This window comes from Sphingomonas guangdongensis, assembly GCF_900199185.1.
GTDB classification, from domain to species: Bacteria; Pseudomonadota; Alphaproteobacteria; order Sphingomonadales; family Sphingomonadaceae; genus Sphingomonas; species Sphingomonas guangdongensis.
On the sequence record NZ_OBMI01000002.1, the window covers coordinates 168,868 to 226,538 of the forward strand.

The 57,671-nt window shown below is 69.0% G+C and carries 48 protein-coding genes and 1 riboswitch (2 of these 49 only partly in view); of the genes, 30 read left to right on the forward strand and 18 right to left on the reverse strand.

Annotated features, from left to right (window positions below; translation table 11 throughout):
- From ligA to CRO12_RS07955, 8 genes are all read left to right on the forward strand, one after another.
- Positions 1-1,261, forward strand: partial view of an NAD-dependent DNA ligase LigA gene (gene ligA, locus CRO12_RS07920; protein WP_097063536.1) — the 3' portion only. Its footprint begins 836 nt before the window's first position; the window shows 1,261 of its 2,097 coding nt (coding positions 837-2,097); its start codon lies beyond the left edge, outside the window; its stop codon occupies positions 1,259-1,261.
- A 156-nt stretch (positions 1,262-1,417) separates the two neighbouring features.
- Complete coding sequence (locus tag CRO12_RS07925; protein ID WP_097063537.1) at positions 1,418-4,687, forward strand: TonB-dependent receptor; 3,270 nt, start codon at positions 1,418-1,420, stop codon at positions 4,685-4,687.
- 97 nt (positions 4,688-4,784) lie between these two features.
- On the forward strand, positions 4,785-5,879 hold the full coding sequence (locus tag CRO12_RS07930; protein ID WP_425443003.1) for a sensor histidine kinase: 1,095 nt from the start codon (positions 4,785-4,787) through the stop codon (positions 5,877-5,879).
- A gap of 115 nt (positions 5,880-5,994) precedes the next feature.
- The gene (locus CRO12_RS07935) at positions 5,995-6,798 is read left to right on the forward strand and encodes a LytR/AlgR family response regulator transcription factor (RefSeq protein ID WP_097063538.1); all 804 of its coding nucleotides are present in this window, start codon (positions 5,995-5,997) and stop codon (positions 6,796-6,798) included.
- Positions 6,799-6,944: 146 nt separating this feature from the next.
- A complete protein-coding gene (locus CRO12_RS07940; protein WP_097063539.1) occupies positions 6,945-7,379 on the forward strand; it encodes a bactofilin family protein in 435 nt (144 codons plus the stop codon).
- Between the two features lie 23 nt (positions 7,380-7,402).
- Positions 7,403-7,786, forward strand: a complete 384-nt coding sequence (locus CRO12_RS07945; protein ID WP_097063540.1) for a hypothetical protein — start codon at positions 7,403-7,405, stop codon at positions 7,784-7,786.
- Positions 7,774-8,160 (forward strand): hypothetical protein, encoded by a 387-nt coding sequence (locus CRO12_RS07950; protein ID WP_097063541.1) that lies wholly within the window; start codon positions 7,774-7,776, stop codon positions 8,158-8,160. The genes CRO12_RS07945 and CRO12_RS07950 overlap by 13 nt, the downstream gene beginning before the upstream one ends.
- Positions 8,161-8,214: 54 nt before the next feature.
- Entirely contained in the window at positions 8,215-10,077 is a 1,863-nt protein-coding gene (locus tag CRO12_RS07955; RefSeq protein WP_097063542.1) for an ABC-F family ATP-binding cassette domain-containing protein, read from the forward strand.
- 280 nt (positions 10,078-10,357) lie between these two features.
- Here CRO12_RS07955 and CRO12_RS07960 read toward each other — a convergent pair whose 3' ends face one another.
- The gene (locus tag CRO12_RS07960) at positions 10,358-10,630 is read right to left on the reverse strand and encodes a DUF3297 family protein (protein ID WP_097063543.1); all 273 of its coding nucleotides are present in this window, start codon (positions 10,628-10,630) and stop codon (positions 10,358-10,360) included.
- 69 nt (positions 10,631-10,699) lie between these two features.
- Positions 10,700-11,101, reverse strand: coding sequence for a hypothetical protein (locus CRO12_RS07965; RefSeq protein WP_097064232.1), 402 nt, complete (start codon positions 11,099-11,101; stop codon positions 10,700-10,702).
- Positions 11,102-11,237: 136 nt separating this feature from the next.
- Here CRO12_RS07965 and CRO12_RS07970 point away from each other — a divergent pair, with 136 nt between their 5' ends.
- From CRO12_RS07970 to CRO12_RS08005, 8 genes are all read left to right on the forward strand, one after another.
- Positions 11,238-11,639, forward strand: a complete 402-nt coding sequence (locus CRO12_RS07970; RefSeq protein ID WP_097063544.1) for an EVE domain-containing protein — start codon at positions 11,238-11,240, stop codon at positions 11,637-11,639.
- Positions 11,636-13,822, forward strand: a complete 2,187-nt coding sequence (locus tag CRO12_RS07975; RefSeq protein ID WP_245858327.1) for a thiamine pyrophosphate-dependent enzyme — start codon at positions 11,636-11,638, stop codon at positions 13,820-13,822. The genes CRO12_RS07970 and CRO12_RS07975 overlap by 4 nt, the downstream gene beginning before the upstream one ends.
- On the forward strand, positions 13,815-14,816 hold the full coding sequence (locus CRO12_RS07980; protein ID WP_097063546.1) for an acyl carrier protein: 1,002 nt from the start codon (positions 13,815-13,817) through the stop codon (positions 14,814-14,816). Before CRO12_RS07975 ends, CRO12_RS07980 begins: the two co-directional genes overlap by 8 nt.
- Before the next feature lie 143 nt (positions 14,817-14,959).
- Positions 14,960-15,721: a Coq4 family protein gene (locus tag CRO12_RS07985; protein ID WP_097063547.1), complete on the forward strand. Its 762-nt coding sequence runs from the start codon at positions 14,960-14,962 to the stop codon at positions 15,719-15,721.
- Positions 15,722-15,767: 46 nt separating this feature from the next.
- Positions 15,768-16,823: a DNA replication/repair protein RecF gene (recF, locus tag CRO12_RS07990; RefSeq protein ID WP_097063548.1), complete on the forward strand. Its 1,056-nt coding sequence runs from the start codon at positions 15,768-15,770 to the stop codon at positions 16,821-16,823.
- Positions 16,824-16,896: 73 nt separating this feature from the next.
- Positions 16,897-18,252, forward strand: a complete 1,356-nt coding sequence (locus tag CRO12_RS07995; RefSeq protein WP_245858328.1) for a methyl-accepting chemotaxis protein — start codon at positions 16,897-16,899, stop codon at positions 18,250-18,252.
- 23 nt (positions 18,253-18,275) lie between these two features.
- Entirely contained in the window at positions 18,276-19,517 is a 1,242-nt protein-coding gene (locus CRO12_RS08000; protein WP_097063549.1) for a TIGR04063 family PEP-CTERM/XrtA system glycosyltransferase, read from the forward strand.
- Positions 19,487-20,293: a hypothetical protein gene (locus CRO12_RS08005; RefSeq protein ID WP_097063550.1), complete on the forward strand. Its 807-nt coding sequence runs from the start codon at positions 19,487-19,489 to the stop codon at positions 20,291-20,293. Before CRO12_RS08000 ends, CRO12_RS08005 begins: the two co-directional genes overlap by 31 nt.
- A 9-nt stretch (positions 20,294-20,302) precedes the next feature.
- Here CRO12_RS08005 and CRO12_RS08010 read toward each other — a convergent pair whose 3' ends face one another.
- Together CRO12_RS08010 and CRO12_RS08015 are read right to left on the reverse strand one after the other, a co-directional pair.
- Positions 20,303-20,617 carry a hypothetical protein gene (locus tag CRO12_RS08010; protein WP_097063551.1) on the reverse strand — a complete coding sequence of 105 codons (315 nt, stop codon included), beginning with the start codon at positions 20,615-20,617 and terminating at the stop codon, positions 20,303-20,305.
- Positions 20,614-20,796 carry a hypothetical protein gene (locus CRO12_RS08015; RefSeq protein ID WP_179641000.1) on the reverse strand — a complete coding sequence of 61 codons (183 nt, stop codon included), beginning with the start codon at positions 20,794-20,796 and terminating at the stop codon, positions 20,614-20,616. The genes CRO12_RS08010 and CRO12_RS08015 overlap by 4 nt, the downstream gene beginning before the upstream one ends.
- 89 nt (positions 20,797-20,885) lie before the next feature.
- On the opposite strand from CRO12_RS08015, the gene CRO12_RS08020 reads away from it, so the two are divergent.
- From CRO12_RS08020 to CRO12_RS08035, 4 genes are all read left to right on the forward strand, one after another.
- A complete protein-coding gene (locus tag CRO12_RS08020) occupies positions 20,886-21,497 on the forward strand; it encodes a S24 family peptidase (RefSeq protein WP_097063552.1) in 612 nt (203 codons plus the stop codon).
- Positions 21,498-21,571: 74 nt separating this feature from the next.
- Positions 21,572-22,681, forward strand: coding sequence for a Gfo/Idh/MocA family protein (locus tag CRO12_RS08025; protein WP_097063553.1), 1,110 nt, complete (start codon positions 21,572-21,574; stop codon positions 22,679-22,681).
- Between the two features lie 58 nt (positions 22,682-22,739).
- On the forward strand, positions 22,740-23,756 hold the full coding sequence (locus CRO12_RS08030) for an SMP-30/gluconolactonase/LRE family protein (RefSeq protein WP_097063554.1): 1,017 nt from the start codon (positions 22,740-22,742) through the stop codon (positions 23,754-23,756).
- Positions 23,757-23,846: 90 nt separating this feature from the next.
- A complete protein-coding gene (locus tag CRO12_RS08035) occupies positions 23,847-26,363 on the forward strand; it encodes a glycoside hydrolase family 9 protein (protein ID WP_179640927.1) in 2,517 nt (838 codons plus the stop codon).
- A gap of 36 nt (positions 26,364-26,399) precedes the next feature.
- Here CRO12_RS08035 and CRO12_RS08040 read toward each other — a convergent pair whose 3' ends face one another.
- From CRO12_RS08040 to CRO12_RS08055, 4 genes are all read right to left on the reverse strand, one after another.
- The gene (locus CRO12_RS08040) at positions 26,400-27,881 is read right to left on the reverse strand and encodes a tryptophan halogenase family protein (RefSeq protein WP_097064236.1); all 1,482 of its coding nucleotides are present in this window, start codon (positions 27,879-27,881) and stop codon (positions 26,400-26,402) included.
- An 8-nt stretch (positions 27,882-27,889) separates the two neighbouring features.
- On the reverse strand, positions 27,890-28,921 hold the full coding sequence (locus CRO12_RS08045; protein WP_097063555.1) for a cupin-like domain-containing protein: 1,032 nt from the start codon (positions 28,919-28,921) through the stop codon (positions 27,890-27,892).
- Positions 28,921-29,628 (reverse strand): SapC family protein, encoded by a 708-nt coding sequence (locus CRO12_RS08050; protein WP_097063556.1) that lies wholly within the window; start codon positions 29,626-29,628, stop codon positions 28,921-28,923. The genes CRO12_RS08045 and CRO12_RS08050 overlap by 1 nt, the downstream gene beginning before the upstream one ends.
- A 130-nt stretch (positions 29,629-29,758) precedes the next feature.
- Positions 29,759-32,944 (reverse strand): TonB-dependent receptor, encoded by a 3,186-nt coding sequence (locus CRO12_RS08055; protein WP_245858330.1) that lies wholly within the window; start codon positions 32,942-32,944, stop codon positions 29,759-29,761.
- A gap of 395 nt (positions 32,945-33,339) precedes the next feature.
- On the opposite strand from CRO12_RS08055, the gene cobO reads away from it, so the two are divergent.
- The 7 genes from cobO to metH all read left to right on the forward strand — a co-directional run bounded on the left by cobO (position 33,340) and on the right by metH (position 42,558).
- The gene (gene cobO, locus CRO12_RS08060) at positions 33,340-33,972 is read left to right on the forward strand and encodes a cob(I)yrinic acid a,c-diamide adenosyltransferase (RefSeq protein WP_097063557.1); all 633 of its coding nucleotides are present in this window, start codon (positions 33,340-33,342) and stop codon (positions 33,970-33,972) included.
- A 21-nt stretch (positions 33,973-33,993) separates the two neighbouring features.
- A riboswitch (cobalamin riboswitch) is annotated at positions 33,994-34,196 on the forward strand.
- A gap of 121 nt (positions 34,197-34,317) precedes the next feature.
- Positions 34,318-36,156 carry a TonB-dependent receptor plug domain-containing protein gene (locus CRO12_RS08065; RefSeq protein WP_097063558.1) on the forward strand — a complete coding sequence of 613 codons (1,839 nt, stop codon included), beginning with the start codon at positions 34,318-34,320 and terminating at the stop codon, positions 36,154-36,156.
- 19 nt (positions 36,157-36,175) lie between these two features.
- Positions 36,176-36,985 (forward strand): ABC transporter substrate-binding protein, encoded by an 810-nt coding sequence (locus CRO12_RS08070; RefSeq protein WP_097063559.1) that lies wholly within the window; start codon positions 36,176-36,178, stop codon positions 36,983-36,985.
- A 29-nt stretch (positions 36,986-37,014) separates the two neighbouring features.
- Entirely contained in the window at positions 37,015-37,950 is a 936-nt protein-coding gene (locus tag CRO12_RS08075) for a FecCD family ABC transporter permease (RefSeq protein ID WP_097064238.1), read from the forward strand.
- Positions 37,941-38,684 (forward strand): ABC transporter ATP-binding protein, encoded by a 744-nt coding sequence (locus tag CRO12_RS08080; protein ID WP_097063560.1) that lies wholly within the window; start codon positions 37,941-37,943, stop codon positions 38,682-38,684. The genes CRO12_RS08075 and CRO12_RS08080 overlap by 10 nt, the downstream gene beginning before the upstream one ends.
- A gap of 23 nt (positions 38,685-38,707) precedes the next feature.
- Positions 38,708-39,775 carry a homocysteine S-methyltransferase family protein gene (locus tag CRO12_RS08085; RefSeq protein ID WP_097063561.1) on the forward strand — a complete coding sequence of 356 codons (1,068 nt, stop codon included), beginning with the start codon at positions 38,708-38,710 and terminating at the stop codon, positions 39,773-39,775.
- 92 nt (positions 39,776-39,867) lie between these two features.
- Positions 39,868-42,558 carry a methionine synthase gene (gene metH, locus CRO12_RS08090; protein WP_097063562.1) on the forward strand — a complete coding sequence of 897 codons (2,691 nt, stop codon included), beginning with the start codon at positions 39,868-39,870 and terminating at the stop codon, positions 42,556-42,558.
- An 18-nt stretch (positions 42,559-42,576) separates the two neighbouring features.
- Here the strand turns inward: metH and CRO12_RS17705 are convergent, their stop codons facing one another.
- Positions 42,577-42,825: a hypothetical protein gene (locus CRO12_RS17705; protein WP_179640928.1), complete on the reverse strand. Its 249-nt coding sequence runs from the start codon at positions 42,823-42,825 to the stop codon at positions 42,577-42,579.
- A 324-nt stretch (positions 42,826-43,149) separates the two neighbouring features.
- Here CRO12_RS17705 and CRO12_RS08095 point away from each other — a divergent pair, with 324 nt between their 5' ends.
- On the forward strand, positions 43,150-45,243 hold the full coding sequence (locus CRO12_RS08095; RefSeq protein WP_097063563.1) for a M10 family metallopeptidase C-terminal domain-containing protein: 2,094 nt from the start codon (positions 43,150-43,152) through the stop codon (positions 45,241-45,243).
- Between the two features lie 55 nt (positions 45,244-45,298).
- Here CRO12_RS08095 and yghU read toward each other — a convergent pair whose 3' ends face one another.
- Positions 45,299-46,141 (reverse strand): glutathione-dependent disulfide-bond oxidoreductase, encoded by an 843-nt coding sequence (yghU, locus tag CRO12_RS08100; RefSeq protein WP_097064239.1) that lies wholly within the window; start codon positions 46,139-46,141, stop codon positions 45,299-45,301.
- A gap of 119 nt (positions 46,142-46,260) precedes the next feature.
- Here yghU and CRO12_RS08105 point away from each other — a divergent pair, with 119 nt between their 5' ends.
- On the forward strand, positions 46,261-47,889 hold the full coding sequence (locus CRO12_RS08105; RefSeq protein WP_097063564.1) for an FAD-dependent oxidoreductase: 1,629 nt from the start codon (positions 46,261-46,263) through the stop codon (positions 47,887-47,889).
- A gap of 580 nt (positions 47,890-48,469) precedes the next feature.
- Here the strand turns inward: CRO12_RS08105 and CRO12_RS08110 are convergent.
- From CRO12_RS08110 to crcB, 7 genes are all read right to left on the reverse strand, one after another.
- Positions 48,470-52,054, reverse strand: a complete 3,585-nt coding sequence (locus CRO12_RS08110) for an ABC transporter permease/M1 family aminopeptidase (protein ID WP_097063565.1) — start codon at positions 52,052-52,054, stop codon at positions 48,470-48,472.
- An 11-nt stretch (positions 52,055-52,065) separates the two neighbouring features.
- Positions 52,066-52,959, reverse strand: coding sequence for an ABC transporter ATP-binding protein (locus CRO12_RS08115; RefSeq protein ID WP_097063566.1), 894 nt, complete (start codon positions 52,957-52,959; stop codon positions 52,066-52,068).
- 274 nt (positions 52,960-53,233) lie between these two features.
- Positions 53,234-53,524 carry a hypothetical protein gene (locus CRO12_RS17710; RefSeq protein ID WP_144033568.1) on the reverse strand — a complete coding sequence of 97 codons (291 nt, stop codon included), beginning with the start codon at positions 53,522-53,524 and terminating at the stop codon, positions 53,234-53,236.
- Between the two features lie 198 nt (positions 53,525-53,722).
- Complete coding sequence (locus CRO12_RS08120) at positions 53,723-54,187, reverse strand: hypothetical protein (RefSeq protein WP_097063567.1); 465 nt, start codon at positions 54,185-54,187, stop codon at positions 53,723-53,725.
- Positions 54,178-54,777, reverse strand: a complete 600-nt coding sequence (locus tag CRO12_RS08125; protein ID WP_097063568.1) for an FMN-binding negative transcriptional regulator — start codon at positions 54,775-54,777, stop codon at positions 54,178-54,180. Before CRO12_RS08125 ends, CRO12_RS08120 begins: the two co-directional genes overlap by 10 nt.
- A 6-nt stretch (positions 54,778-54,783) precedes the next feature.
- Positions 54,784-56,013 carry an RluA family pseudouridine synthase gene (locus tag CRO12_RS08130; RefSeq protein ID WP_097063569.1) on the reverse strand — a complete coding sequence of 410 codons (1,230 nt, stop codon included), beginning with the start codon at positions 56,011-56,013 and terminating at the stop codon, positions 54,784-54,786.
- Entirely contained in the window at positions 56,010-56,384 is a 375-nt protein-coding gene (gene crcB / locus CRO12_RS08135; RefSeq protein WP_097063570.1) for a fluoride efflux transporter CrcB, read from the reverse strand. Before crcB ends, CRO12_RS08130 begins: the two co-directional genes overlap by 4 nt.
- Before the next feature lie 235 nt (positions 56,385-56,619).
- Between crcB and CRO12_RS08140 the strand changes: the two genes are divergently transcribed.
- The gene (locus tag CRO12_RS08140; RefSeq protein ID WP_097063571.1) at positions 56,620-56,910 is read left to right on the forward strand and encodes a hypothetical protein; all 291 of its coding nucleotides are present in this window, start codon (positions 56,620-56,622) and stop codon (positions 56,908-56,910) included.
- Between the two features lie 39 nt (positions 56,911-56,949).
- Here the strand turns inward: CRO12_RS08140 and CRO12_RS08145 are convergent, their stop codons facing one another.
- Positions 56,950-57,671, reverse strand: the 3' portion of a protein-coding gene (locus CRO12_RS08145) for a glycosyltransferase family 2 protein (RefSeq protein ID WP_097063572.1). The gene runs 304 nt beyond the window's last position; only the last 722 of its 1,026 coding nucleotides appear in the window; its start codon lies beyond the right edge, outside the window; its stop codon occupies positions 56,950-56,952.

Consider the following 57,671-nt stretch of genomic DNA (forward strand, 5'->3'; position numbering starts at 1 on the left):
GGGGATTGAGGATGCACTGGCCGTCTATCGCCGGATTGAGGCCGGCCGCGCCGACCTGCCGTTCGACATCGACGGTGTCGTCTACAAGGTGGACCGGCTCGACTGGCAGGCGCGGCTCGGCACGGTCGGACGGGCGCCGCGCTGGGCGATGGCGCACAAGTTCCCGGCCGAGCGCGCACAGACCACGCTGGAGCGGATCGACATCCAGGTCGGGCGGACCGGCAAGCTGACCCCGGTCGCGCGGCTCCACCCGGTCACCGTCGGCGGCGTGGTCGTGACCAACGCGACCCTCCACAACGCCGACGAGATCGCCCGGCTGGGCGTGCGGGCCGGTGACCGCGTGGTGCTCCAGCGCGCCGGCGACGTGATCCCGCAGATCGTCGAGAATCTGTCGGCCGGCGACGATCGTCCGCCCTTCGCCTTCCCGACCCACTGCCCGGTCTGCGGCAGCGAGGCGGTGGCGGAGGCGGGCGAGGTCGACGTGCGCTGCACCGGCGGGCTGATCTGCCCGGCCCAGCGGCTCGAACGATTGAAGCATTTCGTCAGCCGCAGTGCGCTCGACATCGACGGGCTGGGCGAGAAGACGCTGGTGGAGCTTATCGAGCTCGGCTGGCTCCGCGAGCCGGCCGACCTCTTCCGCATCCGCGCGCACCGCGAGGCGCTGCTGGCGCGGGAGGGCTGGCAGGCCAAGTCGGTCGACGCGCTGCTCGCCGCGATCGAGGCACGGCGCGCGCCGGACGCCGCGCGGCTGCTGTTCGGGCTCGGCATCCGCCATGTCGGTCAGGTCACCGCGCGCGACCTGCTGAAGCTCTTCGTCGACCTGCCCGGCCTGCGCGCGGCGGCCGAGGGCGCAGCGGCCGGTGACCCCGATGCGCTCGCCCGGTTCGAGCTGGTGGAGGGGGTCGGGCCCGCCGTGGTCGGCGCGCTCGGCCACTTCTTTCACGAGCCGCACAACGTCGCGGTATGGGACGACCTGCTGACGGAAGTGTCGCCGCCGCCGTTCGTGGTCGAGACACGGGTGTCGCGCGTGAACGGCAAGACCGTGGTGTTTACCGGCACGCTAGAGACGATGAGCCGCGACGAGGCCAAGGCGCAGGCGGAGGCGCTCGGCGCGCGGGTATCCGGTTCCGTGTCGGCGAAGACCGACCTCGTCGTCTACGGCCCGGGCGCTGGATCCAAACTGAAGAAAGCTGCCGAGCTAGCTATCGAGACGATCGACGAGGCTGGCTGGGCCAAGATCGTTGCCGAGGCGAATAGTTAACGAGTGATGCGTTTTTGCAACGCAGCAGAACTGATTTCGCGCGCGTCTCCACGAATCGAAAACCGTCATCTATCGGTCATAAATCGGGCGCAGGGGCCCGGTCGAGCGGCGGGGTAAGCCGCCTGTCGAGCGTAGCGCTCCAAGGGGAAACAACTAATGCGTACGGCCTTTTTCGGCGGGGTGGCCCTCGTCGCACTCATCGCTCCGATCCATGCGATGGCGCAGGAGACCACCTCCACGATCCGTGGCAACGTCACCAGCGGCGGCGCGCCGGTGGCCGGGGCCGAAGTGGTCGTGACCCACGTCCCCTCGGGCACCCGCTCGACCACCACGACGACAGCGGACGGCAGCTTCAGCGCGAGCGGCCTGCGCGTCGGCGGTCCCTTCAGCGTCGAGGTGACGAGCGCGAGCGGCAACGCGACGGTCAGCGACATCCTGACCACCGTCGGCAACGACTATGTCCTGCCGGTCGAGTTGGCGGACGCGGGCAGCACCGACATCGTCGTGACGGCTTCGTCGATCTCGGGTGCGGGCGTCACCTCCGACGGTCCGCAGACGGTGCTGACCGCGCGCGACATCTCGCTGGTGGCCTCCGTCAACCGCGACGTCCGTGACCTCGCCCGGCGCGATCCGTTCGCGACGCTCGATCTGTCGAACAGCCGTGCGGTGTCGTTCGCGGGCGTGAACCCGCGCTTCAACCGCTTCACGATCAACGGCGTGCAGGTCGGCGACAACTTCGGTCTGAACTCGGACGCCAACCCCACCGGTCGCGGCCCGATCCCCTATGATGCGATCGGCCAGTTCTCCGTCTCGATCGCGCCCTACGACATCCGCGAGGGCAATTTCGCGGGCGGCTCGCTCAACACGGTCATGAAGTCGGGCACCAATGACTTCACCGGCACCGGCTTCTACTCGCTGTCGACCTCCGACACGCAGGGCAAGGAGATCGGTTCCACTCGCATCACCCTGCCGGAGTATCGGTCGGAGACCTATGGCGCGACGCTGTCGGGCCCGATCATCCGCGACAAGCTGTTCTTCATGGTCTCGGCCGAGCGCAACACCGATCCGCGCCCGCTCTCGGTCGCCGATCCCGCACTGATCCCGGGCTTCTCGCCCACCACGCTCAGCACGATCCAGGGCATCGCGAACTCGGCGCGCTACGGCAACTACGCGACCGGCGACTTCGTCTCGATCAACGATCAGAAGGACGAGAAGATCGTCGGCAAGATCGACTGGAACATCATGGACGGGCAGCGCCTGTCGGTTTCGTACATCAACGCGTTCGAGACGAGCACGGTCGCCAACGGCACCAGCACGTCGGCCACTACGCCAATCGCATCGCTGGCGTCGAACTACTACACCCGCTCCAACCTGCTGCGCGCGGGTATCGTCCAGCTCAACTCGGACTGGACCGACCGCCTGTCGACCGAGGCACGCGTGCTGTACCGCTGGACCCGCGTCGGCCAGGATTCGCTGCTCGGCACCGGCTACCCGCAGATCCGCGTTTGCGGCGATGCGACCAGCGCCGGATCGACGTCGCAGTGCTCGACCGGCGTCACCAACTACCAGTTCGGCCCGGACAACAGCCGCCAGACCAACCAGCTCTTCTATGACCAGTGGGGTGGTTCGTTCCTTGCGCGCTACGAGGCGGGCAGCCACGAGCTGCGCATGTTCGTCGAGTACAACGAGAACCGGACCTACAACCTGTTCCTGCAGAACACGGCCGGCTTCCTTTACTTCGACTCAGTCGCCGACTTCCAGTCAGGCACCGCGGGGGCGTACAACCTGCAGGTGCCGGTCAACGGCGACATCAACAGCGTCGCGGCGGACTTCAAGTACGGCCAGTACACCTTCGGTTTCTCCGACGACTGGCGGGTCACCGATCGCCTCACGATCACCACGGGCTTCCGCTACGACCTGTTCGGTCAGCGCGACGCGCCGGTGTTCAATCAGTTCTTCCTGCAGCGTTTCAACTTCCCGAACACGCAGACCTACAAGGGCCTCGACAACTTCCAGCCGCGCGTCAGCTTCAACTGGGAGGCGACCGACTGGGCCCGTCTGCGCGGCGGCGTTGGCATCTTCGGCGGCGGCTCGCCCGACATCTACCTGTCGAACGCCTTCTCCAACACCGGCGTGCTGGCGAACGCCTTCACCGCGTCGACCACCAACTTCGGCGTGATCCGCTCGGCGAACGGGGCCAACACCTGCTCGACCGGCCCGGCGGCAGTCTGCACCGCGGTGCTGAACAATGTTACAACGCCGGCGCTTCCGCAGGCGGCGGTCAACTTCCTCCAGACCAACACGGCCAGCCTGGCGCTGTCGCCGACGGTCGCGGTGGCGCCCGACATTCACCTTCCGTCGGTGCTGAAGGCGACCTTCTCGGCCGACGTGAACCTGTTCGGCTTCAACGTCGGTGGTGACTTCTACTACAGTGACACGCTCCACTCGCCGGCGTTCACCGATCTTCGCGGTGTTCCGGTCGGGCGCCTGCCCGATGGTCGCCCGCGCTACACCTCGGTGGGCGGGATCGGCGACGCGAACAGCGACTTCGTGTTCTACGACGAGACCCGCGGCCGCAGCTTTCTCGCGACCGCGCGCTTCGACAAGCAGTTCGACTGGGGCCTGTCGTTCGGCGGCAGCTACACCTGGGCGGACGTGAAAGACGTCAGCCCGGCGACGGCGTCGACCGCGGGGTCGCTCTACGGCCAGCAGCCGGCCGTCGATCCGAACTTCCCGGTGTACGGAACGTCGAACGACGAGATCAAGTGGGCGTTCAAGTACAACATCGGCTTCGATCACGCCTTCTTCGGCGACTATCGCACCGCCATTCAGCTGTTCGGTGAAACCCGCGCGGGCCGTCGCTACAGCTTCACCATGCAGGACCCGAACGGCGGTCGCTCGCCAATCTTCGGTACTGTCGGCAACAACGACCGCTACCTGCTCTACGTGCCGACCAGCACCACCGACGCGCTGGTCAGCTACGACAGCACCACGACTCGTGATCAGCTGGAGGGACTGATCAACAGCACCGAGCTGCGCAACTTCCGTGGCCAGGTCGCGCCCAAGAACATCGCCCGGTCGCGTGCCTTCACCCGCATCGACCTCCACGCGGAGCAGGAGATCCCGACCTTCATCGGCAAGTCGCGGATCACGCTGTGGGCGGACATCGAGAACCTGCCCAACCTCCTCAACTCCGATTGGGGTGGGCTGCGCCAGCTCGGCTTCCCGTACACCTCGGCGGCGGTGCAGGTCGCCTGCCTGAACGCCGCGGGCGCGCCCGTGTCGGGCGTGATCGGCAGCCCGACCAACCCGGTCAACGGCTGCGCCAGCTACCGCTACTCGTCGTACCGCGCGCCGACCGAGGCGGTGGTGAACACCAACAACTCGCTCTACCTGATCCGCGTCGGCGCGCGCTTCACCTTCTAAGCGCCCTCGCCGCACCAGGCACCAGGACGGCCGTCGCTCCACCCGGGGCGGCGGCCGTTCCCTTTGCGCGGGGCCGCGCGCGCGCTAAGGAGCAGGCGTGCCGCTCGCGATCCTCTCCCGCCCGTTCTTCGAGCAGAAGAGCCGCGCCTTCTGGATGCTCCAGGCGGCGGGCTGGTCGGGCTATCTGCTGCTGCGCACGGTGGCGGGCATCTCCAACAGCTTCAGCGTGGAGGCGGTACTCACCTACATCATCGAGGCGATTGTCGGGTACTGTCTGACGCTGCTGCTCTCGACGCTCTACGGCTACTACCGCCGCCTGCCGCGGATCAGCGCGGTCGCGCTCACCGTACTGACGCTGTTCGCCGCGACGCTCATCTACGCGGTCATCCAGGCGTTCAACTTCTCCTTCATCCGCAACGCCGACCCGACCGTCAGCTGGAGCCTGGTGATCGGCTCCTCCTTTCTCAGTTTTACGATGCTGGCGGGGTGGACCGCGCTCTACTTCGGGATCAACTGGTACCTGATCGTCGAGGAGCAGGTCGATCGGATGCGCCTGCTGGAGAGTGAGGCATCCTCGGCGCAGCTCGCTATGCTGCGCTACCAGCTCAACCCGCACTTCCTCTTTAACACGCTGAACTCGATCTCCACGCTGGTGCTGCTGAAGCAGACCGAGCGGGCGAACGCGATGCTCAGCCGCCTGTCCGCCTTTCTGCGCTACACGCTCGCCAATGAGCCGACCGCGCATGTGACGCTGGTCCAGGAAGTCGAGACGCTGAAGCTCTATCTCGAGATTGAGAAGATGCGCTTCGAGGCGCGGCTGCGGACCAGTTTCGAGATCGATCCGCGGGTCGAGAAGGCTCTGCTGCCCTCGCTCCTGCTTCAGCCGCTGGTCGAGAACGCGATCAAGTACGCGGTCACCCCGCAGGAGGATGGCGCCGACATCGCGGTCACCGCTCGGCTCAGCGGGGAGCGGGTGCAGATCGCCGTATCCGACACGGGCCCCGGCTTGATCGGAACCAAAGGTCGGCCGACCCTTTCAACCGGGGTGGGTCTCGCCAATATCAGGGAGCGGCTGGCGCAGGCCTACGGGCCCGATCACCGCATCGACACGCGGTCGCGCCCCGGTGAGGGGTTCAGCGTGGAGATCGAGATACCGCTCCAGATCGAGGACCGGCTGCGCGAGGCTGCATGAACTATCCGGTCGCCACCATCGCTCACCACTCCGCCGGAAGGGAAACCGGCGCTGGCGGGGATGAGGCGATCATTCGGGGGCGCCCAGTGATCAGACAAGAAGGCGCGAACACACGATGACGATCCGAACCATCCTGGTCGATGACGAACCATTGGCGATCCAGGGGCTCGAGCTGCGGCTCCAGGGCTATGACGATGTCGAGATCATCGACAAGTGCCAGAACGGGCGGGAGGCGATCAGCGCGATCAAGACCCACAAGCCCGACCTCGTCTTTCTCGACATCCAGATGCCCGGCTTCGACGGTTTTTCGGTGATCCAGGGGCTGATGGAGGTGGAGCCGCCCTTGTTCGTCTTCGTCACCGCCTACGGCGACCATGCGGTGAAGGCGTTCGAGGCGCAGGCGGTCGACTATCTGATGAAGCCGGTCGACGAGGCGCGGCTCGCCGACACGCTCGACCGCGTCCGCCAGCGCTTGTCCGAGAAGCGCGGTGCGGGCGAGATCGAGAAGCTGAAGGAAGTGCTGGCGGAGGTCGCCCCCGACGCCGCCGGGGTAATCGCCGATGGCGGCGCGGACGCACCCTCCGCCAACCGCTTCGAGAAGCTGATCAACATCAAGGATCGCGGCAAGATCTTCCGCGTGGACGTCGATTCGATCGAGGTGGTCGAGGCGGCGGGCGACTACATGTGCATCAAGACCGGCGACAACACGCTGATCCTGCGCCAAACCATGAAGGATCTGGAGAAGCGGCTCGACCCGCGTCGGTTCCAGCGGGTCCACCGCTCGACGATCGTCAACCTCGACCTCGTCCGCCAGGTCAAGCCGCACACCAATGGTGAGTGCTTCCTGGTGCTCGAATCGGGCGGCCAGGTGAAGGTCAGCCGCTCGTACCGCGACGTCGTTGCACGCTTCGTTCACTAGGCGGCCTCCCAGGCCAGTCCCGTTATTGTACAGCAACAGTCCTCCCCCGGCATGGTGGATGGACGCCGCACCGCGCGCCCGTTAGCCTGCAACTCATTGAAACGTCGCGGCTTGAGTCGCAGGCGAACGGGTGGAGGGGGCGGCGAATGGCGGATCGGGCGGCGGATGCGGCGGCGAGCGAAGGCATCGCGACGATCAGCGCCGGGGTGGTGGTGACCGGAGAGGTCACGAGCGCGGTCGATCTCCAGATCGACGGCCAGGTCACCGGCGACGTGCACTGCGACACGCTCTACCTGGGCGAAAGCGGGGTGGTGAAGGGCAACATCCGCGCCGAGCGGATCCGCGTCTCCGGCACCGTGGACGGCAACATCACGGCCGGCGATCTCGCGGTCGAGGCCGCGGGTCGGGTGCGCGGCGACATCGGCTATGTCCGCCTGAAGGTCACGGCGGGCGCGGTGGTCGAGGGGACGCTGAAGCATCGCGGCAGCGATGCCGGCAGCGCCGTGACGGAGACCGCGCCGCTCAAGCTGGTCGAGAAGCCGGAGGCGGCCCCGCAGCCCCGCCGCGTCTTCGTCGACTGAGCGGCCGGCAGCGATAGCCGGCGATGATCGATCCGCCGCGGGACGCAGCGGAAGCGTTCGACCAGTTCGAGCGCCTGGCCCGTAGCATCGCGGACGGAGCGGCGCTGGTGCGATCGGACGGCGTGACCTGGTCGCAGGCACGCGATGCGCTGCTCGCCTCCGCCTTCCGCCCGGCGCTGCCAGGTTTCGTCTTCCAGTGCCTGTCGGTCTTCAAGTACCGCGAGTTCATCCTCCTCTACCATCCGGACCCGGGCGCGCGTCGCGCCTTCGTCGACCAGCTGCTCGATCCCGCGCGGCGGGTCCGTGCCGGGCTTGGGTCAGGAGCGGACGATCGCGGCTCTGCTCCTGCGGCCCCGCCGACCGAGCGGGATCCTCCACCCCGCGGCTCGCGCGAATGGATGCTCTAGGCGACGCATCGCCGGCGGTCGCCCGGCCGGGCAGGGTCCCCGCGCTGCTGTGCGCGGCCCTCGGCCACCGTCCGGACGGGCCGGCGATCTGGAACTCGGGCCACGGCTTTGCGCGCTGTAACCGGTGCGGCCGCGCGATCGTCCGCACCATCGTCCATGGCTGGCGGCTGCCGCCCCCGGGCTACCGCATTCGCTGGCCCGATGACCTGCTACCCGCCTCCACTGCCGAGCCGCCCACCCCCGCCGACCAGACGGCCGCGCGCGACTTCATGGCCGACCGGTCGATCGCGCCTGGCGCGCGGGCGTTCGACTTCGATACGGACTTCGGCCCGGCCGGCCGCCAGCAATCGCCGAGGCGCCGCTCGACCCCTTGAGGCCTCCCCACGGAGGCTTGGGAACGGACGCGCGAAGTGCTAGGGCCCGCGCCCATGCTCAACTTGAACGGCATCACCGTGCGCCTGGGCGGGCGTACGATCCTCGACGGCGCGACCGCGGCGCTGCCGCCGGGCAGCCGCGTCGGGCTGATCGGGCGCAACGGCGCGGGCAAGTCGACGCTGGTGCGGGTGATCGCCGGGCAACTGGAGGCGGACGGCGGCTCCGCCGACATGCCGCGCGGCGCGCGCATCGGCTACATCGCGCAGGAGGCGCCCTCGGGTACCAAGACGCCGTTCGACACGGTGCTTGAGGCGGACATCGAACGCGCCAAGCTGATGGCGCTGGTCGAGACCGACGTTGACCCCGACACGCTCGGCGACACCTACGAGCGGCTGATTGCGATCGACGCCTATACCGCCCCGGCGCGCGCCGCACGCATTCTGCTCGGGCTCGGTTTCACCGAGGAGATGCAGGCGCAGCCGCTCGACAGCTTCTCGGGTGGATGGAAGATGCGGGTCGCGCTCGCCGCGCTCCTGTTCTCGCAGCCCGACCTGCTGCTGCTCGACGAGCCCTCCAACCACCTCGACCTTGAAGCGGTGATGTGGCTGGAGGATTTCCTCCGCGACTACCGCGCGACCATCGTCGTCGTCAGCCACGAGCGCGACTTCCTCAACAACGTCGTCGACCACATCCTTCACCTGCAGGGCGGCAAGGTGACGCTCTACGCCGGCGGCTATGATGCCTTCGAGAAGCAGCGTGCCGAGCGGATGGCGCAGCTCGCGGCCGCCAAGGCCAACCAAGACGCGCAGCGCGCCAAGCTGCAGGACTATGTCGCGCGCAACTCCGCCCGCGCCTCGACCGCAAAGCAGGCGCAGAGCCGGATCAAGCTGCTCGCCAAGATGCAGCCGATCGCCGAACTCGCCAACGATCCGACGCTGTCGTTCGGCTTCCCGAACCCGAGCGAGCTCAGGCCCCCACTGATCACGCTGGACCAGGCGGAAGTCGGCTATGCCGCGACCCCGATCCTCAAGCGGCTGAACCTGCGCATCGATCCGGACGACCGCATCGCCCTTCTGGGCCGGAACGGCAACGGCAAGACCACGCTCGCGCGCCTGCTCGCCGCCCAGCTCGCGCCGATGGCGGGCGGGATGAGTGCGACCGGCAAGATGAGCGTCGGCTACTTCACCCAGTATCAGGTCGAGGAGCTCGACACCGACGACTCCCCGATCGAGCACATGACACGGACGATGAAGGGCGCGACACCTGCCGCCGTGCGCGCGCAGCTCGGGCGGTTCGGCTTCTCCGGTGACAAGGCGACGACCAAGGTCGGCAAGCTCTCGGGCGGGGAGCGCGCGCGGCTCGCGCTCGCGATCATCACCCGCGACGCGCCGCACCTGCTGATCCTCGACGAGCCGACCAACCACCTGGACGTCGACGCGCGCGAGGCGCTGGTCCAGGCGCTGAACGACTATACCGGCGCCGTCATCCTGGTCAGCCACGACCGGCACATGGTGGAGCTCACCGCCGACCGGCTGGTGCTGGTCGGCGACGGCACCGCGCGCGAGTTCGACGGAAGCCTGGACGACTATATCGCCATGATCCTGTCGGGTGCCGACACCGCGGCGGACGCGCCCAAGCCGAAGAAGAAGGACAAGGCCGCGGCAGCGGCCGCGCGCGAGGCGGAGAAGGCGCTCAAGCAGCGCGCGCGGGAGGCGGAGGCGGAACTCGCGCGGCTGACCGAGCAGCGGACGAAGGTCGAGCGGGCGATGTTCGATCCGGGGACCGCCGACGCGAACCTCGCCAAGCTCACCATGACCGACCTGATGAAGCGCCGCGCCGACCTGTCCGACCGCATCGACGCGGCAGAGGCTGCTTGGATGGAGGCGAGCGAGGCGCTGGAGCGCGAGGCGGCGTAAGCAGAGGATCGGTTCAGAGAAGGCGCAAAGGCGTAAGTGAGTTGGTCCGCGTAGAGGCGCAGAGACGCGAAGCGGGTTCGAAGCACGCAGGTGCCAGCCCACCCACACCGTCACCCCGGACTTGATCCGGGGTCCATGGCTCCGCGGGCGCTGACTAGTGGCCCGAGCGGCAGCGCCAGCCAAAGGTCTCATTCCGGCTCAAGCCCGGATTGACGTGATTTGCTGAAGCGAACGACTGGACAAAGGGAACAACTCTGCGCCTCCGCGGCTCTGCGCGAGCTTACTCTTCGTCCGCCCCGCCGCCGTCACCCTCGGCCGGCTGCTCGAACCAGGCCTCCACCGGCCCCGTCAGCTTGATGGTCAGCGGCTGGCCGAAACGGTCGACCTTCTTCTGCAACTGGACGCGGATCCAGCTCTCCGAGATCGAATATTCCTCGACGTCGCGGCGCTCAACGCCCTTGAAGCGGATGCCAATGCCGCGGCGGAGCGCGTCCTCGTTGAAGTGTGGACTGCGCGGATTGTTCGACAGATGGTCGGGAGGCGTGTCGCTCATGGCCGCGCCCTTGCCCGATGCAGGTTCAAAAGAAAAGCGGCGCGGGGATCACCCGCGCCGCCCTTGTCGTCAGCAGTAGCGGACGCGCACGCGGCGCCCGATATACGGGTCATAGACCCGCCGAACGACACAGCGGTTGTACCCGCCGTAGTAGCCACCGCGGTTGTAGTAACCGTCATTGTAATAGCCGTCGTTGTAGTAGCGACGCGCGTAATAGCCGTCGTTCGGAAAGTATCCGCGGCGATCGTAGAAGCGATAGTCATAGTCGTAGCGCGGATCGTAGCGATCCCGCGACGTGAGCGCCGCGCCGATCGCGAGCCCTGCGATGCCGGCGACGATCGCGGTCCCGGTGTTGTCGCCGCGGTGGTGCCGGTACCGGCCCCAGCGCTGCGCCTCCGCCGGCGCCGCCACGGTCAGCGCCGATGCACCCAGAGCGACGCCGAGCGTCGCCTTCTTAAGCAAGTCACGCATTCCAACCTCCTCCATACGCGCAAGGTCGAACTGGATGTACAACGCCGATTCGGCCGTGCTTGTTGCATCCGGTAGCGGTAAGCGGCTGAACTTGGCCGGAACCGGCCGTTTAGCGGACGTTCAGGCGAGGAGTGGGATGGCGTACTGGTTGCTGCGGTCGGAGCCCGACGTGTACGGGTGGGACGACCTGGTCCGCGACGGCGGGACGGAGTGGGACGGGGTGCGCAACGCGACCGCCCGCATCCATCTGAAGGCCATGCAGCCCGGCGACCAGGCAATCTTCTATCACAGCAACAAGGAGAAGGCGGCCGTCGGCGTGATGGAGATCACGCGCGCGTGGCGTCCCGACGGGCCGGACGACGCCTGGGCCTCCGTCGCGGTGAAGCCGGTCGCGAAGCTGCCGAAACCCGTGCCGCTCGCCACGATCAAGGCAGAGCCGCGTCTGTCCGACCTGATGATGATCCGGCAGTCGCGGCTGTCGTGCAGCGCCGTGACGCCGGAGGAATGGGCGGTGCTGATGGAGCTGGCGGGCGCGTGATCGACGCGGCGGAAGCGGTTCACCAGAAGCTCGTCCGGCGGCTGCGCGAGCGCGACCTGCCGGCGATCGGCGTGGAGCGGGGCGGCCTGACGCTCACCGACCTGGCCGAGCTGTTCCATTCGCAGGTGGCGAGCCGCCAGCTCGACCGGCTGTCGCGCCGGCTGCAGGCGCGCGGCGAGGGCTTCTACACGATCGGCAGCTCGGGCCATGAGGGCAATGCCGCGGTCGCCCGGGCGGCGCGGGTCACCGACATGGCGTTCCTGCACTACCGCTCCGCCGCGTTCCAGATCGAGCGGTCAAAGCAGCTTCCCGGCGAGACGCCGACCTGGGACATGCTGCTGAGCTTCGCCGCCTCGTCGGAGGACCCTATCGCGGGCGGGCGGCACAAGGTGATCGGGTCGAAGCGGCTGGCGATCCCGCCGCAGACCAGCACCATCGCCTCGCACCTGCCCAAGGCGGTCGGCGCGGCGTTCGCGCTCGGGCTCGCGCGGCGGATGGGGGTGGCGCCGAGCGTGCCCGCCGATTCGGTGATCATCGCGAGCTTCGGCGATGCGTCGGCGAACCATTCGACGGCACAGGGCGCGTTCAACACCGCCGGCTGGGCGGCGCACCAGGGCACGCCGCTGCCGATCGTGTTCCTCTGCGAGGACAACGGCATCGGCATCTCGACGGCGACCCCGCACGGCTGGATCGAGGCGCAATTCCGCGCCCGGGCAGGGCTGCACTACGTCGCCTGCGACGGAACGGACGTGGTCGACGCGTACCGCGGCGCGCGCGCGGCAATCGATCATGCGCGCCGGACCAAGCGCCCGGTGTTCCTCCACATGAGCACCGTCCGCTTGTACGGCCACGCCGGCAGCGACGTGCAGGCGACCTACCGCCAGCGCGCCGCGATCGAGGCGGAGGAGGAGCGTGACCCGCTGCTCCGCACCGCCGCCTATCTGCTCGCCGACGGCGTGCCGGCCGATGAGCTGCTGGCGATCTACGATCGGGCGGAGGCGACGCTCGCGCGCGCGGCCGAGCTGGCGATCGCGCGGCCCAAGCTCGACAGCGCGGCGGCGGTGATGGCGAGCATCGTGCCGCCGCCCGCATCGCCGCCCCCTGCCCGTGCCCCGTCGACTGAGGAGCGCACCGCGCTGTTCGCGCGCGACGCCGGCCAGATTGACAAGCCGCAGCACATGGCGCGGCTGCTCAGTTGGGCGCTTGCCGACCTGATGCTCCAGCACCCGGAGATCGTGGTGGCGGGGGAGGACGTCGGGCCGAAGGGCGGCGTCTACAACGTCACCGCGCGGCTGCACGAGCGGTTCGGGTCGGCGCGCGTCGTCAACACGCTGCTGGACGAGCAGTCGATCCTGGGACTCGCGATTGGATGCGGCCACGTCGGGCTGTTGCCGATACCGGAAATCCAGTTCCTGGCCTATGTCCACAATGCGGAGGACCAGATCCGGGGCGAGGCGGCGACGCTGCCGTTCTTCTCGCAAGGGCAGTTCACCAACCCCATGGTCGTCCGCATCGCCGGGCTGCCGTACCAGAAGGGATTCGGCGGGCACTTCCACAACGACAACTCGCTCGCCGTCTTCCGCGACGTGCCGGGGGTGGTGCTGGCGGTGCCGTCGAGCGGGGCGGACGCGGTCGCGATGCTGCGCGAGTGCGTGCGCCTGGCGCAAGAGGAGGGTCGGGTGGTCATCTTCATCGAGCCGATCGCGCTCTACATGACCCGCGACCTCCATGCGGAAGGCGACGGGCTGATGACCGCCATCTACGCATCCGACAGCACGCCGGTGCGGCTCGGCGAGGTTGGCGTTCACGATGACGGCGAGGCCCTCGCGATCGTCACCTACGGCAATGGCGCCTTCTTGTCGCGACAGGCGCAGCCGCTGCTCGCCGCGGCGGGGATCGATGCGCGCGTGATCGACCTGCGCTGGCTGGCGCCGCTGCCGGCCGAGGCGCTGCTGGCGGCGGTGGGCACGCGTCCCCGCGTGCTGATCGTCGACGAGTGCCGGAGCACCGGATCGCAGAGCGAGGCGCTGATGGCCTTCTTCACCGAGAAGGCGCCGGACAAACGAGTCGCGCGCATCGCGGCGGAGGACAGCTTCATCCCGCTCGGCAAGGGTGCGACGCTGACGCTGCCAAGCCGCGACGGGATCGTGGCGGCGGCGCGGGCGCTGATCGCCCGTGGCTAGGGAGACGCTGCTCCTCGTCTGCCCGGGCCGCGGCAGCTACGGCAAGGCGGAGCTCGGCAGCCTGGCGCGCTCCGGCGCCGACCTGTCCGCATTCGACGCGATCCGGCGCGAGAACGGGCGGGCGACACTCGCCGAGCTGGACGGTGCGGAGCGGTTCAGCCCCGGTGTCCACCTCGCCGGGCCGAACGCCGCACCGCTGATCTACGCCGGCGGGATCGCCGACGCCGCTGCGATCGATCGGGACCGGTACGAGGTGGTGGCGGTCACCGGCAACTCGATGGGCTGGTACACCACGCTTGCGGTGGCGGGCGCGGTTGGGGCCGAACAGGGCTTCCGCATTGCCGATGCAATGGGGGTCAACTCGGGCAGGCACGGAGCGGGCGGGCAGCTGGTGCTGCGTCTGCTCGACGACGCGTGGCGGCCGGTGCCGGCATTGCGCGAGCGGTTGCTGGCGCTGGCCGAGACGACCGGCTGCGCGCTGTCGATCGATCTCGGCGGTGCGCTGGTGATCGCCGGGCCGGACGAAGGCTTGCGCGTCTTCGCCGACCGCGCGGACGTGGAGACCACCCGTCTTGCCGGCCACGGACCCTTTCACACGCTCCTGATGGCGGAGAGCAGCGCGGCGGCGGTGGCCGAGCTGCCGGCCAAGTGGTTCGGCAACCCGGACGTGCCGCTGATCGACGGACGCGGGCACATCTGGCGCCGCTGGGCGAGCGAGCCTGTCGCGATGTGGCGCTACACCTTCGAAGCGCAGATCCTGCAGGCGTACGACTTTGCGCTGGCGCTCACCGTGGCGCTCCGGGAGTTCGCGCCCGACCGGGTGGTGCTACTCGGGCCGGGCGACGTGCTGGGCGGGGCGATCGCGCAAATGCTGGTCGATCTACGGTGGCTCGGCATGGCGAGCCGCGAGGGGTTTGCCGAACGGCAGGCAAGCGACCCGTTCCTCCTGTCGATGGCGCGCCCCGAGCAGCGTACGCGGTTGATCGCACCGTAATCGTCATCCCAGCGGAAGCTGACATCTATAGCGACTCCTGCATCGACCGCGACGAACAGACCCCAGCTTTCGCTGGAGTGACGGACTTGCCTTTGTAACAAGCCTGCATCATACTGACACCACTGTCAGTAAGGATCAACCTAATGGCCACCCAGCCGCTCTCCGCGCCCAACCCCGGCACGCCGCTCAAACGCGACTGGGGCACCGCTGTGCAGGCATTGCGCCGATTGCTCGCGAATGGCGACGACACGGTGCAGGTCTTCCGTATAATGCGCGCGCTGAACGCGGATGCGAGCCAGAAGAACTACTGCAAGCTGATCGCGACCGGGCAGGGCGGGCGGCTCGCCTACGAGCGGGTAGAGCTGTCGAAGCGGTTCAGCGACCGCGCGTGGCTCGACGCGTTGCCGGCGGGGAGCGTCGGCGCCGCCTACCGCGCCTTTCTCGACCGCACCGGCTTCTCGGCGCAGGGCCTGGCCGACATCAGCATGGCCGACCTCAAGCCCGACAACGCCATGATCGCGCACCCCTATGCCTGGTTCGGGCGGCGCGAGCGCGACGTCCACGATATCTGGCACACGCTGACCGGCTATACGGCCGAGGAGCATCTGGGCGAGTTGTGCCTGGTCGCCTTCTCCTACGCGCAGACCGGCGGGCTCGGCTGGGGGGCGATCGGGCTGGCCGGCGCGCTCAAGAGCCTGCGGGTGACTGGCGGTACAGCGGTGCTGAAGGCGGTGTGGGAGGGCTACCGCCACGGCAAGCGCGCGCACTGGCTGGCGGGCGAGGACTACGAGGCCCTGCTCGCCGAGCCGCTCGACGCGGCGCGGCGGCGGCTGAACATCGCGGAGCCGGTGCTCTACCATCGGGCGCAGGCGGAGTTGCGGGCACGCGGCACGCAGGCGATCTGACCGCGGCGTTGCCGCCGGGGGGCGGGGGGCCTAAGCCGCCCGTCACATGCTAGCGCGCCTCGTTCTCACCGACTTCCGCAACCACGCGGCCGCCGGAATCGACGTCGCGGCGCCCTTTGTGGTCCTGAGCGGCGACAATGGTGCGGGCAAGACCAACGTGCTGGAGGCGGTGTCGCTGCTCGCGCCCGGGCGCGGTCTGCGCCGTGCCGCGCTGTCCGACATGGCGCGTCAGGGCGGGGCGGGTGGCTTCGGCGTTGCCGCGACGCTCGCCGACGCGGTCCAGATCGGCACGGGCACGCGCGGCGATGCGCCCGAGCGGCGGATCGTCCGCGTCAACGGCGCCGCCGCCGCCGCGACCAGCCTGGCCGAATGGCTGAGCGTGTTGTGGCTCACTCCGGCGATGGACCGGCTGTTCACCGCGCCGGGAAGCGAGCGCCGGCGCTTCCTTGATCGGCTGACGCTCGCGATCGCGCCCGCCCACGCCCATCACAGTGCGCGCTACGAGGCGGCGATGCGTCAGCGCAACCGGCTGCTGGCGGAGGCGGCGAATGATCGCGACTGGCTCGGCGCGCTGGAGACAGCGATGGCGGAGCACGGCGCCGCGATCCAGGCGGCTCGCGCCGACCTGGTCGCTGCGCTTGCCGTTGCGCTCGCCGAGGCGCCCGGCGGGTTCGCGCGCGCAACCGTTGCAATCGACGGCGGCGAGGAGGCGGACCTCGCGCGCGCGTTGGCCGACGGTCGGCGCCGCGATGCCACCGCTGGCCGGACGCTGGTCGGGCCGCACCGCGCCGACCTTCTCGTCACCAACCAGGCGAAGGGGCAGGCCGCGTCGCTCAGCTCGACGGGCGAGCAGAAGGCGTTGCTGTTCGGGATCGTGCTCGCCCACGCCCGGCTGGTCGCCGCCCGTACCGGCCGCGCCCCCGTCCTGCTGCTCGACGAGGTCGCGGCGCACCTAGATCCGGTGCGCCGCGCCGCGCTGTTCGCCGCGCTCGCCGGGGTGGGTCAGGTCTGGATGACGGGGACCGAGCGCGCGTTGTTCGCCGACCTGCCGGCAGGGGCCGCGCGCTTCACGGTGGACGCGGGCGAGATCATCCCTGACTAACCCCCGCTTAACCAGTTAGGCGTATCGGTCGCAGGGCGAGCGGGCAGCAGATCGGCCCGCGTGGAGACCGCCGTTGACCAAGGAACTGCCCGCCCCCGGAACGCTCAGCGCCCGCATCGACCTGCCGGCGCGGCTGCGCGTCTTCGGTTTCGACGCCGCGGTGCTCGATCACGCCCGCGCCGCGTGGGAACTGATCGCCGAGGAGGCGAACGCGATCGCGGGCGCCTATTGGGCGCAGTGGGTGGCGAGCTTCGGCGACCAGCGAAGCTGGGCCCCGCACGAGACGCAGCGCATGGTTGAGCTCGGCGCCGCCTTCCTTCGCAACCGCTTCCTCGACACGCGCGGCAACGCCTGGGTCGAGTCGGTCGAGCGTTCGGTCGCCGCCGCCTATGGTGCCGACGTCTCGCCGACCGCACTTCGCTCCATGATCTGCGCCAGCGACAAGGTCGCGCTCGAAGTCCTGCTGAAGAAGGCGGCAGCGGGCGACGCCCGGCTGCCCGGCATGATCGAGGCGGTCATGCGCCTGTCGGCGCTGGAGGGCGACCTTACCGACAGCATATACACCGACCTGCGCAACCACAGTGACAAGGCCGCGCGCGACCGGCTCGCCGTTGATTTCCGCAGCACCATCGCTTCCTCCGTCGAGCTCGCGTCATCCAACGGCGTGTCGCTGCGCGACCAGGCGGGCGTGACCTCCGTCGCGGCGCGGGGCATGCTCGGCAAGACCAGCGAGGTCGCCGCCGCTGCCGAGCAGTCGGCGGTTGCGATGCGCGAGGCCGCGCAGACCGCCGCCGGACTGATCCGCGCGATCGAGGATGCGCGGATGGAAGTAGAGGCCGCCGCCGAGATCGCGACCCGCGCGTCCAGCCAGGCGGGCACCGCCGTCGGCATGAGCGAGACGCTCTCCGATCACGCCAAGTCGATCGAGTCGATTCTGGGGCTGATCCGCGACATCGCCGGCCAGACCAACCTCCTAGCGCTGAACGCCACGATCGAGGCGGCGCGCGCCGGTGACGCCGGCCGCGGCTTCGCGGTGGTCGCGCAGGAGGTGAAGAGCCTCGCCAACCAGACCGCGCGCGCGACCGACGACATCGCCGCCAAGATCGCGGCGATCCAGTCCGCGACCCGTTCGACCGTCGAGACCAACGCCAGCATCAAGGCGACCGTCGCCGAGGTGCAGGACAGCGCCTATCGCATTCGCGCGGCGATGGAAGCACAGGCCACCACCGTCACCGCGATCACCGCCAGCGTCGACGAGACCGCCCTCGCCGCCGATTCGATGTCCGCCACCATTGCTGCGATCCGCGAGGATACGGAGGCGGTCGCCACCAACATCGACCGCGTCGGTCAGGGCTTCGCCAGCCTCGACGAGCAGCTCGGCTCGCTCAAGAGCAGCGCCGGCGACTTCGTCAGCAAGGTGGCCGCCTGAGGCTTCGCGCGGGAGCGCCGCCGATGCGCATCCTCCACGTCCTCGATCACGGGTTGCCGCTGCACAGCGGCTACACGTTCCGCACCCGCGCGATCGTGTCCGCGCAGATGCGACGCGGGCACCAGGTGGCGGCGATCACCGGCCCGCGCCAGCAGGCGCTCGACGTGCCGTTCGAGACCGTCGACGGCATCGACTTCTATCGCACGCCGCCGGTCAACACGCTGCCGGCACCCTTTGGTGAGCTGCGCGAGGTCGCGCACTTCGCCCGACGAATCGACGAAGTGGTGGCCGAGTTCCGTCCAGACGTCCTCCATGCCCACTCGCCCGTGCTCGACGCGCTCTCGGCACTGCGGGTGTCGCGCCGCCGCAACGTGCCGCTGCTTTACGAGATCCGCGCCTTCTGGGAGGATGCCGCGGTCGGGAACGGGACGGGGCATGAGGGATCGGCGCGCTACCGCGCGATCAAGGCGCTGGAGACCTGGACCGCCAAGCGGGTCGACGCGCTCGCCGTCATCTGCGCCGGGCTGCGCGACGACCTGATCGCGCGCGGGGTGGCGGCGGATGCGATCACCGTGTCGCCCAACGGCGTCGACCTGACGCTGTTCGGCGAGCCGCCGGCGCCCGATGCCGCGCTCGCCGCCGAGCTGGGCGTGGCGGACGCCGAAGTGATCGGCTTCATTGGCAGCTTCTACGATTACGAGGGGCTCGACACGCTCATCGCCGCTATGCCGGCGCTCGTTGCGCGGCGGCCGACCCTCCAGCTGGTGCTGGTCGGCGGCGGCCCGGTCGAGGAAGCGCTCCGCGCGCAGGCGGCGGCGTCACCGGCGGCGCACGCGATCCACTTTGTCGGCCGGGTGTCGCACGCGGTGGTGGAGCGCTACTACAGCCTGATCGACGTGCTGGTGTACCCCCGCCGGCGGATGCGGCTGACCGACCTGGTGACACCGCTGAAGCCGCTGGAGGCGATGGCGCAGGGCAAGCTGGTCGCCGCGTCGAACGTTGGCGGCCACCGGGAACTGATCCGCGACGGCGACACCGGCACGCTGTTCGCCGCCGACTCGCCCGCAGCCCTTGCGGCACGGGTCGCCGACCTGTTCGAGCACCGGAGCGGCTGGGACGCGATGCGCGCGCGCGGTCGCGCGTTCGTCGCGGAGGAGCGCGACTGGGCACGCAACGTCGCGCGCTACGACGGCGTTTACCACAAAATTACCGCTGCTGCGGCAAGGAAGCCCCTATGGTTGCGTTCCCCATCATCCGCCGCCTGAAGCGGCCGAGTGCCGCCACGGTGGCGATCCTGGCGGGCACCGCCGTCGCATGCGCGCTGCTGTTCGTGCCGATCGACCTGATCGAGGGCGTCGTGTCGCGCAGCGGGCTGCCGGCGCTGTTCCCGGCCGCCGAGCCGCCGCTCGGATCGACCGCGCGGATGGCGTTGGCAATTACGCTCGGCAGCGGCATTGGCGCGGTCGCCTGGTTCGCGCTGACGCTGCTGTGGGGCGACGCGGCGGCGACACCCGCGCCGGTCCAGGCCGCCGGGGTTCCGGTGCTCCGCCGTGCCGACGCCCATCCCGATGCGCCGCCGCGCCCACCGCTGCTCGCCACCCGTGATCTGGGTGATCCGTTCGCGGACACCGTCGTGCCGATCCTCGCGCGCGTGTCGAAGCCTGAGCCCGCCCCCGAGCCGATCCTGATCGAGCAACCGCTGCCCCGCGACCTCGATGCGCCGCTCGCCGCCTTCGATCCGACCGCCATCCCCGCCGCGCCTGCGACGCCCAGCGAGCCGGTCGCGCCGCTCTTCCGTCCCCGCCCGATTCCGTGCGAGCCGGGCGAGCGGATCGAGGCGTTCGAACTCCGCCCACCAGTTCGCCCGGTCGCCGCCGACGCACCCGCGCCGATCGCCGCGCCGCGCACCGACGCCAGCATCCACGCGCTGCTCGAACGGCTCGAGCGTGGAGTCGCTGCCCGGACAACGCGCGAGACGGACACCCGTCCGACCACGATCGACGATGCGCTTGCCGAGCTGCGCCGGATGGCGACCCGCTAACCGCCACGCTCACCGGTCCTCGACGGTCAGCGCCTCCAGCCGGACGGAAGCGATCCCGGCGACCCGTTCGTGCGCGACGACGATCAGGTCCGCGAGCAGATGCCCGCGCAGCCGGAACTCGCTCTCGGGTAGCGCCGCCAGCCACGCCTCGGCCGCCGGATCGGCGCGCAGCGTCAGCGCGATCTCGTGGCGCATTCCGGTAAACGTCGCACTTGCCCAGCGGGTGGTGGCGACTTCGCCGATCACGGGCGTCAGCCCATGTGCGACTGCGGAGGCGAGCAGCGCACGCTCCAGCAGCGTTGTCGCATCGGGGCCCCGGCTCATCGCCCCGCCTCCGCCTGCTGGCGCAGGTAAGCCTCGATCCGTGCCACGGTACGCGGTCCCGGGCTGCGCCCGCGCTTCAGGTCGTGCACCAGCCGCGGGTCGCGCACCGCCTCTCGCCCGAACCGCGTTGGCGGCATCCCGCTCGCCCGCAGATAGGCCAGGATCTTGCCGAGAATCATCACGTCCACCTCTCTCGCCTGAGTCAGCGTTCCTATTCTGTTCTAATTTCCTACTTGTATAGGAGTTTTCCTACGAGTAGGCGGAACAGGTGGATGGTGACGCGCAGCGAACCGCCCTCAGGGCCCTGATCGCGCGTGATGGCGTCAGCCTCGCGACCCTCTCGCGCGCGCTCGGCCGCAATGCCGCCTGGGTGCAGCAATTCCTGGCCCGGGGAACGCCGCGGGTTCTGCCAGAGGGGGACAGAGCGACGCTCGCGCGCTTCTTTGGTGTGGACGAGGCGGCGCTCGGCGGCGCGCCGTCGCCGATCGTCACGGTGCCATGGCTCGACATCGCCGTGTCCGCGGGCCCTGGGCGCTTCGCGACCGGCGAGCGGGTGGTGGCGGAGGCGGGCTACGCCGCCGCCGACCTGGAGCGGCTGGGCGTGGCGGCGGCCGATGCCGGGATTTTCCCGGTGGCGGGCGACTCGATGTACCCGACGCTGCAGGACGGTGACCGCATCCTGGTCGACCGCGGCCGACGCCAACCGGGACCGGCCGGGGCGATCTGGGTCATCCGGGTGGGCGATGCCTTGTTCGTGAAGCGGCTCGCGCGCGCCGGTCTGCACTGGCGCATCATCAGCGACAACGCCGCCGAGGAGCAGCGCCCCGCCGCCGAAGTCACGGTGCTTGGCCGGGTGGTGCAGCTCGTCCGAACGCTGTGACCCGCGACCATGGCAAGGCTTGCCAAGTGCCGCGCCGTGCCGATGATGCGCGCCGACGGGTGAGGAGTGGGACGATGACGGGCAGCAGCCGGCGGCAGGTGTTGGGTGCGATCGGGGGCGGGTCGATCGCGCTGCTCGCGGCCGCGCGAACGTCCGCGCAGAGCCGGCCGCCCGCGCGCAAGCTCGGCTACGCCATCGTCGGGCTGGGCTATTATGCGACGCAGCAGATCATGCCGCAGTTCCGCAACTGCCGCCACAGCCGCCTAGTCGCGCTGGTCAGCGGCACGCCCGAGAAGCTCGCGCGCTACGGCGCGGAGTACGGGGTCCCGGCGCGGAACCGCTACGACTACAAGAGCTTCGACCGAATCCGCGACAATCCCGACATCGACATCGTCTATGTCGTGCTGCCGAACAACATGCACGCCGAGTACACGATCCGCGCCGCCCGCGCCGGCAAGCACGTGATGTGCGAGAAGCCGATGGCGGTGAGCGTGGCCGAGTGCCAGGCGATGATCGCCGCCTGCCGCGCCGCCGGCCGCAAGCTGATGATCGGCTATCGCAGCCGGTTCGAGCCGCACAATCGCCTCGCGATCGAGCTCGCGCGCAAGGGGGAGGTCGGCCCGACCCGGGTCATCATCGCCCAGCACGGCTTCGATGCGAAGCCGAACCAGTGGCGGCTCGACCGCCGGATGGCGGGGGGCGGATCGATGATGGACATCGGCATCTACAGCCTGAACGCCGCGCGCTACCTGACCGGGGAGGAGCCGGTGTCGGTCACGGCGGTCGACTCGACCGACCGCCGCGACCCACGCTTCGCGTCCGTCGAGGACCGGGTCAGCTTCCAGCTGACCTTTCCGTCCGGGATCATCGCCGACTGCCTGTCGAGCTACAGCTCCAACCACAATGGCTACCGCGTGGCCGGGACGGAGGGCCACATCGACCTTGAACCCGCGACCTCCTACACCGGTCAGCGGATGAGCATTCGCCGCGGCGACCAGACCAGTGTCCGCACCGTGCCGCCCGGCGACGTGAACCAGTTCGCGGGCCAGCTTGATCACCTGTCGCAGTGCGTGATCGACGGCACCGACCCGATTGTCGGGGGGGAGGAAGGCCTCGCCGACCTGCGCCTGATCGAAGCGGTCTACCGCGCCGCTCGCGAAGGCCGCGCCGTCAGGCTCGGCTGATGCGCCGCCCGTCCCTTCGTCCGATCCACCCTTCTGCCGTTCTCGGGAGCACGAACGCATGACCATCCTCCTCTCCCGTCGCGCGTGCGTGGCCGGTCTCGCGGTGCTGCCGGTGCTCGCGCGGGCACAGGCGCCCGAGCCGGCGGGCGGCGTCCAGCAGCTTGATCCGGCGCTCGCCCGGTTGATCGATCCGGCCTTGCGGCCGGAGGTGCTCGGGCGCGGCTATCGCTGGGCGGAGGGGCCGGTGTGGGTGCGGCGCGGCAACTACCTGCTCTTCGCCGACGTGCCGGGCAACCGCATCTGGCGGTGGCGCGCCGGCGCCGGGCTCGACATCTTCATGGAGCCGTCGGGGCTGGTCGGGCCGGTGCCCGATGCCTTCAACGAGGCGGGGGCGAACGGCCTCGCGATCGATCCGGCCGGCCGGCTGGTGATGGCCGACAGCGGCACCCGCGCGGTCGCCCGCCTCGACCTTGCGACCAGGCGCAAGACGATCCTGGTCGACCGGTACGAGGGCAAGCGCTTCAACAGCCCCAACACGGTCGCGGTCGCGCGGAGCGGCGCGATCTTCTTCAGCGACCCGCCCTACGGTCTCAAGGACCAGGACGGCTCGCCCCTGCGCGAGCTCGACTTCCAGGGGCTCTACCGCCTCGATCCGGACGGCAGCCTGCACCTGCTCGACCGCTCGCATCGCCGCCCCAACGGGATCGCCATTTCGCCCGACCAGCGCACGCTCTATCTCGCGCTTTCCGACGAGACCCGGCCGGAGGTGCTCGCCTATCCGCTCGACGCCCGCGGCAACGTCGGCCAGGCGCGCGTCTTCAGCGACATGCGCGCGGCGCAGGCGGCGGGGGGCAAGGGGCTGCCCGACGGAATGGTCACCGACCGCGCCGGCAACCTGTTCGCGACCGGCCCGGGCGGCGTGCACGTGCTGACCCCAGCGGGCAAGCGGCTGGGCATCATCGCGACGGGCAAGGCCGTCGCCAACTGCTGCTTCGGCGGACCGACCGGGTCCACGCTGTTCATGACCTCGCACGACACGCTGCAACGGGTGGAGACGCGTACCCGCGGCTGGTAGTGGACCCAACCCGGATCAGGCCGAAGCCCTCTCGACCGCTGCTGCGGCGCTGCTAAGGTAGCGCTAACAAGAAGCAGGGTGGAGGATGCGATGCGGGGCATGGTGACGATGGCGGCGGCGATTGCCTTGGCGGGCGTGGCGCTGCCCGCGGCCGCGCAGGCGCCCCAGCTGCGGCTCGACCGGTCGGAGTATTTCGAGGCGCCGGGCGTCAACTGGCTGGTCTTCTCCAACACCAACGAGGGGCTGTTCGCCGACGCCAAGATCAGCGGCGTCGAGCTGATCCAGCAGGGCATCCGCACCGCCACCAACGGCGACGTCCGCCTGGCCGCGACGCCGGGGCAGTGGGATCCGGCCGCGCAGCTCGTCAGCCGCCGCGTCGACAAGGTGGCCGGCGTGATCGAGGCGGTGATGGCCTATTCCGACTTCCGCTACACGGTCCGCGCGGAGCGGCGCGGCGGCGCGGTGGTGCTGTCGGTGATCCTCGGCCAGGCACTGCCCGCGGCGATGGCGGGCAAGGCGGGGCTGAACCTGGAGTTCGTGCCCTCCGCCTACTTCCACCACAGCTTCCTCGCCGACGGCCGCCCGGGCACCTTTCCGCTGCATCCCGCCAGCGGCATGGTCGCGACGGCCGAGCGCAATCTCGCGAGCGGGCGCAGCGACGGGCCGGGTGCCGAGCCGCTGCCGTTTGCGAGCGGCAGGACGCTGGTGCTCTCGCCGGAGGACGCCGCGCGTCACGTGACGATCACCAGCAGCGACGGCACGCTGCAGCTGTTCGACGGGCGCAACCAGGCTCAGAACGGCTGGTTCGTGGTGCGCCAGCTGCTCCCCGCCGGACGCACCGGCACGGTGGTGCAGTGGACGCTGGAGGCGAAGAGCGTGCCCGGCTGGCTGCGCCCGCCGGTCATCGCGCACTCGCAGCTCGGCTACGCGCCGGACGGCGCAAAGGTCGCGACGATCGAGCTCGACCGCGATGACCGCCGCCGCCTGCCGGTGAAGCTGTTCCGTGTGGAGGCGAATGGGACGAAGGCGGCGGTGCCGCTGCCTGCGCCCAAGCCGTGGGGCGAGTACCTGCGCTACCGCTACCTTCAGGCGGACTTCAGCAGCGTGACGCGGCCGGGCACCTACCTGCTCCAGTACGGCGACACGACCACCGCGCCCTTTCCGATCGCGCCCGGGCTGTACGACACCGCCTGGCACCCCGCGAGCGACGTCTACCTGCCGGTCGCGATGGACCATGTCGCCGTCAACGAGGCGTACCGGGTGTGGCACGGCGACGCGCACCGCGACGACGCGCGCCAGGCGCCGGTCAACCACGAGCACATCGACCTCTATCGCCAGGGCCCGACCACCGACACGAAGTTCGCGCCCGGCGAGCACATCCCCGGCCTGAACGTCGGCGGCTGGCTCGATGCCGGCGATTTCGACATCCGCACCCAGACCCAGTACCACGTCATCCGCCTACTGGCGGACAGCATGGAGCGCTGGGGGCTGGACCGCGACACAACCTGGGTCGACTGGAACAGCCGCCGGGTAGAGCTCCACGTGCCCGACGGCACCCCTGACCTGCTCCAGCAGGTCCGCCACGGCAGCATCCAGCTGCTCGCGCAGTTCGACGCGGTCGGCCACGCCATCCACGGCATCGTGGAGCCCGATGTCGGCCAGTACACCCACCTGGGCGACGCCGCGTCGAAGACCGACGGCCTCGTCTATGACAAGGCGCTCGCGCCGTATCAGCAGCGCTTCGACCGGGATGGCGGTCGCAGCGGCACGCCCGACGACCGCTGGGCCTTCACCAGCAAGGCATCGGCGCTCAATTACGGCTCGGCCGCCGCGCTGGCAGCGGCGGCGCGCGTGTTCAAGGGTCGCGACGACGCCTTCGCCGCCGCAGCCCTCGCCCGCGCGCAGAAGGTCTGGGCCGACGAGCACAGCCACGCCCCCGACACCTTCCGCCACGGCAACACGACCGGCGGCCCGCTGGAGGAGGAGGAGTTCGCCGCCGCGGTCGAGCTGCTCGCCGCGACCCGCGACCAGCGCTACGCGAGCCGCGTGGCCGAGCTCTACCCCAAGATGGCGGAGGATTTCGACGGCAACGCCTGGGCGGTGCTGAAGGCGCTGCCGTTCATGCCGCCCGCCTTCCGCGACACCGTCCGTCCGGCCGCGCAGGCGTGGAACGAGCGCGCGACCGCGATGCTTAAGGCCAATCCGTTCGGCGTGCCGATCACGACCGGCGGCTGGGCGGGCAGCGGCGCGGTGATGCAGTTCGGGCTTAACGCTTATCTGCTCAACCAGGCGTTCCCCGATCTGGTCGACACCGCACCGGTCACCCGGGCGCTCGACTTTATCCACGGCCACCATCCGGCGCACGACCTGTCGCTCGTGTCCGGTGTCGGCACCCGGTCGAAGGAGGTCGCCTATGGCAGCAACCGCGCCGATTTTAGCTACATCGCCGGCGGCGTGGTGCCGGGAATCCTGATCCTCAAGCCCGACTATCCGGAGAACCGCGAGGACTGGCCGTTCTTCTGGGGCGAGAACGAATATGTCGTGCCGCAGTCGGCGATGTACATCGCGCTGGTCAACGCGGCGAAGGAACTCGAGGGCAAGCGGTAGGCTGAGCGCTCCCGCCTGCGCGGGAGCACGTCCGGCTCAAGCCGCATAGCGCTTCAGGAACTCGCCGTGCGCCGGCATCGACGCGACCCGCTCGCGCACCGACCGGCGCATGCCCTCGAACGTCTGGCGCAGCCGCTCGTCCGGCATGATCCGCCCGAGCAGGTGGTGACCGCCCGGCTGCAGGCGTTGCCCGAGCATCACCTGCACCCAGCTGTCGACCCGGAACAGGTCCTCCGCGCCCTGGTAGGCGTGCGCGTCCTCCACCCACAGCGCGATCCGGTCGGCCAGGCTCTGCGGCACGCTCATGTCGCGACAGCGCCGCCAGAACGGCGAGTCGTCGCGCTCGGTCAGCTTGTAGTGGAGGATGATGAAGTCGCGGACCCGCTCCAGCTCGGTGCGGGACTGCGCGTTGAAGCGGCGTCGCAGCCCTTCGTGACAACCGCCGAAGGGGAACAACTGCATCAGCCGTGTGATGCCGATCATGATCAGGTGAATGCTGGTCGACTCGAGCGGCTCGACGAACCCGCTGGAAAGGCCGAGCGAGACGCAGTTGGCGGCCCAGCTCTGCTCGCGCCGCCCCGTGCGGTAGCGGATAAGGCGGGGCTCGGTGCGGGTGGGTCCGTCCAGGCTGGCGAGCAGCCGCTCGCGGGCCGCGTCGTCGTCCAGAAAGGCGCTGGCGTAGACCAGGCCGTTGCCGACGCGGTTCTGGAGCGGGATCTGCCAGCGCCAGCCGGCGTCGTGCGCCACCGCGCGGGTGTATGGCACCGCCGGGCGGGTACTCTCCGTCTGCACGGCCAGAGCGCGGTCGGTCTGCAGCCACTCGCCCCAGTCCTCGAAGCCGACGCCGAGCGTCTCGCCGAGCAGCAGCGCGCGGAAGCCCGTGCAGTCGATGAACAGGTCGCCCGGCACCTCCGCACCGCTGTCGAGCACGAGTGCGCGGATTTCGCCGCTCTCTCCGTCGCGATCCACCCGGGCGATCTTGCCCTCGATCCGCCGCACGCCCGCCGCTTCGCTCCGCGCGCGCAGGTGGCGGGCGTAGAGCGTCGCGTCGAGGTGAAAGGCGTAGCTGGTGTCCTGTCCCTCGCCGCCGGCGAAGCGCTCGGCGGCGGCCGCCTCATGCTCCAGGCAGTAGGCGCCGATCTCGTCCGCCACACCGGCCGCACGGGCGTGCAGCCAGAAATGGTGGAACTCGCCCATCCACGTCGAGCGGCCGAGCGTGCCGAACGAGTGGATGTAGCGGTCGCCGATCCGGGCCCAGTTCTCGAACGAGATGCCGAGCTTGAAGGTCGCGTTGGTGGCGCGCAGGAACTCGCGTTCGTCCAGCCCGATCAAAGCGTGGAAGCTGCGCACCGTCGGGATCGTCGCCTCGCCTACGCCGACCGTGCCGATCTCGTCCGATTCGACCAGCGTGATGTCGAGCAGCTTGCCTAGCTGGTGCGACAGCGCCGCTGCCGCCAGCCAACCGGCGGTGCCGCCGCCGGCGATCACCACCCGGCGTACGCGCTGTTCTCCCGTCATCGGCACGCTCATCGATTGAACCTTTGCAGCAATTGCGCGCGCAGCCGGCGCGCACCCATGTCATCGAGCGGGGCGAGCGCACCGCGGGCGGCGGGCGGCAGGTGTGCGCCGGCCCGTTCGGGCTCGCCGAACACGTAGTAATCGAACAGGTGGCGCCACGCCTCCTTCTCGCCCGCCGGCCGGTCGCGGAGGCTCAGCAGCGCGTGGAGCAGCGTGTTCTGGGGCGTGTCGACGTAGGCGGGGGAGGGGTTCCACCAATAGTTGATCATGATGTTGAAGGCATCGAGCGCCTCCACATTGTGCCACCACAGCGCCGGGTAGATCAGCACGTCGCCGGGCTCCAGCTCCGCAACCTCGGCGCTCTCCAGCGCCTCCTCGAAGCGCGGAAAGCGCTGGAAGTCGGGGGCGCGCAGGTCGACCATGCTGACGACCTGGCCGGCGGGGGTGAGGTCGAGCGGACCGGGATAAAGGTTGGCGACCTGCGCGGGCGGGAACAGCGTGAAGCGGCGGCGCCCGACCAGGCACGACGCCATGTTGTTCGACATGTCGTAGTGGGTGGCTGCGATCGTCCGGTTTCCGATCCAGGCGCTGACCAGCGGCCGGCTGGTGGCGAGCTGCGGATCGCCGAACGGCAGCACGGCCTCCTCGCGCAGCCCTGGCAGATACTGGTCGATGTCGGTCGAGCCGATGTAGATGTACGGCGCCTCAAGATCGTCCAGGCCGTCGCGAAGCCGATCGAGATAGTCGCCGAGCGGCCCACGCTCGCGCGCGAAGTTGAGGCCGCTCAGGTCGTCGTTGTAGCCGAAACGCCCGCCGATCACCGGCTCACCCACATAGGCCGTGACCGGGCGACCCCCATCGAAGCGGCGCAACCACTCGATCGCGTGGGCGGCGCCTTGCCGCCCCGCCGCCACGATCGGCAGGTCGCCCGCTATTCCGCGCAGGATCGCGGGTGTCCCCTCGGCGATCAGGTCGGCGACGGGAAGCGTGCGGGCATCCAGCTCCTCGATTACCCGCGTCCGACGAAGCGGTGCGGCCATCACGCCTGCTCCAGCAGCGCCCGCTTGCGCGCGATCAGCCCCTGGATGTTGCCGAGCGACGCCGCGGCGAGAATCGCGAGCCGCAGCAGGCCCGAGCGGTGGAGGTGCTCCAGCGGCTCGCCGGAGAGCGCCGCCAGCCGCTCGACATCGACCACCAGCACGTCCGGCACGGTGTAGCGGCGCTCCTCGCTCACATCGACGGAGAGCGTGACGGGCGAGAGCAGCCCGGCCTCGTCGAGTGCCGCCCAGGCCTGCGGCGCGGTCTGCAGCCCCTCGTACAGCAGCCGCAGCACGCCCGACACATGCTCCAGGTACGGCGCGTTGCCGCCGTGTTCCAGGAACAGCGGCAGGCCGTCCGGGTCGCCGACGCGGGCGTCGTCCAGGTCGACGTGGATCATCGGTGTGCCCTCTCCGCCGGGGCTGACGCCGATCGAGAAAGGTCCCCGGCGATGCGTCGCGGGCACGTAGCGGCTGGTCCAGCGATCGTCCTGAAGGAAAAGGTTCTCGTCGGCGTCGAAGCCGAGCAGGGCATAGGCCTTGAGTTCTGCCCCACGGCGGCGGAACACGACGGCGAACTCGCGCTGCACCTCCTCGATCTCCGCTGGCAGGACGAGTGCCTGGTTGGCGGCATCGCCGAAGGCGCCGCCGCCGCGCGGATGCACGCGCAGCGCGGCATGATCGATGTTGTTGATCTGTACGGGCGTCATGTGGGCCTTGCTTGTCCGATCCTAGCAGCGCTGGCGGGAGGACAAAAGAGAAAGGCCGCCCCGCGAGCGTCGCGAAGCGGCCTGTTCTCCTGTGTCGCTCCGGGCGGACCGGTGAGCCCGCCCGACCCGGTCAGAACCGGAAGCGGGCGCCGAGCCAGAAGCGCGGCTTCAGCTCCTGGACGAACACCAGGTTCGTCTTGGTGCGGGCGTACTGACGGAACGGCTCGCTCGTCAGGTTCACCGCCTCGAGCGAAACGGCGATATTCTCCGTCACGTCGTAGCTGATGTTCGCATCGAGCGTACCGAACGTGTCGGTGAACAGCGGGTTGCGGTTGCCGCCCTGGTTGGTGCCGGACAGGAACTTGTCGCGCCAGTTGTACGAGACGCGGGCCGAGATGCCGTTCTTCTCGTAGATGCCGCTGATGTTCGCGCTGTCGCCGAGACCCGTCAGTGCGAAGATGTTGACGTTCGGATCGGCGTACGGATCGACGTTCACGTCGCCGTCCACCTTGGTGTACGACACCGCGAAGCCGAAGCCGCTGCGACCGAAGAAGTTCGTCCAGGCAAGCTCGAAGCCGTGGATGTTGCCTTCCCGGTTGTTCACCGGCTCGCTGATCGCGAAGTTGACCAGCGGATCGGCCGCGTTGCCGTTGATGTCGACGGCACCAGCCAGGTTAATATAGGCCTGGTTGTTCTGGTAGTTGCCCTGCGCATCGGCGTTGGCACGGTAGGCGGTCGTCGCCGCGGCCTGGTTGCCGTTATTCTGCTGCAACAGCGCGGTGTAGGCGAACAGGTTGATGTCCGTCAGCGCGATGTTGTTGGAACGCAGATAGTTGAGCGCGATCCCCGAGCGCGAGCCCGCCGCACCCGATCCCGGATCGGTCAGGCCGAACAGGTTGCCGTTGGTGATCTGGTTGCCGATGAAATTTCGGACGTTCTTGTTGAAGAAGCCGATCGAGACGAAGCTCGACGGCTTGTAGTACCACTCGACCGACACGTCGAAGTTGTCGGAGACGAGCGGCAGCAGGCCCGGATCCTGGCGGCTGGCCGGAGCCGGCGCGGCGCCCAACGCGGTCGGACGGTTCGGCGCGTTGGCGACGACCGAGGCGACCAGGTTGCCGTAGTCGGCGCGTGCCAGCGTCCGGCTGAACGAGGTGCGGGCGACCACGTCGTCGAGGACCTCGATGTTGAAGTCGAGCGAGGGCAGGAGGTTGTCGTACTCCGCCTTGACCCGCACCGCGTCACCGGCCGGTCCGCCGAGCACGACGAAGTCGTTGTCCGACTGCCACTGGAGCGCGGTCGGGATCGACTGGATCGAGACCGAGTTGACCCGGGTCTGCTCGTAGCGGACGCCGATCAGCGCGTTTGCACGACGACCGGCGATGTCGCCGCCCCAGGCCAGCTGACCGTAGACCGCCCAGGTCTTCTCACCGACGGTATCGTCGTTCGATCCCTGGTTCACGACCTGACGACCGTTGATGCCGCTGTTCTGGTAGAACGGCTCGAAGATGTTGAGCAGGTCGACCGCATCCGCGCGGAAGGCGATCAACGACGAGCCGGCCGAGTTCGGGTTGTACTTGTCGAACTTGCAGGTGAGGCAATAGGTGCTGGTGATGTCACCGGCCAGCCGCTGCACGATGCCCGTGTCGGTGATGCCCCAGTCGCCCAGGATCTGCTGGGTGTTGGAGGAGGCCGAGCGGGTCTTCACGTCGACGTAGTTACCGCCGAACTTGAAGCTGCTCTCGTCGCCCAGGTCCCAGCCGAACTCGCCGCGGAACTGGTTGATCCGCGATTCCTGCTGAGAGTTGATGCGGCGCGCCACCTGCGTGCCGAGATCGCCAAGGTCGAGCTGACCGTTGTTGTTGCCGCCGCGGTTACCGTTGGTCGCGGGATTGTCGTTGATCGTCTCCGACTGCTGCGGGAAGCCGGTCGTGAAGTCCAGGCGATGCGTCGCGCGGACCGGTGCACCGATCGAGATGGTCGTTGCCGACGATCCGTTGGCGTTGTCCGGATCGGTGGTCGACTTGGAGTGGTTCGCGTCGAACATCAGCGACATGCGCTCCGCGAACTCCCACTTGGCGTTGCCGCCGAAGGAGTAGAGCTCGGTCTTGGTGGCGAAGCGCTGCTGCTCGTAGCCCTTGTCTGCCTGGATCGCCTCGGCGAGGATCACGGCCGACTGCATCCGGTCGTTGTCGTCGAACGCGACCTCGGTGAACGGGCGCTGGAACCAGTTGGTCTGCTCCGAGCGCTCGTCGCTCAGCTTGTTGCGGGCGTACAGACCGTCGACCGTGAACTCCAGCGTGTCGGTCGGCTTGAACTGGAGCACCGCCTGGCCGTTCAGACGCTCGCGCCGGTTCTCGGAGAACTGGTAGCGGCTGTCGTTCGGGATCTGCACGAATGGCGTGGTCGGACGGTTGGTGATCACCGTGGTCGGGCGGATGTAGGCGCCCGCGGTGTTCAGGAAATCGGCCAGCGGCACGATATTCCAGTAGTTGGGGTTGGACTGCGCCGACGCCGACTCACGCAGCTGATAGCTGCCGAAGACGGTGACACCGAACGTCTCGTCCGTGTTCTTCCAGTTGAGCAGGCCCGAGACTTCGGGCGTGATCTTGGACAGGTCGCCTTCCGCCTTCTCGGACGACGCGTCGTACAGCGCCTTGGCGCCGATCGAGCCGGAAAAGCCGTCCTCGCGCGAGTCGAGCGGGCGGCGGGTTACGATGTTGATCGCCGCGCCGATACCGCCCGACGGGATGTTGGCGCGGCCGGTCTTGTAGACCTCCAGCGTCGACACGCCTTCCGACGCCAGGTTCTGGAAGTCGAACGATCGGCCGGTGCCGGTCGCAAACGCGTTGCCGGTCGACAGGTCGATGTTGGTGGAGGCGAGCTGGCGGCCGTTCAGGGTCACGAGGTTGAAGCCGCCGGAGAAGCCGCGGACCGCGACCTGCGAGCCTTCGCCGTTGGCGCGGGTGATCGACACACCGGTGATGCGCTGGAGCGACTCGGCCAGGTTGGTGTCGGGGAACTTGCCGATGTCCTCGGCCGAGATCGCGTCGACGACGCCCGCCGAGTTGCGCTTGATGTCGATCGCGCGATCGAGCGAGGCCCGGACGCCGGTGATGATGATGTCGTCGGACTCGGTGGTCGGATCCTGCTGTGCCGCGGGCGGACCCTCGATCCCCGGCTGCGCGTTGGTCGGATCGGTGGCCGGCGTGGTGGCAACCTGCGCCTGCGCTGCGAACGGCAGCACGAAGCAGGTGGCGATCGCGGTGCACGACGCCGACCGAGCCAGCGCCAACGACAGCTGATGAAGCTTCATGTTTATTCAACCCCTCCCTTGGCGCAGCGCGCCCTTCGCGCCGCCACCGATACGTCCCCGACGTCTCATGCGTCCGAGTTACCGCTACCACACACCCTGATACTGCACAACAACCGAAAAGTCTGAGCAGTCAGCAGAGTGATTTTATTATATAACAATTTAGGAGCAATTGATTGCTGGTGCGAATAACGCAGCAACAACAGCCGCTTAGCTTTGGCCGGCTAACCCGCGAACGTCGCGCGGCGTAAAGCGCTGATCCGTGGAAACGGTCAAGATGTCCCGAATTTTGCGAAGTCGCTGTGGTACCGCGGACACACTGCACCGCCGACCTGTTTACGTGCGCGGCTGGAGGTCGCCGGCCGCCGTGCTAGGGCGCGCTGCAAAGGAGCGGAGCGATGACCGACACAGCCGGGCCCGGGCCCGTCGATCCCGACCACGATCGCCACAATGCGCGCATGAAGCGGCTCAAGGTCGCGCGCGATCGGTTGCAGGCGCGCCGCACGATTGAGCGCGGGCTGCTGATCGTCCACACCGGCAACGGCAAGGGCAAGTCGTCCGCCGCCTTCGGCATGGCGATGCGCGCGGTCGGCTGGGGGATGCGGGTCGCGATCCTGCAGTTCGTGAAGGGGACGTGGGAAACCGGCGAGCGCCAGTTCTTCGCCGCGCTCGACAGCGATCTCTTGAGCTTCGAAAGCATGGGGGAGGGCTTCACCTGGGACACGCAGGACCGCGCCCGCGACATCGCGGCTGCGCGCCGCGGGTGGGAGCGCGCGCAGCAACTGGTGCTCGATCCTGCGATCGACTTCGTTATTCTGGACGAGCTCAACATCGTGCTCGCGGACGACACGCTTCCGTTTGCCGAGGCGCTGGAGTTCCTCGCCGCCCGCCCGCTCGCCAAGCACCTGTGCGTGACCGGGCGCGGCGCGCGCGCCGAGCTGGTCCAGCTCGCCGACCTGGTCACCGAGTTCAACGAAGTGAAGCACCCCTTCGCGGCCGGCTTCGCCGCGCAGAAGGGCGTCGAATATTGACGCGGCGGGGCGCCGCCGACTAGGGCGCATCCTGCGAACGGTTCCCCGGAAACGGGGATGAAAAGGGAAGTCGGGTAGCGGCGATGAGCCTCAGCCCCGCGCTGCCCCCGCAACTGTGATCGGGGAGTGCCGCCCGCTCGTGGCCACTGGGGAGCAATCCCCGGGAAGGCCGGGCGGCACGATGAGCCGAGAGCCAGGAGACCTGCCGGTCGCGCGTCGATTCCATCGTTCTGGCGGAGGGCCGGGGCGGACGAGGCAGAAACCCTCGAGCGAGCGACACGTCGGGCCGGGCCCGGTGTCGCGTGTGCGGCGCCGGCGCGCGGCCTCGTTCGAAGGGCAGATCACGTGAAGTACATCCTTTTACTCGCCGCGGGTGCGGCATGGCCTGCGTGCGCGCAGGACCTCGACCGGCGCAACGACATCGTCGTGACCGCAAGCGGCGTCGAGCAGGACGCCGATACCACCGGCCAGGCAGTGACGATCATCGACCGCGAGACGATCGAGCAGCGCCAGACGATTGCGCTCGCCGATCTGCTGGCAACCACGCCCGGCGTCACCGTCACCCGCAACGGCGGAATCGGCACGGTGACGAGCGTGCGGCTGCGCGGGGCGGAGAGCGACCAGACGCTGGTCCTGATCGACGGCGTCCGCGTCAATGATCCCTCGGCGCCCGGTGGCGGCTTCGACTTCGCCACCCTTCTCTCGAGCAGCGTCGAGCGGATCGAGGTACTGCGCGGGCCCAACTCCGTGCCGTGGGGCAGCCAGGCGATCGGCGGCGTGGTCAACATCATGACGCGGCGTCCGACGGCGGGGCTGCAGGCGCGCGGCAATGTTGAGTACGGCGACATGGACACGCTGTTCGCCAGCGGCGGCGTGTCGGGCTCGACCGGCATCGTCTCGGGCGCGCTCAGCGGAGGCTACCTGCGGACGGACGGGATCTCGGCCTACGCCGACGGCGCGGAAACCGACGGTTACCGTCAGTACGGCGCGAGCGGCCGGGTCGAGGTCGCCTTCGCCCCCAACCTGCGCCTTGACGTTCGCGGTTACTGGGCGGACAGCCGTACCGATCTCGACGGCTTTCCCGCGCCCACCTTCGCCTTCGCCGACACGCGCGAATATTCGACCGCACAGGAGATTTACGGCTATGCCGGGCTGCACGCCGACCTGGCGGACGGCCGCCTTCGCAACACGCTCGCCTTCCAGATCGCCGACGTGAACCGCGACAACCTCGATCGCGCCGCCGGACCGGAGCCGTTGTTCCTGAACCGCGGCCGCAGCGAGCGCTACACCTACAAGGGCGACATTCGCGCGCTCGATCAGGTGCGGGTGGTGATCGGCGCCGAGCACGAGCAACTCCGCTTCAGCGACGGCAGCGAGCGATTCAGCCGCGGGGTGACGAGCGGCTGGGGCGAACTGATCGTCACGCCCGTCGCGCGGCTGACGCTGACCGGCGCGATCCGCTACGACGACGACGACGCGTTCGGCGGCAACACGACGCTCGCCGCCAATGCGGCCTATACCGCGCCGACCGGCACGACGCTTAGGGGCAGCTATGCGGAAGGCTTCAAGGCGCCGACCCTATTCCAGCTCTACGCGCCCTTCTACGGGACCCGGACGCTTCAGCCCGAGACGGCGGAGAGCTGGGACGTTGGGGCGGAGCAGCGCGCGCTTGGCGACCGGCTGGTCGCGTCGATCACCTTGTTCCGCCGTGACACCCGCAACCAGATCGACTTCGATCCGGCGAGCTTCACCTACAGCAACATCGCCCGTACGCGCGGGCAGGGCCTGGAGCTCGGGCTGGTGCTGCGGCCGGTCGATGTGCTGACGGTCGCGGGGTCGTACAGCTTCATCGATACGGAGAACCGCAGCGCCGGGTTTGTCGGCAACGATCTCGCGCGGCGCCCGCGGCAGGCGGTGAGCGTCTCGGCCGACTACAGGCTGCCGTTCGGGCTGTCGCTCGGCGGGACCGTGCAGGTGGTCGGGGACAGCTTCGACAATGCCGCCAACACCGTGCGGCTCGACGGCTATGTGCTGGCGAGCTTTCGAGCCGAGTTGCCGATCGGCGAGCGGCTGGCGCTCTACGGCCGGATCGAGAACGCGTTCGACGAGCAGTACCAGGTCGTGGCGAACTACGGCACGATCAGGCGCGCCTTCTTCGGCGGCGTCCGGGTGCGGTTCGATTGACGAACGATAGCGTAGGCTGATGCGCGCGCTCTGCTTCGCCCTACTTCTTCTCGCCGGCTGCGCGCCGGCGGCTGAAGGCGCGCGTGGCGGGATCGTGTCGCTCAATCCGTGCGCCGACCAGCTGCTCGTCGCGCTGGTACCGCCTGACAAGATCGCGGCGATCAGCCACTATTCGCAGGCTCCGGGGGCGACGTCGCTCCCGCTCGCAGTAGCGCGGCGGTTTCGCGCTACCGCGGGCACTGCGGAGGAGGTGATCGCGCTCGCTCCTGATCTGGTCCTCGCGACCAGCTTCACGCCGCCCGCGACCCGCGCGGCGTTCGCGCGCGCGGGGCTGCGCACGCTCTACCTCGGCTCGCCGACGACGATCGCCGCCAGCCAGGCGCAGGTGGTGGAGGTCGCGACAGCGGTCGGGGCGGAAGCGCGCGGGTCGGCGCTGAACCGGCGCATCGACGCCGCCGTCGCCGCGCAGCGCGCCGACCAAGCAGGCGTCCCCGCGCTTCTCTACATTTCGGGCAATCTCGCCAACGGCGGCGGAACGCTGCTCACGCAGCTGATGGCGCTGACCGGCTTCCGCAACGCCGCGGTAGACCATGGGCTGACGGTGACCGGTACGCTGCCGGTTGAGACGCTCCTGGCGCGCCCGCCCGCCGTCATCCTCAGCCCCGACGCGGGCGGCCGCACGGCGGCGCTGCGTCGCCGCCTGCTCGCCAGGACCGGCGCGCGCGTGCGAGAGGTCGCCTTCCCCCGCGCGCTGATCAATTGCGGCGGGCCGACCATCCCGGCGGCGCTCGCGCGGCTGCGCGCGATCCGTGCGCAGGTGGCCGCGTGAGCCCGCTTCGCCTTCACGTCGCGCTGGCGATGCTGGTCGTGCTCCTGTTCGCGGCCTCGCTCACGATCGGCAAGGCGAGTGTTCCGCTGGATGCCTGGTGGTCCGCCGACCCGCGGTTCGCGATAATCGCCGAGCTGCGCCTGCCGCGCGCGGCACTCGCGACATTGCTCGGCGCGTCGCTCGGGCTGTCGGGCGCGGTGCTGCAGGGCTGGCTGCGCAACCCGCTCGCCGATCCCGGCGTGCTCGGCGTGTCGAGTGCCGCCGCGCTCGGCGCCGTGGCGGCGATCGTGCTCGGCCAGGCCGGCGGGTGGGGCATCTTCGCCGCGGCGATGGCTTGTGCCGCGGGCGGCCTGGCGCTGCTCGCCGCGCTGACGTGGCGGGCGGAGACGCCCGCTGCCTTCGTGCTCGCCGGAACCGTGCTCGCGAGCCTGGCCGCCGCGCTCACCGCGTTCCTGATCTCGCTCGCGCCCGATCCGTACGCGGTCGCGGCGGCGATCGACTGGCTGATGGGGGCGCTCACCGACCGCGGGGTCGAGGACCTGATGCAGGCCGCGCCCTTCATGGTCGCCGGCTGCGCGCTCCTGCTGCTGACCGGGCGGAGCCTCGATGCACTAACCCTGGGGACGGACGCGGCACGCTCGCTCGGCATCAGCCTCTCGCGGTTGCAACTGCTGGTGATCGCCGGCGCCGGACTGTGCGTCGGCGCGGGTGTCGCGGTGACGGGTGTCGTCGGCTTCGTCGGACTGGTGGTGCCGCACCTGCTCCGACCGGTCATCGGGGCACGACCGTCGGCGCTGCTGGTGCCGAGTGCGCTCGGCGGCGCGGCGCTGGTGCTCGCCGCCGACGCGCTGTGCCGCCTTGCGCCCGGCGCGGGCGAGGTGCGGCTGGGGGTCGCAATGGCGCTGATCGGTGCGCCGTTCTTCCTGGCGCTACTGCTGGGGGAGCGGGGTCGCTCATGGCGCTGAGCGCACGCAACCTATCGTTGGCGCTCGGCGGCCGACCAGTGCTGGACGCGGTCTCCGCTACCTTCGTCCCCGGCCGCGTGACCGCGATTCTCGGGGCGAACGGCGCGGGCAAGTCGACGCTGCTGCGCGCGCTTGCCGCACTGGTGCCGGCGGCGGGCGTGACGCTGGACGGATCGGACGTGGCCGGCCTCGACCCGCGCGAGCGCGCTCGGACGATCGGCTATCTGCCGCAGGATGCCGCCGTTCACTGGAACATGCGTGTCCGCGACCTGGTGGCGCTGGGGCGCCTGCCGCACGGCGGCGGCGGCGACGCAGCGGTCGACGCCGCACTCGCTGCGACCGACACGATCGCGCTTGCGCCGCGCACGGTGCGCTCGCTCTCCGGCGGGGAGCGTGCCCGCGTCCTGCTCGCCCGCGTCCTTGCCGGAGAGCCGCGCTGGCTGCTCGCCGACGAACCGCTCGCCAGTCTCGACCCGCTCCATCAGCTCCAGACGCTGGCGCTGCTCCGCGCGGCGGCCGGGCGGGGCATGGGCGTGGTCGTCGTCCTCCACGACCTGACGCTCGCCGCCCGGATCGCGGACGACATCGTGCTGCTGAAGGACGGTCGCGTGCTCGGGAGTGGCACGCCGGGGCAAGTGTTAACGGAAACCCGGATTGCGGTCGGCTACGGGATCGAGGCGACGCTGGTTGCACATCCCGACGGACCGGTGATCGTCCCCCGCTTGCCGATATAAAGCTTTCTTTATATGGCGGGGTCATGGCCACCAACTTCGCTCCTCCGGGTGCTCGCGATGCGCTGCTGGCGGCGGCGCTCGAGCGTATCCTGATCACCGACGGCGCGTTCGGGACCGAAATTCAGAACTGGAAGCTGTCGGAAGAGGATTATGCCGGGGCGCTCGCGCTGGGGCACGACCAGAAGGGCAATAACGACATCCTCGCGCTGACCAAGCCGGCGGTGCCCGAGTCGATCCACCGCGGCTATTTCGCGGCCGGTGCCGACATCGCGGAAACCAACACCTTCAGCGCCAACCGCATCAGCCAGGCCGACTACGGCGCGCAAACGCTGGTCCGCGAGATCAATCACGAGAGCGCGGCCATGGCGCGGCGCATCGCCGACGAGTTCACCGCGCAGGATGGCCGCCGCCGCTTCGTCGCGGGTGCGATCGGGCCGACCAACAAGACGCTGTCGCTGTCGCCGGACGTCAACGATCCGGGCTACCGGGAGATCGAGTTCGACGAGCTGAAGGACGTGTACCGGGAGCAGGCGGATGCGCTGATCGCGGGCGGGTGCGACTTCATCCTGATCGAGACGGTGTTCGACACGCTGAATGCCAAGGCGGGGATCATGGCCGCGCAGGAGGCGGCGGACGCCGTCGGTCGAGACGTGCCGCTGATGCTGTCGATGACGCTGACCGATCTCAGCGGGCGCAACCTGTCCGGCCACACGGTGGAGGCGTTCTGGCACGCGGTGCGCCACGCGCGGCCGGTGACGATCGGGCTCAACTGCTCGTTCGGCGCGGAGCAGCTGCGACCGCACGTCAAGACGCTGAGCGACGCCTGCGACACGCTGATCATGGTCTATCCGAACGCCGGGCTGCCCAACGAGCTCGGCGCCTATGACGAGGCGCCGGCGACCACCGCCGCGCTGGTGCGCGAGTGGGCGGCGGCGGGACAGGTCAACATTCTCGGCGGCTGCTGCGGCTCCACTCCCGATCACATCCGCGCGATCGCGGAGGCGGTGCGCGACCTGCCGCCCCGCTCGATCCCGACCCCGCCGGTCCGGACCCGGCTCGCCGGGCTGGAGCCGTTCACCATGGCGGCGTGACGCAGCACCGTTCGTCCCGAGCGAAGTCGAGGGACGCGGCGCGCGTGACCAACCCGGTGTCTCGACTTCGCTCGACACGAACGGACGACTGAATGACCGATCTTCCCGCCAGCACCCAGTTCGTCAACATCGGCGAGCGCACCAACGTCACGGGTTCGGCTGCGTTCAAGAAGCTGATCATGGCCGACGACTATGAGGCGGCGGTCACCGTCGCACTCAATCAGGTCGAGAACGGCGCGCAGATCATCGACGTCAACATGGACGAAGGGCTGCTCGACGCGGTCGCCGCCATGACGACGTTCCTGAAGCGGATCGCCGCCGAACCCGACATCGCCCGCGTGCCGATCATGGTCGACAGCTCCAAGTGGGAGGTGATCGAGGCCGGGCTGAAGTGCGTGTCGGGCAAGCCGATCGTCAATTCGATCAGCATGAAGGAGGGCGAGGAGAAGTTCCTTGCCGAGGCGCGCAAGTGCATGGCCTATGGCGCGGCAGTCGTCGTCATGGCCTTTGATGAGACTGGGCAGGCCGACACGGAGGACCGCAAGGTCGAAATCTGCGAGCGCGCCTACAAGCTGCTGACGGGCATCGGCTTCCCGCCTGAGGACATCATCTTCGATCCCAACATCTTCGCGGTCGCGACGGGCATCGAGGAGCACAACAACTACGCCGTCGACTTCATCCAGGCGGTGCGGCGGATCCGCGCGAGTTGCCCGCACGTCCACTTCTCGGGCGGGCTCTCCAACCTGTCCTTCTCGTTCCGCGGCAACGAGCCGGTCCGCCGCGCGATGCACTCGGTGTTCCTCTACCACGCGATCCCGGCCGGGCTGGACATGGCGATCGTCAACGCGGGGCAGCTCGACGTCTACGACCAGATCAATCCGGAGCTGCGCCAGGCGTGCGAGGACGTCATCCTCAACCGCGATCCCGACGCGACCGAGCGGCTGATCGCCGTCGCCGAGCGCTACAAGGGGCAGAAGGGCAACGCCGCCGACGATGCCGCCGCGCTCGAGTGGCGCGGATGGCCGGTCGCGAAGCGGCTGGAGCATGCGCTGGTCCGGGGCATCGACGCCTTCATTGTCGAGGATACGGAGGAAGCACGCCAGCAGGCGGCCAAGCCGATCGAGGTCATCGAAGGGCCGTTGATGGACGGCATGAACGTCGTCGGCGACCTGTTCGGATCGGGCAAGATGTTCCTGCCCCAGGTCGTGAAATCCGCCCGCGTCATGAAGAAGGCGGTCGCCCACCTGCTCCCGTTTATCGAAGCGGCGAAGGAGCCCGGCGCCAAGGGCAAGGGCCGGATCGTGCTCGCGACCGTCAAGGGCGACGTCCACGATATCGGCAAGAACATCGTCGGCGTCGTGCTCCAGTGCAACGGCTTCGAGATCGTCGACCTGGGCGTTATGGTCCCCTGGAAGACGATCATCGACGCCGCGGTCGAGCACAAGGCCGACATGATCGGGCTGTCCGGCCTGATCACGCCGTCGCTCGACGAAATGGTGACGGTCGCGGAGGAAATGGCGCGCGCGAAGCTCACGGTTCCGCTGCTGATCGGCGGCGCCACCACCAGCCGCGTGCACACCGCGCTCCGCATCGATCCTGCGTACGACGGCGCGGTCGTCCACGTCCTCGACGCGAGCCGCGCGGTCGGCGTCTGCACCCAACTCGTGTCCGAGACGCAGGCGGCCGACTTCGCCCGCCGAACCAAGACGGAGTATGAGGAGGTCCGCGTCAAGCGCGCGAACGCGTCGGGCTCCAACCTTGTCCCGCTGGCGGTGGCGCGCGCGAATGCCTTCCGCGCCGACTGGGCGCTCAAGCCACCTGCGCCTAAACGGCCGGGTGTCCACCGCTACGACGACTGGGACCTCGCCGACCTTGCCGAGGTGATCGACTGGACGCCGTTTTTCCGCTCCTGGGAGCTCGCGGGCAACTTCCCGGCAATCCTGGACGACGCGGTGGTGGGGGAGAGTGCCCGCGCACTCTGGGCGGACGCCCGGGCCATGCTGGCGACAATCATCGAGAAGAAGTGGCTCACCGCCCGCGGGGTCGTTGGGCTGTGGCCCGCCCATGCGCGCGGTGACGACCTGTTCGTCCAGCACCGCCACAGCGACGACCACCGCACGCCCGACGGCGGCAGTGTGCCGACGCACTTCCGGGTGCCCGACCTCGATCGCACCAACGAGGCGGGAACGCGCCTCGCCATGCTCCGCCAGCAGGTCGCCAAGCGGGAAGGGCGCGCGAACCTGTGCCTGGCCGACTTCGTCGATCCCGCGGGCGACTGGATCGGCGGGTTCGCGGTCGCGATCCACGGGATCGATCCGCATCTGGAGCGGTTCCGGGCCGCGCACGACGACTACAATGACATTCTGCTGAAGGCGCTAGCCGATCGGTTCGCGGAGGCCTTTGCCGAGCGCCTCCACCAGCATGTCCGCACGACGCTGTGGGGCTATGCGCCCGACGAGCAGCTGACCAACGAGGCGCTGATCCGCGAGCAGTACCGCGGTATCCGCCCGGCGCCGGGCTATCCGGCCTGTCCCGACCATCTGCTCAAGCCGCCGCTGTTCGCAATGTTGGCCGATGATCGCGGCGACGTTGCGGGCATCACCCTGACCGAGAGCATGGCGATGCTACCGACCGCGGCGGTCAGCGGCTTCTACTTCGGCCACCCGCAGGCCGAATATTTCGGTGTCGCCCAGATCGGGCAGGACCAGCTCGCCGACTATGCCGCGCGGCGAGGGGTCGATCTCGCGGACGCCGAGCGCTGGCTGCGCCCCAATCTGAGCTGAGCGGGCTCGGCCGTCAGGTCACTTCGGTACGGCGTCGTCGGGACGAACATGCGGCGGGTCGACCTCCGCAGGCGGCTGTGCTCGGGCCCGCCTGATCAGGGCGGGATCGATCTTCGGTCGAGGCGGCGTGGGCGTCGGTGTCGGTGTCGGCATGGCGGCTCCTTTACCCGGCGCATCGCGCTGCGCGCCGCTGACCGGTGGCGACTGGCATGCGCCGCCGGCGGCGATCAGCAGGGCGAGGAACGCCACGCGGGGGTGCTGTGACACGAGGAATGCTCCTTCTTGACGCCCCGACTCTAGGAGCGCGTACCCGCTCGGCCAAGCCATCACCGCTCTGCGACGCCCGCGCGGCGTAGTGCTCCGTCCCGAACAAATCTCCTTTGGCCGCAATCAGATAGGTATCGACGGTGCGCGCATTGACCGCTTCGCGGCGAGGTGGAACGCCCGCGGTCAGCACGTAGCAAGCTACTGAACGCGGAACAGGACGCTGCGTGTGGAGACCGCGTTGGAAGAGCGGCCGCCGCCGTCGGCGGAGCCGCGCTGTGCCCGGCCTGTCGGGGCTTATCGATCTAGCCGAGTGGAGGGAATGTCATGGGTGTCGAGATCAACCAGGCCGAAGCGGACGTCCAGCACGCCGCCTCCGCCGCCATCTGCAACTGCCCCGCGTGCACGGGCGGGTTCAGGGACGCCGCCGACGCGGTCGACGCATCGCTTGACCCACAGGCGGGCGGAACCGCCAACAACAAGCCGATCTGGACGGCCGAGCAGGTCGCCGGGCACCTCAACCGCTCCGGCGCGGCCTGGAGCACCGGGCCGACCGACGCGGTCCAGCAGGGCGACAGTGACATCAACACGATTACCTTCGGCTTCTTCAACAGCCAGGCCGAGCTGGTCGACAACGGCTATGTCTACCAGTCGCCGGCCGACGGCGAGTTTTACGGCCTCGCTGAATACTTCAACTTCGCGAGCTTCAACGAGGCGCAGCGCGGTGCCGCGCGAGAGGCGATGACGGCGTGGGACGATGTTGTCCGCGTCTCCTTCGTCGAGAAGGACGTCGATGATGCCGACATCACCTTCGGCAATCTCGCGAACGCGCCGGAAACCCAGGCCTATTCGCGTCTGCCGCTCGACCGCATCTTCGCCGACGACTCGGTGAATGCCCAGTCGAAGGAGATCGCCGGCGACGTCTGGATCTCCGCTAGCCAGCCGAGCAACTTCCGCCTGGACGAGGGCGGCTATGGCCTCCAGACGCTGACGCACGAGGTCGGCCACTCGCTCGGGCTGAGCCACCCCGGCGCGTACAATGCGACGCCCGGCGTGACCTTCTCCTACGCGGCCAACGCCGAGTACGCGCAGGACACCCGCGCCTACACGATCATGTCCTATTTCGAGGCGAGCTCGAACGCCGGCACCCGGCACTTCGACTTCAACATCTCGACCACCGCCTATGCCGGCGTGCCGCTTATCCACGACATCGCGGCGGCGCAGCGCATCTACGGTGCCGACATGACGACGCGGACCGGTGACACCGTCTACGGCTTCAACAGCAATGCCGGGCGTGATGCCTATGATTTCTTGAAGACCCCGGCGCCGATAATGGCGATCTGGGACGCCGGCGGGAACGATACGATCGACGCGTCGGGCTTCGCCACCAACCAGCGGATCGACCTGGCGGCCGGCGCGCTCAGCGACGTCGGCGGCGTCACCTACGATACCGCGCCGACCCTCGCGCAGGTCAACGCCAATCGCGCGCTGGAGGGCCTCGCCCCGGTCGCGCAGGCAACCTACGATTCGAACATGGCGCTGCTGAAGGCCAACCCGATCGTGGGCACGCTGACCAACAACGTCGGCATCGCATATGGCGCCGTGATAGAGAATGCGAAGGGCGGGTCGGGCAACGACAGCCTGCTCGGCAATGGCGTCGACAACGCCCTGTTCGGCAACGGCGGCAACGACCGCCTGAGCGGGGGTGAGGGTAACGACGCGCTGGACGGCGGGACCGGCAACGACCTGATGCTCGGCGGGCTCGGCGACGACGTCATCTTCGTCGACAGTTCAGGCGATATCGTTACCGAACGAGCCGGTGAGGGGACCGACACGGTCAGCAGCAGCATCAGCTACACGCTCGGCGCCGATGTCGAGAACCTCGTCCTGACCGACGGCGCGGCGGACGGGACCGGCAACGCGCTCGACAACCGACTTGTCGGCAACGCGCTGTCCAACCGGCTGGACGGCGCGGACGGTGCCGATGTGCTGATCGGCGGTGACGGAGTGGACTACCTGACCGGCGGCGCCGGTGCCGACACCTTCGTCGCCGAGATCGACGCTACCAAGGTGTCGAGCAAGAATGGCCCGATTGCGCTCGACGTGATCCTGGATTTCGCGGGTGAGGACCGGGTCGACCTGAGCGGGATCGACGCCAACGCACTGCTCGCTGGCGACCAAGCCTTCACCTTCGTCGAAAACGCCAAGGGGAAGGAAGCTGGAGAGCTGTCGATCCGACACTTCGGCAACATCAACGCGGCCGAGAAGTCGCTCGGAATCGAGATCGACGGGGTGGACGGCAAAAGTGCGTTCGACGGGCATGTCACCGTGCTGCTCGGCAACGTCGACGGTGGCGATCCGGATTTCGCGCTCGTGCTGATCGACCCGCCGGCGATCACGGTCGGCGAACTGGTGCTCTAGACGGCGGCGCGCGCACCGGCCGGCCCGGTGCGCGCGCCGCGCGGACGTCGTCCGCTTACCGGTCGAAGTCGCTGGCGTCGTGGCGCTCGCGCAGCTGCTCCGACGGTTCGCCCGTCACGCGGTTGACCATGCGCCCGCGCCGGACCCCAGCGCGCGCGCCGATTTCAGCCGCCCAGCGCTGAACATGGGCATAGCTCGCAACCTGCAGAAATTCGGCCGCTCCGTAGAGCTCGCCCTGCGCCAGCTGCCCGTACCAGGGCCAGATCGCCATGTCGGCAACCGTATAATCGGCACCCGCGACATAGGCGCTCTCGGCCAGCCGCCGGTCGAGCACGTCGAGTTGGCGCTTGGTCTCCATCGCGTAGCGATTGATCGGATACTCGAGCTTTTCGGGCGCATAGGCGTAGAAGTGCCCGAAACCGCCGCCGACGAATGGCGCGCTTCCCATCTGCCAGAACAGCCAGGACAGACATTCCGCGCGCGCCGCCCCATCGGTCGGCAGGAAGCGGCCGAACTTCTCGGCGAGGTAGACCAGGATCGCGCCGGATTCGAAGACGCGGACCGGCTCCGGCCCGCTGCGATCGACCAGCGCCGGAATCTTGGAGTTCGGATTGACCTCCACGAAGCCGCTGCCGAACTGATCGCCCTCGCCGATGTTGATCTGCCACGCGTCATACTCGGCGTCGCCATGCCCCGCGGCCAGCAGCTCCTCAAGCATGATCGTCACTTTGACGCCGTTCGGGGTGCCGAGCGAGTAGAGCTGCAGCGGATGGCGCCCGACCGGCAGGGGCTTGTCGTGCGTCGCGCCGGCGATCGGTCGGTTGATGCTGGCGAAGCGGCCGCCGCTCTCCCGATCCCAGGTCCAGACCGCCGGCGGCACATAGTCTTGGTTCGTCATGGTCGTGGTCACCCGGTCCTTCTCAGCCTGCGGGCGGTGAGGTAGGTCGCACCCATTGACGTCGCAAGTGACCGCCCGCGCCCTGCGGTCCTGCGTGTCGGACGGGGAGGACGGGCATCATGGAGACGATCGGCCGCGATCTGGTGGAGATGCAGCGGGTGCCGCTTGCCGCCGCGCACGTCGCGGCCATCCAAGCGATCGGAACGGAGCGGTCCTATCCGGCGGGCACGATCCTGGTTTCGCCCGGCGATCCGGCCGATCGCTTCATCTATGTGGTGGCGGGCGAGATCGAGGTGCTGGACGTGTTCACCGGCGAGCGGCTGGTGCCCTCGACGCTCGGCCCGACCCAGTTCATGGGCGAGATCTCCTTCCTGTCCGGTGGCAACTGGGCGCTGCCGTTCCGCGCCGCGCAGGACAGCCGGGTAATCGAGGTGCCGCGCGGCGACATGCTCGCGTTGATGGGGCGCGTTCCCGAAATGTCGGACATCATCATCACCGTGCTCGCGGCGCGACATCGCAAGCACCTGGAGTCGGGCCGGAGTTCGCTGGTGCTGATCGGCGCGGAAGGCGACCGGACGATCAGCCGGATCGCGGAGTTCGCGGGACGCAACCGGCTGCCGTGCGCGTCGCACCCGCTCGGCAGCGAGGCGGCGCGTGCCGTGGCGGTGAGCTGCGCGGCGGACCCGGAGCGCCCGGTGGTGGTGTTCGGCCGCGACATGGTGGTCACGGACCCGACACCCGAGAAGATCGCCAGGCTGATGGGGCTCAGCCGCGACCTGGTCGACGAGGAGACCGTCGACGTGCTGATCGTCGGCGCGGGCCCGGCGGGCGTCGCGGCGGGTGTCTACGCGGGCGCGGAAGGGCTGCGCGCACTGGTCGTGGAGGATATCGCGATCGGCGGGCAGGCGGGCACGTCGAGCCGTATCGAGAACTACATGGGCTTTCCGACCGGCATTTCGGGTGCCGACCTGGTGTGGCGCGGCGAGGTCCAGGCGATGAAGTTCGGCACGCGCTTTGCCATGCCGCTGCGCGTCGATGCGCTGGAGCGAATGGCGGACGGCAGCTTCTGCGCTACCTTCAGCACCGGCACGCGGGTCCGTGCCCACGCGGTCGTGATCGCGACGGGCGTGCAGTATCGCCGCATGGCGATCGACCGGCTCGCTGACCTGGAGGGCGCCGGCATCTATTATGCCGCGATCGAGAACGAGGCGCGCTTCTGCCGCGAGGGCGAGGTGATCGTCATCGGCGGCGGCAACTCCGCCGGCCAGGCCGCGATGTACCTCAGCCGGGTGGCGCGGCGGGTGCGGGTGCTGGTGCGCGGCAACTCGCTGGCGGCGTCGATGTCGAGCTACCTGTCGAGCCGGCTGGAGGCGGATCCGGCGATCACGATCGAGTATGGCGCGCAGGCGACGGCGGTGCACGGCGAGCAGCGGCTGAAGGCCGTGACGATCCGCCGGGACGACGCGGAGGAGGTGGTCGACACCTGCGCGATGTTCGTGATGGTGGGGGCGGTCCCGAACACGGTGTGGCTAGCCGATCTGGTGCGGCTGGACGACAAGGGTTTCGTGCTGACCGGTGCCGACGCCGGTGCGGCAGCGCCGCATGCGACCTCGTGTCCGGGCGTCTTCGCGGTGGGTGACGTCCGCGCCGGATCGGTCAAGCGTGTCGCCTCGTCTGTCGGCGAGGGCTCGGTCGTGATCTCGAGCGTCTGGTCGCACGTCCATGCGGGGGCAGGGCGGGCGCCCTGACAGATGTGCGCTGCCGGCGCGTTGGACAGGCCGCCGCCCGTCGGAGCAGACCCCCCGGTGGCATCGGGCCTGAGCCGGTACAAGCCGGGCGACACCGCGGCACGAACGCGCCGGCATCGCCCGACGAATGCATCCGCGGCCCCGTTTCGCCGGGCCGCGAATGCCCCCTGATGCTTGAAGAGTTGAAAGAGGCCACACGGCCGAGCGCGCATGCCGGTGGCTGCGGGTGAACACCGAGGCGGCGTTCGCGGTCCATGTGCTGGGTTCCGTGTTGCCGACGCTCAGGAATCGATGCCCGCCCGATGGCCGATGGCTGGGTCGGCGCAGCTGCCCGGTCCTCTGTCCATGGAACGTCAGCTCGCGGCTGCCAGCCAGCACTGAGATTTGCGCAGCTCTCCTAGCACACGTCGAACAACCACGTTAACGTCTGATCCGTCGTGGACCGGCAACAGCAGCGTCGTCCAGCACGCTGATCGAGCGGCCACTTAAGAGAGATCGAAGTGCTGTTCGAAGGGCGATTGTGGGACATCCCGCCGTCTCGTTGCAACGCCGACCCCCACTATTTCGACCGCACGGTCGATCACGTGACCGGCACGACATTGTCGTCACTGTTGCGGTCGATGTACTTGTTGTACGGATCGACGCCTGCGAACGCCGGCTTGCGGGTGGAGAGTACGCGGATCTGCTGCGTGCCGGACCGGACCGGCCGGCGCTCCATCCACACCACATCCTTCGCCGCGAATGCGCCGAGACCCGGGCGGGCATCGAACAGGCCAACCTCGATCTCGTCGGACAGCGGCACGCGGCGTTCCTTGCCGGTCCCGTCGGCATAGGCCTTGTCGGCGGTGACCGTCACCGCCGTTTCCCAGCGTCCGTCCGGGAGCCGGCGGCTGGTCGCCGCGGTCGATTTCAGGTCGTAGAGCGTGATCCGTGACAGCAGGTCGAGAATCAGCTCGCGCTCTGCCGGCGTTCGGGTGAGCGAGAGATAGCCGTTCACCAGGTCGGTGGAGCGCGCATAGGGGGCCCCCTTGAACCGGTAGCGGGCGAGCAGCCGCGCGAGCATCGCGTTCACGCGCTCTTCGCCCAGCCGGTCCTGGAGCAGGTACAGCACGACCGAGCTCTTTCGGTAATGGATGTACTGCTGGTTCTCGACCCGGTCGAGCGGCAGCTCCTCGATCCGCTCGCTCCCGCGCGAGCGCAGGTAGTTGTCGAGCTCGTACTTGAGGAAGCGGCGGATCTTGTCCTCGCCGTAGCGGTGCTTCATCACCATTAGCGCACCGTACTGGGCCATGGATTCGACCAGCATGGTCCCGCCCTGCATGTCCGCGCTGATCAGCTGGTGCGCCCAGTACTGGTGCGCAAGCTCGTGTGCGGTGACGTAGCTGACATAGTCGATCGCGTCTGGATCGCTGGTGTCGGCGATGAAGCCGATCGCCTCCGAATAGGGGATCGTGCCGGCGAACGCCTGCGCGAAGCTGGCGTAGCCCGGAAACTCGATGATCCGCGCATAGTCGAACTGGTAGGGACCGAACGCCTGGGTAAAGTAGGCGAGCGACGTCTTCATCGCGCCCAGCATCCGATCGACGTTGTAGCCGTGCTTCGGATCGTAGAACACCGACAGGCGCACGCCGGGCGCGTCGACGCTCTTCTCCGCATAGGCCGCCGACTGGACCGAGAAGAAGGCGAGGATCGGCGCGCTCGACCTGAAGTGCGCCGTGCGGCGGCCGTTGGCCGTTCGGTCCGACAGCTTGCGGCCGGGCGCGATCGGAGTCTGGGCGGCATCGGTTGTCACCGTGATGTCGGACATGACCCAGGGGGCGTTGCCGACGTAGTTGCGCCGCTGCGCCGACGTGTCCTCCAGCTTGGCCATCCGCAGCTCGGCCGGCAGGCCGTACTTGCGGCGCTTGATTCGGTCGGTCAGCAGCGCCGATCGGTCCATCCCGATCTGCGGGGCAATGTTGGCGTTGTTGAGGAAGCTGCCGTTGGCGACGACGGAGGTGTCGTCCCCGTTTGCGCGCAGGCCCTGCTGGTGGCGCGTGGTGGCAAAGGTCAGTGTGCCGACCGCGCCGGGGGCGAGCGGCCGTTCGAAGCGGTAGATGCGGTACTTCATGTCCGCATCGTCCATCGCGACGCGCGCGCCCGGGACCGTGATCGCGTCGATGCGGGTGAGCGGGTCGGTCAGGCGGACGTGGAGGTCGGAGAGCGGCGCGCCGGTGTCGTTGACGAAGCGGTAGGCGCCCCGAGTCTCCGCACGGCGCTCTGCCGGGAACAGCGCGACGTTCATCCGGATGTCGGTGATCGAGGGCTGGAGCACGCGCTCGTACTTCAGATACTTTCGCTCGAACCGGGCGAGCTGCGCTTCACGGTCTTCGCTGGTGCGATAGTCATTCAGCACGTTCATGTTCCAGAACAGCCAGCCACCGGTCGCGCCTGCGACGACGAGGGCAGCCGCGAGGATCGCACCCGGCATGCCCGCCAGCCGGCGCGGCAGTCGGCGCAGCCGCGGCACCAGCCGCGTCTCCGTACCGCGCCGCCAGAGCAGGTGCGCAAGCACCGCGAGCGCGACCGCGATCGCACCCCAGTAGAGCCGCAGCCACCAGCCGAGCGCCTCGCCGATCTGCGCACCGTTCATGTCGGAGAAGCGCTGCGATCCAGTCGCGCCATAATTATACAGCGGGTGTTCGAACCCCATGTTGGTGAGCGTGATGGTGGCGACCAGGTAGATCACCATGATCCCCCAGCCGACGTACTTGTTGGGGCTGAGCGCCTGAACGAACACCGCCAGGATGGCGAGGATCGCCATGTCGACGCCGGACGGCAGCAGGTACCAGGCGAGGTACTGGCCGAGCTCCACCGCACCATGGCCGCGCGCGAGCTGAATGATGATCGCGGTGAGCACCGCAACCGACAGGGTCGCGAACAGGACGCCGGTGACCGCCAGCGCCTTGGGCAGCATGTACGCCCAGTTCGGCAGCGCGGTCGCATCGACGATCTCGTGCATGCGCCGTTCGCGGTCGCGCCAGACGAGCTCGCCCGAATAGTAGATCGCGATGATGATCGGGATCAGCCCGAACGTGCCCTGGAGCGTCTGGATCAGCGCAAAGGTGAGCGGGCGCGCGGGCGTGCCATAGATCTCGTTCGCGAACAGCAGCCCGCCGACCGTGTTGAACAGGCCGACCACCAGCAGGACGATGAACGCCGGGCTCTTGAACACCAGCCGCATCTCGAACCGGCAGCGCGCGGAGAAACGCGCCCAGGCGGCGGCACCCTGGCGCGGATCGGGCAGGCGATCGACAACGAGCGGCGGCGTCGCGGCGAGCTTAGCCTCCGCCTTCGCCTGCTTGCGCAAACGTCGCTTTGAGGCGCCGCGCTCTGAGAAGGTGAAGCGAGCGTAAGCGAGTAAGAGGGCAAGAAGGCTGACGCCCACCCAGATCGCGCGATTGGCGAGCAGCGCGCCGGTGATCGCGGGCACGGTCGTGTTCGACTCGCTCGCGGTCCAGTAGCGGGTGACGTTGGTGACGGAAGCGATCCCGAACGGTTCGAGATAGCCGGCCAACTCGCGCAACTCCGGCTTAGACCGCATAATCGTGTTGAGCACGATGTACGCGACCAGGAAGACGACGACGCCGAGATAGCTATACATCATCGACCGCGTCATCGTCGCGACCGCGAAGAAGATGCACGCCGTCAGGAACAGATTGGGCAGCGACAGGACAGTGTAGGCGTAGGCGAGGGCGCCCCAGTTGGTCGGCCCGAGTGTCTCCGCGTCGATCCACGGCATCGCCGACCCGACCAGGATCGCGAGCGGCACCGCGAGAAACGCGATCGCGGAGGCGAGAAACGCGCCCAGGAACCGCGCGAGGAGATAGTCGAACTTGGTCACCCGGGTAGAGCGGACCATCGGCCCGAACCCGCTCTCATCGTCCCGGACGATCACGTTTGCGACGAAAGCCGTCGTGACAAACATGAAGAAGATCGACAGGATCAGGTGCGTCTGGATGATTGCGACGGGCGAGTTCTTGTGGATGTTGCCGCCGCTGCCGATCTGGATCTGCTCCACCGTCACTGACCCGAAGGTCAGCAGGAAGAACAGGATCGCGACGACCCAGAACACCGGGTTGCGCAGCTGGTAGCGAAGCTCGAAGCCCGCGATCTTGCCGAACATGGGCGTCCCCCTCAGGCGGCGTGAGCGGCGGGGGCGCGGCGCGAGTGGGCGAGGGTGGAGAAGTAGACATCCTCCAGCCCGCCCTCGACGGCGGCGAAGCGGTCGCCGGGATCGCCGTCCGACAGGATGTGGACGATGGTCCGGCCGGCGAACAGCCGGGTCGAGATCACCTCGTAGCGGGCGCGGTACGCGTCCAGCGCGTCGCGGTCGATCGTCCGCGCCCACACCGTTCCGCGCGCCCGCGCGATCAGGTCGAGCGGCGCGCCCTCCAGCTGGATGCGCCCGCCCGCCAGCACCGCCATGCGCGGGCAGAGGTCGGCGACATCCTCGACGATGTGGGTCGACAGGATGATGACGACGTTCTCGCCGATCTCCGCCAGCAGGTTGAGGAAGCGGTTGCGCTCCTCCGGGTCGAGCCCGGCGGTCGGTTCGTCGACGATGATGAGGTCGGGGTTGCCGATCAGCGCCTGAGCGATCCCGAAGCGCTGACGCATGCCGCCGGAAAAGCCGGCGATCGCCTTTCTGCGGACGGTCCACAGGTTGACCTGATTGAGCAGCGTCTCAACCGTCTCCTTGCGCTCGCGCGCCGAGGCGACGCCCTTCAGCACGGCCATGTGATCGAGCATGTCGTAGGCGGACACACGCGGGTAGACGCCGAAATCCTGGGGCAGGTAGCCGAGCCGCGCGCGGAGCGCCTCCGGCTGGGCGATCACGTCGACGTCGCCGAACCGGATGCTGCCCGACGTCGGGGTTTGCAGCGTGGCGACGGTCCGCATCAGCGTAGACTTGCCCGCGCCGTTCGGGCCGAGCAGGCCGAACATGCCCTTCGGCACGCTGAGGCTCACACTGTCGAGCGCGCGGGTGCCATTGCCGTAGACATGCGTGACCGAGGTCAGTTCCAGCACCGGTGATTCTCCCCCATGAGTATCACCAGTGTAATACACCTTGGCCGGTTGGAAAGCAGATTCAGGCAACCCTGGACCTCTCGAGCACAGCTTCAGCGCGCGTGCTCAGCCCGCTGAACGGATGGCAGCTTCCGGATTGATCAGACGAACATGGCTGACTGCAACCGGGCCTTGGCAGCCGGTTCGCTCAGGACCAGCGACGCCATCTCGAAGTCGCCGGTACCCATATGATATGTTCCGCTGTCCAGACCGGGCGCGTCACTCATTTCTCTGGTCAGTAGCCGTAACGCCTGCACATGGCGTCGAAACGTCGATAGTCGGCTAGGCCGGTGCCAGCGTCACCGCGTCGGCGCATCTGACGGCACGACGCCTGCAACCGCGCGCGTGTCGCCGGATTTATCGCAGGAGCGCCGAATGGACGGCCGCCTTTTGCGCGTCGAGCCTCGGCCTGCGTAACGGCGTCCATCGAGAGCGTGCCCGTAAGCTGGCCCATGTCGAGCGCACCGGTCGTCTGCGCCTGCACCGGCGTGGCGGCGACCACTACCGCAAGCATCACCAATCTCACCAAAACAACTCCTGACAGTTGGGAACTCAAACGCGGCACCTCTGGTATGTGCCGACAAGAGCACACCCGTCCGTGATCGCTGCCATCATGATCCGGAAAACGCAGCGGTAGGCCCCGACAACGCGATCTCCACCGCGCGGCAGATGTTGGCGGCCGATTTGGCGAGCGTGCCGTCGTAGTCGAACAGCGCGAGGCGCGTCACCGGCAGCGGCCCCGGGCGGTGTCGCGGTAGCGGACGGTGACGGGGCCGTAGAAGAAACTGCCGCCGACCGGGTGCAGGTCACCGTTCGACAGGCACGGTGCGCTGATGACGAGCGTCGCGGGATCGATCCACGCCAGTCCCTCATCCTCGCCTCGCCGGGGAAAGTTGGGCACGAGCACGTGCCGAGTGTGGAAGGTGGCGGCGATGTCGCGCACCGGAATCTCGCCAATATCGGGAAAGCCCTCCACCTTGCTGCGCCGGACGGGAACGGCACGGTCGGCGGGACTGAGCGTCAGCACGGTCTTGCCCGGCACGTCGCACAGCTCCGGACACCACAGCCGCGCGACGATGCGCCGGCTGGGGGACGCCGCCACGTCGATCAGCCAGGCATGATCCTCCTTCTGGTCGCCGCAGCCGGCGAGCAGCAGCACGGCGGCGAGCGCCGCGACCCTCACCGCCACGCGCGCATCATCGCCGCGATCGCGGTGCGCCCGGCGGCGGCGCTGCCGTCGGCGGCGCGGAGGCGGGCAGCGGCTGGCTTGTTCTGGTTGACCTTGACGGTGCCGCGCCACGCCTGGACGCGGAGTCGAAAGCCGACGATCGCGTCGAGCATCCGCTCCCACCGGTTCGCGTCCATCTTGTCGGGCGTCCAGCTCTCACCCGGCAGCCGATCCTCGTGGACGGACGTCAGCAACCGCACCTGCGCCGCCAGCGCGTCGCGGTCCATGCGGCTGACCTGCCCCTCCAGCTCCGCCGCGACGTAGTTCCAGGTAGGTACCTCGTCCGGCCCGAGTCCGTACCAGCTGGGTGATACATATCCGTCAGGACCGTTGACGACGAACAACCCCGTGGCGTCGTCCAGGTGGCGCGTGATCGCGTTGCCGCGCGCGACGTGCAGGGTCAGTGTCTCGTCATTCTCCCACACCACGGGCAGGTGGACGACGCGCGGGCCATCGGGCGTGCCCGCGAACAGGGTGCCGAAACTGACGTCCGCGACGAAGCGGCGGATGGCGTCGCGATCGTCCCAGTGGAAGCGACGGTCGGGATGCATCGCCGGCTACCGCTTGGGCGCGCGGGGCGTCGCGGGTCCCCGCGGCCGCGCCGGCGCGCGGGGCTTGGCGGCCGTCGCAGGCGACTTCGCCGCGCTCGTGCGGGGCTTGGCAGCGGGCCCCCGTGGCTTGGCGGCGGGCCTGGGCTTCGCATCCTCGCTGCCACGGGCGCGGCGCTCACCCTTGCGGTCCTTGCGGACCGTCTTGGCATGCGCCTTGGCCTTGGCCTTCTCCTCGGCGCGGGTGGGGGCGGGGCCCTCGTCAGAGAGGGGCCGGTCGCCACGCGCGAGATCGAAGCCGAGCAGGGCCATGCTCTCGGCGAAGTGCTGCGGCAGCTCCGCGGTCACGTCGACCCGCCCGCCGTCCGGCGCATCGATGCGGATGCGCCGCGCGTGGAGGTGCATCTTGCGGCTGACCCCGCCGGTCAGGAACGCGTCCGCGCCGCCGTACTTGCCATCGCCGACGATCGGGTGGCCGATCGCCGCCATGTGGACGCGCAGCTGATGGGTGCGCCCCGTGAGCGGCTGGAGCTCGACCCAGGCGGCGCGGTTGCCGGCACGCTCCAGCACACGGTAGCGGGAGCGCGAGGGCTGACCCTCATGCTCGCTGACGTGCATCTTCTCGCCGCCGGTGCCCGGTTGCTTGGCGATCGGCAGGTCGATCAGCCCGTCTTCGATGTCGGGGACGCCCGCGACCAGCGCCCAGTAGACCTTTCGTGCGGTGCGGCCGGAGAAGCTCTTGGCGAAGAAGGCGGCGGCGCGAGCCGAGCGCGCGATCAGCAGCGCGCCGCTGGTATCCTTGTCGAGCCGATGGACGAGCTTGGGCCGCCCCTCCGCGTCGAACTGCAGCGCGTCGAGGAGGCCATCGACGTGCTCGATGGTCTTGGTCCCGCCCTGGGTGGCGAGGCCCGGCGGCTTGTTGATGACGATGGCGTGCGGATCGCGGTGGATCACGATCTCCTGCGCGAACGCCGCCTGCTCCGCGCTGACCGGCGGACGCTCGCGCTTCGGGCGCGCGCTCGCGGCCGGTTTCGGCTCGTCGGGGGGCACGCGGAGCTGCTGACCGGCGCGCAGGCGATCGCCCGGCGCCGCGCGCGCGCCGTCGACGCGGAGCTGCCCGGTGCGCGCCCAGCGCGACACGGTGTTGAAGCTGACATCGGGCAAGTGGCGCCTGAACCAGCGGTCGAGGCGAATGTCGTCGTCGTCCGCATCGACGGTGAACTGGCGCACGTCGCTCATGCGAGCCCCCGAGTGAGCGCGAGCCCGGCGGCCAGCGCCGCGATTGCGCCGATCACCGAGGCGGCGACGTAGCCGAGCGCAGTGGCGAGCGCCCCACGTTCGATCATCTGCACGACGTCCAGGCTGAATGCGGAAAAGGTCGTGAAGCCGCCGAGCACCCCGACGCCGAGCAGCAGGCGCACGCCCTCACCACCGCCGGCGCGGGCGAGTGTGCCGACCAGCAGCCCCATCAGCAGCCCGCCGGCCAGGTTCACCGTCAGTGTGCCCCACGGATAGCCGGGGCCGAGCGCCTGCAGCGTCCAGCGTCCGACCAGATGCCGCGCGCCCGCCCCCGCGGCCCCACCGGTCATCACGAGAAGAAGGTTGCCCATGACCGCCGCGGTAGCGCGGATGCGCAGGTGTGGGAAGCGGTGGGCCGGTGCGACCCAACCTCACATCCTGTCCGCCGCCGCCTGTGTCACTGCCGCCCGGCGCCCTGCCGGGCAGCGAGATTGCAAGCACCTGCACCGCCTTGACCCGCTTGCTGCGCCATTCGCGGAGTAACGGTTGCAAGAATTATCCAGTGCGTCGAGCCGGTTAGCGGCGGTACTGTGAGGAGGGAACCTGATGTTTTCCGGTTTGGCTTTCGGCTCGACGCTGCTGCTGGCAGTCGCCACGATGACGCAGGATTATGGAAGCATGGCGTCCGACAGCCTTTCCTCGGCTGGTTCCTTCGCCGGCACCGTCGGCGTCAACGCTAACCTGAAGACCCAGCCACGCAGCAAGCAGTCGGCGCGGAACGTCGACGCCGAAGCTCGCGCCGGCTGTGCGAACAAGGGTCGCGCTGCTGCCAGGCTTGGTGCCGAGCATCCCAAAGTGCGCCGCTTGTACGCGCTCTGCGCTCAGGCCGGACTATAACAATAGTCTACTCGGACAGACGGCGCATGCCAGCGGGCATCACTCTGCCGGGTTGGCGACCTTCGACCCTGGTTCTTCGGCCAGCGAGAAGCTCGGCCAACCGCGCGATGGCAGGTGACCGAGCAGGCGGGCGCGGACCGCGGCGTACAGTCGCGCCGGAAGCATCGCGCGTGTGAGGAGGGTGGCGGCGTAGCGAAGCGGCAGCGCGCCGACCGAAACAGCCCGGACGATCGTGCCGATGCCCGCGAGCGGCCGATCCCGCAGGAGAGGCACACCGAGGTTTCGCGCCTCGTAGGCCAGCAGCGACTTGGGCGAGAGCACGTCGCGCGCACCCGCCATGAAGGCGTAGCCGCGCTCGAGCGAGTGGTCGTTGCTCAATCGGCCGGGGCGAGCGTCGTCATTGTAGATCGACAGCGGCGAGTCGATCATCAGATACTCCGCGCCAGCGTTGCAGGCGTCGATCGCGAAGAGGTGGTCCTCGCCGAGCGGCAGTTCGCGAAAGCCGACAGCGCCGGCGATCGCCCGTGAAACCAGGAAGGAGCTGGTCTGGCAGAAGCCGGCATGGACGAAGATGTATTCGTCCATGCGCTCGCCCGACCGCTTGGGGCGGTGTGGGCAGAGAATGAAACGATCCGGTGTAAGGTTGACGATCGACCGGGTCACGCAGAACACAAGATCCGGATCAGACCGCGTCAGCACGGCTGCGACCTGCCGTTCCAGCTTGGTCGGATGCCAGCCATCATCGGCGTCGAGGAACGCGA

Bases quoted from the DNA above. Each gene is read 5' to 3' on its own strand.
- CRO12_RS08010 (WP_097063551.1), bottom strand. From the start codon at position 20,617: ATGAGCCGGGGCCCCGATGCGACAACGCTGCTGGAGCGTGCGCTGCTC.
- CRO12_RS08030 (WP_097063554.1), top strand. From the start codon at position 22,740: ATGACCATCCTCCTCTCCCGTCGCGCGTGCGTGGCCGGTCTCGCGGTG.
- CRO12_RS08075 (WP_097064238.1), top strand. From the start codon at position 37,015: ATGCTGGTCGTGCTCCTGTTCGCGGCCTCGCTCACGATCGGCAAGGCG.
- yghU (WP_097064239.1), bottom strand. From the start codon at position 46,141: ATGACGAACCAAGACTATGTGCCGCCGGCGGTCTGGACCTGGGATCGG.
- CRO12_RS08080 (WP_097063560.1), top strand. From the start codon at position 37,941: ATGGCGCTGAGCGCACGCAACCTATCGTTGGCGCTCGGCGGCCGACCA.
- CRO12_RS08055 (WP_245858330.1), bottom strand. From the start codon at position 32,944: ATGAAGCTTCATCAGCTGTCGTTGGCGCTGGCTCGGTCGGCGTCGTGC.
- CRO12_RS08040 (WP_097064236.1), bottom strand. From the start codon at position 27,881: ATGACGGGAGAACAGCGCGTACGCCGGGTGGTGATCGCCGGCGGCGGC.
- CRO12_RS07985 (WP_097063547.1), top strand. From the start codon at position 14,960: ATGGCCACCCAGCCGCTCTCCGCGCCCAACCCCGGCACGCCGCTCAAA.
- CRO12_RS08005 (WP_097063550.1), top strand. From the start codon at position 19,487: ATGGTTGCGTTCCCCATCATCCGCCGCCTGAAGCGGCCGAGTGCCGCC.
- CRO12_RS08000 (WP_097063549.1), top strand. From the start codon at position 18,276: ATGCGCATCCTCCACGTCCTCGATCACGGGTTGCCGCTGCACAGCGGC.
- CRO12_RS08035 (WP_179640927.1), top strand. From the start codon at position 23,847: ATGCGGGGCATGGTGACGATGGCGGCGGCGATTGCCTTGGCGGGCGTG.
- CRO12_RS08045 (WP_097063555.1), bottom strand. From the start codon at position 28,921: ATGGCCGCACCGCTTCGTCGGACGCGGGTAATCGAGGAGCTGGATGCC.
- recF (WP_097063548.1), top strand. From the start codon at position 15,768: ATGCTAGCGCGCCTCGTTCTCACCGACTTCCGCAACCACGCGGCCGCC.
- CRO12_RS07955 (WP_097063542.1), top strand. From the start codon at position 8,215: ATGCTCAACTTGAACGGCATCACCGTGCGCCTGGGCGGGCGTACGATC.
- metH (WP_097063562.1), top strand. From the start codon at position 39,868: ATGACCGATCTTCCCGCCAGCACCCAGTTCGTCAACATCGGCGAGCGC.
- CRO12_RS08050 (WP_097063556.1), bottom strand. From the start codon at position 29,628: ATGACGCCCGTACAGATCAACAACATCGATCATGCCGCGCTGCGCGTG.
- CRO12_RS08025 (WP_097063553.1), top strand. From the start codon at position 21,572: ATGACGGGCAGCAGCCGGCGGCAGGTGTTGGGTGCGATCGGGGGCGGG.
- crcB (WP_097063570.1), bottom strand. From the start codon at position 56,384: ATGGGCAACCTTCTTCTCGTGATGACCGGTGGGGCCGCGGGGGCGGGC.
- CRO12_RS08140 (WP_097063571.1), top strand. From the start codon at position 56,620: ATGTTTTCCGGTTTGGCTTTCGGCTCGACGCTGCTGCTGGCAGTCGCC.
- CRO12_RS08110 (WP_097063565.1), bottom strand. From the start codon at position 52,054: ATGTTCGGCAAGATCGCGGGCTTCGAGCTTCGCTACCAGCTGCGCAAC.
- CRO12_RS07950 (WP_097063541.1), top strand. From the start codon at position 7,774: ATGGATGCTCTAGGCGACGCATCGCCGGCGGTCGCCCGGCCGGGCAGG.
- CRO12_RS08125 (WP_097063568.1), bottom strand. From the start codon at position 54,777: ATGCATCCCGACCGTCGCTTCCACTGGGACGATCGCGACGCCATCCGC.
- CRO12_RS07940 (WP_097063539.1), top strand. From the start codon at position 6,945: ATGGCGGATCGGGCGGCGGATGCGGCGGCGAGCGAAGGCATCGCGACG.
- CRO12_RS08095 (WP_097063563.1), top strand. From the start codon at position 43,150: ATGGGTGTCGAGATCAACCAGGCCGAAGCGGACGTCCAGCACGCCGCC.
- CRO12_RS08105 (WP_097063564.1), top strand. From the start codon at position 46,261: ATGGAGACGATCGGCCGCGATCTGGTGGAGATGCAGCGGGTGCCGCTT.
- CRO12_RS08130 (WP_097063569.1), bottom strand. From the start codon at position 56,013: ATGAGCGACGTGCGCCAGTTCACCGTCGATGCGGACGACGACGACATT.
- CRO12_RS08085 (WP_097063561.1), top strand. From the start codon at position 38,708: ATGGCCACCAACTTCGCTCCTCCGGGTGCTCGCGATGCGCTGCTGGCG.
- cobO (WP_097063557.1), top strand. From the start codon at position 33,340: ATGACCGACACAGCCGGGCCCGGGCCCGTCGATCCCGACCACGATCGC.
- CRO12_RS07925 (WP_097063537.1), top strand. From the start codon at position 1,418: ATGCGTACGGCCTTTTTCGGCGGGGTGGCCCTCGTCGCACTCATCGCT.
- CRO12_RS08070 (WP_097063559.1), top strand. From the start codon at position 36,176: ATGCGCGCGCTCTGCTTCGCCCTACTTCTTCTCGCCGGCTGCGCGCCG.
- CRO12_RS07970 (WP_097063544.1), top strand. From the start codon at position 11,238: ATGGCGTACTGGTTGCTGCGGTCGGAGCCCGACGTGTACGGGTGGGAC.
- CRO12_RS07945 (WP_097063540.1), top strand. From the start codon at position 7,403: ATGATCGATCCGCCGCGGGACGCAGCGGAAGCGTTCGACCAGTTCGAG.
- CRO12_RS07935 (WP_097063538.1), top strand. From the start codon at position 5,995: ATGACGATCCGAACCATCCTGGTCGATGACGAACCATTGGCGATCCAG.
- CRO12_RS07960 (WP_097063543.1), bottom strand. From the start codon at position 10,630: ATGAGCGACACGCCTCCCGACCATCTGTCGAACAATCCGCGCAGTCCA.
- CRO12_RS08015 (WP_179641000.1), bottom strand. From the start codon at position 20,796: ATGATTCTCGGCAAGATCCTGGCCTATCTGCGGGCGAGCGGGATGCCG.
- CRO12_RS07965 (WP_097064232.1), bottom strand. From the start codon at position 11,101: ATGCGTGACTTGCTTAAGAAGGCGACGCTCGGCGTCGCTCTGGGTGCA.